The sequence below is a fragment of the Pseudomonas sp. HPB0071 genome, from assembly GCF_000478505.2.
In the GTDB taxonomy this organism is placed as follows: domain Bacteria; phylum Pseudomonadota; class Gammaproteobacteria; order Pseudomonadales; family Pseudomonadaceae; genus Chryseomonas; species Chryseomonas luteola.
On the sequence record NZ_KI517367.1, the window covers coordinates 111,624 to 168,939 of the forward strand.

The following is a 57,316-nucleotide window of genomic DNA, read 5'->3' on the forward strand; positions in this document are numbered from 1 at the left end:
CACCGATAAGCAAGCAGCCCACATAGTTGACGATCAATGTGCCCATGTAGAAATGCTTAGGCCAGCTCGCCGTTATCCAGGATGTCGTGATAAATCGCAACAGAGTGCCTAGTACACCACCCGCTGCGATAGCCAGGATCATGGGTGTCATGGCGCTTTCCGCCGCTGGCGCAGACTGGCCCTATCCAAGTCAGCCAAATGACTGAGCTTGTCACGAATTTTGAGCTCTAAACCGCGTGGTACAGGCTCGTAGTAATGAACCGGCGCCTTATCCTCGGGAAAATAATCTTCACCTGCCGCATATGCATCAGGTTCATCATGTGCATAGCGATACTCCTCACCATACCCCAACGACTTCATTAGCTTGGTTGGCGCATTGCGAAGATGTACAGGAACTTCATGAGAGCCATTCTGCCTGACATCTGCCATTGCCATGTTGAAAGCTTTGTATACCGCATTGCTTTTAGGCGCACAGGCCAAGTAAACAAGGGCCTGCGCAATAGCAAGCTCACCCTCCGGGCTGCCCAACCGCTCTTGGACATCCCAGGCAGAAAGACAGATTGATAATGCACGCGGATCGGCATTACCGATATCTTCACTGGCCATCCGCACAACACGACGAGCAATGTAGAGCGGATCGCAGCCTCCATCGATCATACGGGCGTACCAATACAAGGTTGCGTCGGGATTAGAACCCCGAACAGACTTATGCAACGCAGAAATTTGATCGTAAAACGCTTCACCGCCTTTATCGAAACGGCGGCGCCCATCACCAAGCAAGCTTTGTAAAAGATCCGGGCTTATGTCTGAGCCGTCTTCAGCCAAATCGGCCGCATTTTCAAGTAGATTGAGTAATCTGCGGCCATCTCCATCGGCAGCGGCCAATAAAATCTTCCGACTTTCCTCTGGAAAGCTTAACCGGCGCTTACCAAGGCCCTTGTCTTCAAACAACGCTCGATTGGTAAGCTGAGTTAAGGCCTCTTCATCCAGGCTTTTGAGAACATAAACACGTGCTCTCGAAAGAAGCGCATTATTAAGTTCAAAAGAAGGGTTTTCAGTCGTCGCTCCAATAAACAAAAGGGTGCCGTCTTCCACATAGGGAAGAAACGCATCTTGCTGGGATTTATTGAAGCGGTGAACTTCATCAACGAACAATATGGTTCGACGCCCATACTGAGCAGCCTGCTGCCGGGCTATCTCAACAGCCTGACGGATCTCCTTTACACCGGAAAGAACCGCCGAGATCGTCTCGAAATGAGCATCGCTGACTTCAGCCAGCAAACGCGCCAATGTCGTCTTGCCGACGCCTGGTGGGCCCCAGAAAACCATTGAATGCAGCGCGCCCTGCTCCAGTGCTTCTCGCAGAGGTTTTCCTCGGGCAAGCAAATGCTGCTGGCCAACGTATTCGTCCAGGGTGGTGGCACGCATACGAGCAGCCAGCGGCTGAGCCACTGGCGTTGCGCGGAATAGATCCATGGGGCAGGATCACTCCTGAATGACGTCGGCACCTTTAGGAATTTCAAACACGAATTCCGAGGCGTTTACCGGCTCATTCATTTTTACGTTGAAGAACAGGATATTGGTGCGTTGACCGACGCTATCGATCAGCTGCATATCGTTGATTACGTTACCGCGAAATGAGAGGCGCAAGCTGTCAAACAGCGTATCGCTGGTTTTAGGCTTGAGCACAAAATCAGTCACGTTACCGCTTTGCTTGTAGGTAATTGTAAAACTGTCCTCAATCTTCGACACATCACCGGACAATAGCAACGCAGGCGTCTGGGTTAGGCGCTGATCCAGCTTCTGAATAGTCACCTGCTCAAGGTCTGGATCGTATAGCCATACCTTTTGCCCATCAGACACCAGCAACTGCTCCATGGGAGAATCTGTATGCCAACGAAAAAGACCTGGCCGCTTGAGACTCAAATTACCCGCAGTCTCCTGAAGACGGGTCCCGGAGCCATCTAGAGTCAGCTGGGAAAAGCGAGCCGTCATGGTCTGCGCTTTCTCCAGATACTGGGACAGACGGTCCGCTGCATCCGATGCAGCCTGAGCCGAGACGCTTAGAAAAGTTGTAATTGCCAGGGCAAACAAGCGAGTCAATCGCATGGAATTCCTCTTAAACATTGGTTAATCACGCACAGGAGAAGGTGCAATCACCTCTCTTGAACCGTTCGTATTCATAGGCGTGACAACTCCAGCCATCTCCATGGCCTCGATCATTCGCGCAGCACGGTTATAACCGATCTTGAGCTTGCGCTGAACCGCAGAAATCGAGGCCCTGCGGCTTTCGGTTACAAAGCGGACAGCCTCATCGTAAAGGGGATCGTCTTCATTTCCTTCACTGCCATCACCACCGCTACCACCCTCAAAGGAGCTACCGCCCTCATCTGCCCCCGCAAGGATGTCTTCAATGTAGTCAGGCGCGCCGCGTTGTTTCCAGGCTTCAACCAGGCGATGCACCTCGTCATCTGAGACGAAAGCGCCATGGACACGAATAGGAAGACCCGTGCCTGGTGGGAGATAGAGCATGTCACCATGCCCCAGCAGCTGTTCTGCACCACCTTGATCAAGAATGGTTCGAGAGTCGATCTTGCTCGATACTTGGAAAGCCATACGCGTCGGGATGTTGGCCTTGATCAGGCCGGTAATCACATCTACCGAAGGGCGCTGCGTGGCCAGGATCAGGTGAATACCTGCAGCACGCGCCTTTTGAGCAATACGCGCAATCAGTTCTTCCACTTTTTTGCCAACAATCATCATCATGTCGGCGAATTCATCGACAACTACAACGATCGTAGGCAGCGCTTTTAGAAGCGGCGCTTCGTCATCCATGCTTTCGCGTCGATAAAGAGGATCTGTCAGAGGTGTCCCTGCCTCCTCCGCGTCCTTGATCTTGCGGTTGAAGCCAGCAAGGTTTCTGACCCCCATAGCAGCCATGAGCTTATAGCGCCGCTCCATTTCGGCTACGCTCCAGCGCAGCGCATTGGCAGCCTCTTTCATGTCCGTCACGACAGGGCAAAGAAGGTGTGGAATGCCCTCGTAGATAGACAATTCCAACATCTTGGGGTCGATCATGATCAACCGCGCCTCTTCGGGCGTCGACTTGAACAGAATCGACAGAAGCATAGCGTTTACGCCAACGGACTTACCCGAACCTGTGGTACCTGCTACAAGCAAGTGCGGCATTTTGGCCAAATCCGCGATAACAGGCCTACCGCCAATGTCATGGCCTAGGGCGAGCGTCACGGGCGACTTAGAGGCCTCATATTCAGGAGACTCCAGTACTTCAGAAAAACGCACCATCTGTCGGTCTTCATTTGGAATCTCGATACCGACAGTAGTTTTGCCCGGAATGACCTCAACAACCCGAACACTGAAAACAGCCAGTGAGCGCGCCAGATCTTTCGCCAAGTTAGAAATACGGCTGACTTTCACTCCAGCAGCAGGTTGTATCTCGAAACGAGTAATGACTGGTCCCGGGTGAACCGACTCGACTGTGACCTCGACACCAAACTCCTTGAGTTTTATCTCAAGCAGACGTGACATCGTCTCAAGCGACTCTGGAGAAAAACTCTGCTGTTTTTTCTCTGCCGGATCCAGCAAGGATATCGGTGGTATCGTACCTTCAACGGCTGAATCAACAACGTGCGCGGCAGGCGGAGCGGATCGTTTTGCCTCGATCGGCTTAGGGATCGGAGCAGGCGCTGGCATATTGATCTGAGGTGCTGGCTTGGCAACTTGAGGCTTTTCCACTACAGGCCGCTCATTAACTGGCATAGCGGGAACGGACTTGCGCTCAGGCACCAGAGATTCATCATCAAGCTCAACGGTTTCAACGACACGCTCACGAGTCTTTTTAGCTTCTCGCTTGATAGGCGCCTGAGGTTCTTCCTCCTCAACCTCAAGCTCTTCATCGTCGTAATACTCTTCATCCTGCAGTTGTGAAGCAAGACGCTTCCGCTCACTGCGGCTACCCATCCAGCGGCTGGCGCCTCCCTGAACAAGCTCGAATAAATCAAGCGTAATCTTTCCTGTCAGGTCCATGACCTTAAACCAGGAGAGATCGGTAAAAACGGTGAGGCCCAACAGGAATACTGCTAAAAATAGCAATGTACTGCCCTGCACATTTAGAGCATTAAGGGCAAGTTGCCCCAGGCTTTCTCCAAGCGCACCGCCTGCCGAAGCCGGCAAATGGGCGTCAGCGTGAAAGTGAATGTAAGCCAGTGCAGAGCCTGCCAGAATAAGGAAAACCAGTCCGGTCAGACGCCATGAAAACAGCCACCCGCTCCATTCCCATGGCATATAGCGATGCCTGAACACCTGCCAGGTCTTGATGCCTAACAGCAACGGAAAAATGAAAGCGAAGTATCCCAACGCCATAAAGAGGACATCAGCCAGCCATGCGCCAGCACGCCCTGCAGCGTTGTGGATCTGATCTATACGACTGGTGTGCGTCCAGCCTGGATCAGAGGGGTCATAGGTCAATAAAGCCATCAGTGTATACAGACACAAGGCGGCTAATGCGATAAGCAACACCTCCTTCAAACGATAATGAAGGTGTTCGCGCCACTGTGTCACATGGCTGGCAGAAGTAGATTGTTTCAAACGCGACTTTTCCTGCACCGACAACGTGAAGATGAAAAGAAACAAGGCAGCATTCTACGACCCTACGCAGCTCGTTCCATACGAAAAACCGAGTCGCAACAACAATGACCTATTTTTACCACGACTTTAGCCGTGAACCATGCATTGGAACATTCTTTTGCTGTTGTGACAAAGAGTTATGCAGCATTCCTCAACAAAGTTTAAATCAAAAGGGAAAACTGGCGCTTGCCAGTAATCGGAGTTAGCCTGGAGACTACTTTGTTAACCCCCTCCCCTTCCATGCTGACTTGGTTGAAACGCGACTTTATACAATTTCCGCCGCTCAGTAGTGCGCTGAGCGAACCTAATGGGCTGCTTGCGATAGGCGGTGACCTTTCACCCGAACGCTTGATTGCCGCCTATCGTCACGGTTGCTTTCCATGGTTCCAGGCTGACCAACCCATTCTTTGGTGGTCGCCCGACCCCAGAACGGTATTGATACCTGAAGAGATCCATATCTCTCGCAGCCTTGCAAAGCTGATTCGTCAGCAACGCTTTACGGTGACCTTTGACAAAGATTTTGCGCAGGTCATCAAGGGGTGCTCTGAACCACGAGATTATACCCACGAAACATGGATCACCTCGGAAATGCAGCAGGCCTATGTAGAGCTTTACAAACGAGGCATTGCTCATTCAGTCGAAGTTTGGGAAGAGGACTCGCTCGTCGGCGGCCTGTATGGCTTGGCAATCGGTAAACTATTCTTTGGAGAGTCCATGTTTAGCCGCACCGCCAATGCGTCCAAGGTTGGTTTCGCTACATTGGCTCAGCAACTGGCGGAATGGGACTTCGCGCTGATTGATTGCCAGATGCCCACGCGACATCTTGAAAGCTTTGGCGCGACGAGCATTTCTCGTACGCAATTTTCGAACTATTTGGCACGATACCTGGACGAAACATCTAAAGCAGACTGGTCTTCGCAACCGGCATGACAGGATTGATTACCTTCCTCATGTTTTCCTAGAGGTAGATTATGAGCGAGCTGGCCCGATTGAAGTTTTACGCCACTCAGCCGCACACTTGCAGTTACCTGCCTGACCAGCAGGCAACCACGCTCTTTCTCGACCCCGCCCAACCCATGAGCGGCCAGCTGTATGCCGAACTCTCTGAATTAGGTTTCAGGCGCAGCGGAGATCATCTATATCGACCTCACTGCCAGCAATGCAAGGCGTGCGTTCCGGCACGTATTCGCGCTGCCGATTTTGTTCCCGATAGACGTCAGAAGCGTATTCTCAAGCGAAATGCAGATATCACCATTGAAAAGCGTAGGCCTCGCTTTACAGAAGAGCATTATCGACTGTATGCACGCTACATTACGGAACGGCATGCAGACGGAGACATGTACCCTCCAAGCCGAGAACAGTTTACGACCTTTCTTATCCGGGAGCTGCCTTACGCCTTTTTTTACGAAATGCGCTTGGGCGAACGCTTGGTTGGCGTTGCAGTAACCGATGTGTTACCCAACGGCCTGTCTGCCGTGTATACCTTCTATGATCCAGACGAGGAACGTAGAAGTCTTGGTACGTTTGGCATTCTCTGGCAGATCGCGGAAACGGCACGCCTGAATCTTGAAGCGGTTTATCTCGGTTATTGGATCAAAGGCTGTCGAAAGATGTCCTATAAGACTCAATATCGGCCAATCGAACTCTTTGTCAATCAACGCTGGGTTCGAGTGTCCTGACATCAGACATGGCATCGATTGAGTTTTTCGGGCACAATGCATGCCGATTTTCCGCCTGGATGGTCCAGGCATTTTTATGTTACCGAGGGGCTTCATAACCTATGTCGAAAGAAGACAGCTTCGAAATGGAAGGTACTGTCGTCGACACCCTGCCTAACACCATGTTCCGCGTGGAGTTGGAAAATGGGCACGTCGTTACGGCGCATATTTCTGGAAAGATGCGCAAGAACTACATTCGTATCCTAACCGGAGACAAGGTGCGCGTGGAACTGACGCCCTACGATCTGAGTAAAGGTCGAATCACGTATCGCGCTCGTTGATACCTCCACAAAAAAGCCCGGCATATGCCGGGCTTTTTTGTGGGCGCAACCTCTTTATGCAGGCTCCGCCGTAGTTTCGTACTCAAAGGCTAACTCATCACCCTTGAGATCGATGTGAACCACCCCCCCATGTTCAGCCAACTCACCAAACAAGATCTCTTCAGCCAGCGGCCGCTTGATCTTATCCTGAATGAGACGCCCCATGGGCCGAGCTCCCATCTGAGGATCATAACCATTGGTAGCCAGCCAGCCGCGGGCAGCATCCGAGACCTCAAGCTGAACGCGTTTATCTTCCAGCTGAGCTTGCAACTCAGTGAGGAATTTATCCACGATGCTCTTGATGGTTTCGTGGCTAAGGCGACCAAACTGGATAATGGTATCCAGGCGATTACGGAACTCAGGTGTAAAGCTCTTCTTGATAACTTCCATTGCGTCGGTTGAGTGATCCTGCAACGTGAAGCCGATCGAGGCACGAGAAGCGGTTTCAGCACCTGCGTTGGTCGTGAGAATCACAATAACGTTACGGAAATCAGCCTTACGGCCGTTGTTATCCGTCAACGTACCATGATCCATGACCTGCAGAAGCAGATTAAAGACCTCAGGATGCGCCTTTTCGATCTCATCAAGCAGAAGTACACAATGCGGCGTCTTGGTAATAGCTTCAGTCAGCAGACCACCTTGGTCAAAGCCAACGTAGCCAGGAGGCGCACCGATCAAACGCGAAACGGTATGACGCTCCATATACTCCGACATATCGAAGCGGATCAATTCGATCCCTAACGCTTTAGCTAGCTGTCTTGCCACCTCTGTCTTACCAACACCGGTAGGACCGGCAAACAGGAAGGAGCCGACCGGCTTGTCGGGCGATTTAAGACCAGCTCGCGAGAGCTTGATAGCAGTCGACAGCGAGTCGATTGCCATGTCCTGACCAAATACCGTCAATTTCAGATCGCGCTCCAGATTACGCAGAAGCTCCTTGTCCGACGTATTGACCGTCTTTGGAGGAATTCGAGCAATCTTGGCAACGATGTCCTCAACCTGTGCGACTTCGATACGCTGCACACGCTTCGATTCAGGCTGTAATCGCTGGAAAGCACCCGCCTCATCAATGACGTCGATAGCCTTGTCCGGCATATGTCGATCATTAATATAACGCGCAGCCAAATCGGCGGCGGCACGCAGTGCCTCATCACTGTACTCAATACCATGATGTTGCTCAAAGCGAGCTTTCAGGCCTCGCAAGATACCAAAGGTATCTTCAACGGAAGGCTCAACCACATCAACTTTCTGGAACCGGCGCGCCAAGGCACGATCTTTCTCGAAAATACCGCGGAATTCCTGGAAGGTTGTTGAGCCGATGCAGCGGATTTCACCCGATGACAACAATGGCTTGAGCAGGTTGGAAGCATCCATTACACCACCAGATGCGGCACCCGCACCGATGATTGTGTGGATCTCGTCAATAAACAACACAGCATGGGGGCGCTTACGCAACTCGTGTAGCAACCCCTTGAAGCGCTTCTCAAAATCGCCGCGGTACTTGGTACCAGCCAGCAGCGCACCCAAGTCAAGTGAATAAACGACACTATCAGCCAGCAGATCCGGCACCTGCCCATCAACGATGCGCTTAGCCAAACCTTCAGCAATCGCCGTTTTGCCTACCCCGGCCTCACCCACCAACAAAGGGTTGTTCTTGCGGCGGCGAGCCAGAATCTGGGCGACACGCTCTACTTCGTTCTCACGACCGACAAGAGGATCGATACGACCCTGACGAGCCAACTCGTTCAGATTACTTGCATAAGCCTCCAGAGGATGGTTGCTGGCGGTTGTTTCTCCGCCCTCCTCGTCAGGCTGATCCTGCTCTTGGTCTCTCTCATTGGTGCCAGGCACCTTGGAGATCCCATGAGCGATAAAATTGACAACATCAATACGCGCTACGCTCTGTTGCTTGAGCAAAAAGACCGCCTGGCTTTCCTGCTCTGAAAAAATCGCAACAAGGACGTTCGCTCCGGTTACCTCTCGCTTGCCGGAACTTTGCACATGGAAAACAGCACGCTGCAGGACACGCTGGAAACCAAGCGTAGGCTGGGTTTCACGATCTTCATCTTGCTGCGGGATGAGCGGAGTCGTCGAGTCGATAAACTCGTGCAGATCCCGCCGCAACTTATCCATGTTCGCACCACATGCACGAAGCACTGTTGCAGCCGCTTCGTTATCCAGCAACGCGAGGAGGAGGTGTTCGACAGTCATGAATTCATGACGCTTCGTTCTTGCCTCCTTGAAGGCAAGATTGAGGGTGACTTCGAGCTCACGATTCAACATAGCTTCACCTCATAGCCAGGCACAGATCAACTTTCTATTTCAATCTCACAAAGGAGCGGATGCTGGCTCTCCCTAGCATATTGATTCACTTGCATGGCCTTGGTTTCAGCAATGTCGCGAGTAAAGACTCCACACACGGCCTTACCTTGGGTGTGAACGACCAACATTATCTGTGTGGCCTTTTCACGATTCATGCTAAAGAACTTCTCAAGCACCTCAACAACAAACTCCATCGGGGTGTAGTCGTCGTTGAACATAAGTACCTTATACAACGACGGAGCCTTCAATGCAGGTTTTGCTTCCTGGACAGCCAGGCCTGCACCGTCATCCTCGTGATGTGAAGGGCCTTGTTCTGATGTTAGTCGAATATGGCTGATTGGATGCATGCTCAAGAAATTTTTTCTAGTGAATGGATTAGAAGGTCCGCAAAGACCTTGATCTACTTCTCAGGCGAATATCGCATCGCCTTGACTAACCCTAAAAGGGTGTTAAAACCTTTGGATACCCATAAGGGTACCAGGGGTTCCGTGTTTTAGTGCGTTCAAGACTATCTGAACGGGACTGTAGTGGGATAATACTCCACCTGTGGAGTCCTTTGCAGAGGGATGCCAGCATGCTCAGCGGCAAAGTCAAGTGGTTCAACAATGCCAAGGGATACGGCTTCATAGTAGCGGAAGGAAGCGACGAAGACCTATTCGCTCATTATTCAGCAATCCAGATGGACGGCTATCGAACACTGAAAGCTGGCCAGGCCGTGAATTTTGAAATCATTCAAGGCCCCAAGGGTTTGCATGCCGTTAACATCCGCGCTGCGGAAGTAGCTGCACCAGCAAGAACTGAACGAATCAGCGAGCCTGCCAATGCAAGGATGACCTCCGAGGTGTGACGCCAGGATTCGCAGTTATGCCTGAGCGGCTTTATTGCTCAGGCATAGAATCTTGCTTACCTTGCCGATCACTATGACCTAAATCCTTATTCGGATTAATAAGGTCGCGAACACGTTGTTTCAAGACCTTGGCCTCAGGAAAACCTCCATCTCGTTTTCTTTCCCATATGAGAGCCCCATCACAAGTAATCTGAAAAGTACCACCTGTCGACGGCTCAAGGCTGACCCGGCCCAGTTCAGTGGTAAAGGTACTTAACAGCTCCTGCGCCATCCAGGCCGCCCTCAGTAGCCACTGGCATTGTGTGCAATAGGTAATAACCACCTCTGGCTTTTGCTCAGTCATCCCATTCTCCTCTTTTGAGCTGCTTATAATAAGCTTCCCGTCTCTCGCCTGCCTGTGGCTTGCTCATGCGATACCTATTTCTTTGCTTACTACTGTTACTGCCAAGCCTTTCATGGAGTGACCAAGCTCACCCTAAAATAGGGCTGGTATTGTCTGGAGGCGCAGCGCGTGGTCTGGCTCATATTGGTGTATTGAAAGCTTTGGAAGAACAAGGCATTCATGTCGATGCTATCGCTGGAACCAGCATGGGCGCAGTCATTGGCGGTTTGTATGCAGCTGGCTATAAAGTTGATGAAATCGAGCGCACTGCCAAAGAAATGGACTGGCAGCAGGTACTTTCGGATCAACCTCCCCGTAAGGACGTTCCGTTTCGACGAAAGCAGGATGACAGAGACTTTCTCATCAAGCAGCAACTCAGCTTTCGAGACGATGGAACGCTGGGCCTTCCGATTGGTGTCATTCAAGGCCAGAACCTTTCCATGCTACTGGAAAGCCTGCTGGTCCACACGAGCGAAACGCGAAACTTCGATAAATTGGCTATTCCCTTTCGTGCCGTTGCCACTGATATCGTGACAGGCGAAAAAGTTGTGTTCAGCAAGGGACATTTGCCCCGGGCTATTCGAGCCAGCATGTCAATTCCAGCCGTATTTGCACCGGTTGATGTAGACGGACGCTTGCTAGTCGATGGTGGCATGGTTGATAACATCCCTATCGATGTCGCTCGCAGCATGGGCGTTGATAGGGTTATTGCTGTTGATATCGGCACTCCACTGCTGAAACGCAAGGAGCTCACTACCGTTGTAGACGTGCTCAACCAGTCCACTACCCTGATGACACGCAACAACTCCGAAGCTCAGCTGGCAACACTCACATCCAAAGATATTTTGGTTGAACCACCGCTGGCTGCGTACACCAGCGCTGACTTTGGTAGCGTCAATGAATTAATTGACGCTGGCTATCGCGCCACTCAGGCATTGTCTTCTCGCCTGGCCAGTCTGAGGCGCCCGCCGGTGGACGATACGGACATTGCATTGTCCATTGCACGCCAGCCGGGGCAGCGAAACCCGATCATTACAGAGGTACGGATCGAAAACGACTCCAAGGTAAGCGACAGTGTTATCCGGCATTACATACGTCAGTCATTAGGCGAACCGCTTGATCTAGAAAAGCTAAAAGACGATATGGGCACCATTTATGGGCTCGACTACTTTGATCAGGTGGAATACCGCATCGTCCGACAAAAGAAAAAAGGCGAAGACGATAATGCCCTTGTAATTCATGCACTCGGAAAACGCAGCGGCACTGATTTTCTGCGGCTAGGCTTGAGTCTTTCAGACGACATGGAGGGCGACAGCGCTTTCAATATAGGCGCCAGCTATCGGATAAACGGCATCAATAAATTAGGCGCCGAATGGCTGACCCGCCTTCAGGTTGGCGACAAACAAGAACTTTACACAGAGTTCTATCAGCCGCTGGATGTAGGCTCACGATATTTCTTTGCGCCCTATCTGAGTGCGGACGCACAAAACATCGAAGCCGTCCAGGATAATGATCCTATAGCTGAATATCGTCGTGAGCGGTATGGGTACGGGTTTAATGTGGGGAGACAGATCAACAACAATGGCGAGATCCGCTTTGGCATCGGTCAGCGCTGGAGTAAAACGAAGGTCCATATCGGCAATTCGAATCTCCCGACCGATACCTTTAGCGAAGGCTTCTATGAGCTGAAATACTCATTCGATACCATGGATAATGTGGACTTTCCCAATGAGGGAGAAGATATTTCTGTAACCCTTCGCCAATTTGATACCAGCCTTGGCTCGGATGAGCGTTACCAGCAGATGGAGTTCAAATTAGACAAGGCGTTGACGTTTGGCCAGTACACTGTAGTTCTAGGTGGTTATTACGGCCGAACGTTCAACGATATTGACACGGTAACCAGCAGCTATCTCTTGGGCGGCGCAAGGCAACTTTCCGGTTATCGACAGGATGCCCTGTCTGGCCAGAATTACACGTTGGGGCGGCTGATCTATTATCGTCGGATGACAGAGCGCTCACTCCTACCGCTCGACTTCCCTGTTTATCTCGGAGGAAGTCTTGAGCAAGGGCGTATCTGGAACAATGGAAATAACTATGACAGCGGCTCAATCACCGCAGGTAGTATTTTCCTGGGATTCGATACTCCACTGGGGCCGCTTAACTTTAGCTATGGATTAAATGATGACGGCCAACGAGCGGTTTACCTGAATCTCGGAAATAACTTCTAAGGCTCAAATTAGACGTTTACAGCGCGCATCAAGCAATGCGCGCCAGTAGTACCTCTGCCTCATGGCGCTGTGCATCGTTTCCTTCATTGAGGATCCGCTGAAGAATAGCGCTGGCTGCCCGCATATCGCCTTGGGCCATGCAGGATTTCGCCTGTTGCAACAGAGGGCTAGCTGGATAATCGCTCAGCTCATTGTCTGCCACCGAGGCGCTCGGCACATGGCTGGCGAAATGCTCGTCCAGCGTCATGTCCAGCTCATCCACTGATGGCAACTCTCCTAACGTATAAGGAAAATCATCGTCCAGCGCCTCAGCAGGCTTAGCTTTTTCATGTCCTTGCTCAGCGTCTAGCAGCTCTGTAAGGGCAATAGCGTCATCAAAACTGAGGTCCTGTAAATCCAGATCGAAATTTTCGATATCGGCTTGAGTGGGCTTCATTTCGTCAGCTTTCAAGTCAAGCTGAGGTTTCCACTGCTCTTCCAGATCGTCGGGCAGATCAAGAGAAACCTCCAGAGGTTCCTCTTCAGCTTTGACGCTCTGCTCCTCAGCCGATTCCTCGATCATGCCTGGAAGGAGTGCCTTTAGCTGATCGATTGCCTGCGTATCGCCACCCAATTCACGAACGGCCGCCTCTTGAACGGCAAACAGCTTTCTCTCACCTAAAGCAGCCAGCACCTGGAGCAGCATCATGCGCAGATCCAGGCGGCCAGGCTGCTCGGCGATGCCTTCCTCAAGCACCTCACGAGCCTGGTTATAACGTCCATAAGCCAGGTAAATTTCGGCACGTCCCAGAAATTCATCGTCAGCCTTGGGCGTGGCATGCTGGGGTGAAACAGGTATCTGAGGCTCAGCATCATGCGGTTCCACACGGCTAGCTATAACCGCTGGCTCGACAAGCGGCACAAGAGCATGACCGTCATGATCGGGCTCGTCCCCTTCAGGTACACCAGTCACTACAGCAACTGCCGATTCCTCCCGTGTACGTCGACGACGTAACGCAATGACGGCCGCTGCCAGCAAGGCGGCTACAGGAACCAGCCATAAATAATAGGATGACCAATCCCTTTCCTGCTCTGCGCCGGCTTGCACCGGTGACGGTGCGACAAGAGGGCTTAGGGTCTGCGAAGCGCTCTGTTCAGGCAGCGTAGTTGGAGCAGACGGAGCAATGGTGGGTGCCTGTGAAGGATCTTCAGACGGCGCCCGGGCTACCTCTATATTACTGTCGGAAAGAGTTGACGGGGGCGGCGCCAAAGACGGATCCGCTGGCGAGGGTATATCGCTTGTTTTTTCAGAGGTACGCAGCTGAGCAACCTCCTGCTGCAACGCTGCGATCTGGTTATCCTTATCCCTTACGGTTTCATCCAGACGAGCCTGGAGTTGCTCCAATTGAGTTTGCAGCTGAGCCATACGAAGCAGAAGCTGATCCTGCTGAGCAACCGCCGTAGGTACTGTCTGCTCCACTCCAGCCTGTACCGGGGCAATATTCGTGGGCGACTCTGACGGTAAGGACTGTTCACGAGGAGGATTTTGCACCGGAGCAGCAATCGATGCGCCGTTTTGTTCAGCCCCTGCTACAGGAGTAGAAAAGTCGGCAGGAAGACGTAACGTTTGCCCTACCCTGAGCCGGTGCATGTCGCCCGCGGCAAATGCATTGGTATTCAGCGAATACAAGTCCTCCATCACTTGCTGAACAGAACCTTTACCCGCCTGGCGAACCAGCTTCTGTGCAATCTGCCAGAGCGTATCGTTTGCGCGTGTCGTGTAGGTAGCAGCACCTGCCTGAAGGCCTGGTCTGGGTGTAGGCGCAGGAGGCGTAGACGGCCGCGAAGCACGGGGTGCAGCAGGACGTGATGCCTCTACCTGCGTATAGCTGTTGCTCCGGCTCACCGCAGGGCTTGCAGGCACCTGATAGCCGGGCGGATCTATCAGCACAGTGAACTCACGCAACTGACGCCCGCCGGGCAGCTCAAGACCAACCAGAAAACTCAAATAAGGCTCGCTAACCGGACGGGTCGATGTGACGCGAATATAACTCCTGCCGCCCGGCTCAATCACTGGCGTGAAGTGCATGTCGCTCATGAACTGAGTACGATCGAGGCCAGAACGTGCAAACTCGTCATTAGACGCAAGGCCGATGTGAAAATCGCTGGCCTCAAGCTCACCGACATCCACCAGCTCGATGCGCGCGCTAAGAGGCTGATAGAGGGAAGACTGAAGCGTGATGTTGCCCAGCCCGACCGCAAAGACAGAGTTGCTGCCAACGCCCAGCACCAGGCCGGATACTATTACGAGAGTTCGAAAACGATTAACGTTTTTCGTGGCCATTCAGCGCCCTAACTGCAAATAAAAAAATTACCGCCCTGACAACGGCAACGGCTGCGCTCGTAGAAAGTTTAGAAAATCGACTAGCGAGCGCTATTAAAAAAGTAGCACTGAAAGTATAGAGGAACAAACCGATACGACGCGGCCCTCAGCGGAGCCGCGAAGATTCCGATTACTGGCCTCGTTTTTCGAGGTTGGCCAGTACTTTCTGATGGACTTGCTGGCAAATATCAATCGCGGAGTCATCAATACCCGCCAGCAACTCTTCACGCAGCTCATCCGCAATGGCTTGAATCTTTTCAATAAGCGGGCCAGCGGCAGCTGTCAGCATGATGCGCTTGGCTCGACGATCTTCACTCACCGCCACCCGGCGCACCAGTTTCTGAGCTTCAAGTCCGTCCAAAAGACGAGCCAATGTTGGCCCCTCTACACTGACACTTTGGGCCAGCTCTCGTTGAGTAGGATGCTGATCCTTCATGCGTGCAAGGGTCAGCAAGACCTGCCAGCGCGCCTGGGATAAACCCAAATGGCTCAGACGGCGATCAAGCTCTGCTCGCCAGGCACGCGAAACATGGAAAAGCTGGCGACCAAAGAGATGGGGATCGTTTTGCGGCATGGACCAATGACCTTATCGTTTTGACGGTTATTATTGTTTAGCTATTAAACAGCCTACAATCTAGTTTTGGTAGTGAGTTTATCCCCGCAATCAGTACATTTGGCAGCTTATCTCTCTTCACTCTGCAAGCTCTGCAGCCAGTGCAGCCCTTATGCAATACAAAACGCCGACAGGCACTTGGTCAGCGAATCGATCCGCCAGCGCTGCTGCTGGAGGCAAGTCGCCCTCTTCCTCCAGAAACGCATCCTGGATTTCGCCTACAAGATCATCGGGCAGCTCAAGCGCCTGCTCCAGTGAAAGCTGCTGTCGTGCAATGGCCTCCGCCAGAATGCTGTAAACATTTTTCTCAGAGCAGGAAAGCTGCCGTGAGATTTGCGGAGGCGTCATACCCGCACGGACTAGGGTAATGACCTCATGACGAACATCGGCAACAGGCTCCAGTGCTGCTGGGGCGTCTGCCAGCACATCAAGAAAAGCCTGGCCATACCGTTCAAGCTTACGCGCGCCCACACCACTGATACGCCCCATATCGTGCAAGGTCCGTGGCTGTCCCCGCAACATTTCCAACAAGGTTGCATCCGGGAAAATGACATAAGGAGGCACTCCGTGCTCTTCTGCCAGTTTCCGACGCAGCGTACGCAGGGCCTCCCACTGCTGACGCTCTTCAGAGCGTACCAATTGGCTGGCTGCGCTGGGGCCGGAATTGTTACCGCGTGTACGCTGCGGCTTGGGATCGCGGCGTAACTCGAGCGTCGTTTCCCCACGCAGAAGCGGACGGCATGCCTCCGTCAGACGGAGACCACCAAAGCCGTCTACATCCACGTCAGCGAAACCACGCGCTACCAGCTGACGAAAGAGGGTTCGCCATTCATCTTCAGCCAGCGATTTACCAAGGCCGAAAACAGCCAGACGCTCATGCCCCAGACTTTTGATCTTGTCATTTTCCCGCCCCAGCAGGATATCGACCAGATGGCCTACGCCATACCGTTGACCGCTTCTATAGATGGCTGACAATGCCTGCCGAGCCGGCTGGGTGGCATCCCAGGTTTCGACACCGTCTACGCAGTTATCACAATGTCCACAGGGCTCAGGCAATGTTTCATCGAAATAGGCCAGCAGTACCTGCCGGCGGCAGCGTGTCTCTTCGCACAATGCCAGCATGGCTTCGAGTTTGTTGCGCTCTACGCGCTTATGACGCTCATCCCCTTCGGAGCTTTGCATCATCTGGCGAAGCAGCAGGATATCCTGCAATCCATAAGCCATCCAGGCATCAGAGGGCAAACCATCCCGCCCTGCTCGTCCAGTCTCTTGGTAATACGCCTCCAGACTCTTGGGCAGGTCCAGGTGCGCGACAAAGCGAACGTTCGGCTTGTCGATGCCCATGCCAAAGGCAATAGTCGCGACCATGATGAGCCCTTCCTCGTTGAGGAAACGTTTCTGGTTAAACGCACGCAGTTCGTTGGAAAGCCCTGCATGGTAAGGCAAGGCGGGAAAACCCTGCGCGGAAAGGTACTCGGCTACCTCCTCGACCTTTTTACGCGACATGCAGTAAACAATGCCCGCATCACCCCGATGCTGCGTCAGAAACGATAACAGCTGCTTGCGAGGCTGCTCCTTGGGAACAATACGGTAGAAAATGTTGGGTCGGTCGAAACTGGATAGAAACTGCTCGGCATTCTGCAGATGCAGTCGCTGAATCATTTCATCCCGGGTCCGCATGTCTGCCGTAGCGGTCAAGGCAATGCGTGGCACATCGGGAAACTGCTCTGCCAATTGGCCAAGCTGCAGATACTCTGGCCTAAAATCGTGCCCCCACTGAGAAACGCAGTGCGCCTCGTCGATGGCGAACAGTGCAATGTTGCCGAGTCGCTGCAGGAAATTCAGCATGCGCGGCTGCACCAGACGCTCCGGCGCCAGGTACAAGAGCTTGATCTCGCCGCGCTCAAGCCGTGCAGCAATATCGCGCTGTGCCTCGGGCGAAAGCGTCGAATTGAGCGCAACCGCCGGCACGCCTAGTTCATCCAGCGTCGCAACCTGATCATCCATCAAGGCGATCAGTGGCGAGACAACAACGGTCAGCCCCTCACGCAACAAGGCGGGTACCTGATAACACAGGGATTTGCCGCCACCTGTAGGCATGAGCACTAGCGCATCTCCGCCGTTGGCAACGCGCTCGATGATCCGGGCCTGATCGCCACGGAACGCGTCATAACCAAAGACGTCTTTAAGAATACGCAAAGCTTGATCGAACATGCTGCCTCCATTTGATGGCGCGCATTATACGGGCACTGACAAGAAACGCCCGGTTATCCGTCACTCAATGCCCAAGGCTGTAACAAAGCCCTGATAGAAGGGCCAGATTGGCTAGATTAATGACGTGCCTTTTGCCGCGGCGCACCGGCTCGTCTACAATCGGCTTCGTTGAGGCAGTTGCAGAACGTGACAACATGCACGTCGTCCGTGTGGCTTTCCCGAGTTCAGCCTATGAACAATATGGAACCCAATAGGCGATTTGCGGGAACATCATCGTAACGCGACTGCCTTTATCGTATATCCAGCCCGTTTTCCGAGGTAAGTAACCGATGTCCTTCGCTGAACAACTGTCCCGTCTCCGTGAGTTTCTTGATGCGGACGACCTGCATGAGGAAGCGCTCGACTACATCGCAGCGCACGGTTATCTAACCGCTCTGGCCATTTGCCCGGAAGACGTACCCGAGCGTGAATGGATCGATGCCCTTTTCGCCGAGCCGCCGCATTACACCAGCGATGCACAGCGCGAAGAAATCGAATCCACGCTTGTCCAGCTCAAGGCGCATATCCTGCGCATACTGGGCAGCGATGAAGAGCTTGAGCTTCCATGCGACCTGGAGCTAGGCGACGATCCAGATGACTCCGACCTGCGCGGCTGGTGTATCGGATTCATGGAAGGCGTCTTCCTGCGTGAAGCCGTCTGGTTCGAGCAGGCTGAGGAAGAAGTCAGCGAGCTGCTGTTGCCCATCATGGTTGGTTCAGGCCTTTTCGAAGAACAGGCTGAATTCAGCGATATCGCTGAAGACCCTGAACTGGTCGATAACATGGTTTCGCAGATTCCGGAAATCCTGACGCAGCTGTTCCTGCTGTGCCATGCCCCTGAAGAAAAGCCAGCGTTGCTAAAGCCTCGTCACTGAGGCTCTCAACATCGAATGCCTGAACGAGATGTACGCGTCAGCCGGCGGCCCTGGGTCCGTTATAGCCTGCTGACGCTGGGCTGGGTCAGTGTTACCTTGGGCGTGATTGGCATTTTTCTGCCTCTTCTACCAACCACCCCTTTTCTCCTCCTCGCAGCGGGCTGCTTTATGCGCAGCTCGGAGCGCTTCTATGGCTGGCTGGTCAACCATCCTCGGCTAGGCCCCTGGATCAAGGATTATCTGGAAGGTGAAGGGATTCCGCTCAAGGGAAAAATCTACGCCATTCTCACCATGTGGATCAGCATTGGAGTCTCCAGCTGGCTAGTACCCTATTTCTGGGCACGCGTGTTCATGGTGGTCAGCTCGGCCTGCGTGACAATCTACATCCTTCGTCAGAAGACTCGTCCCGTCCCTTAGCGGGACTCATTTATCATCCTTAAAGAAGCGTTTTCTACTTGACTTCTCTTGCTTACCTCTATCGCATCCGGTCATAAAAGCACCACTACATATAGTGTTAACGTTTGAACGAAATTTCATTTGGCTGCTCTGACGAAAAGATGCGGAAAACGCGACTGACGGCGAACCTCAGAAGCCATGCGACCTGCGTCGACATATCCCAAAATTACCCACTTTTTATCCACAGGCTGTGGCGTTTTATCAACTTGCAAAGCAGCCGCTAGCGCATTATCTTGTACCTCGCTTTAACGAATATCCCTATATATTGGGGTTCGCCGAGCAACCGGACACTAGACAATGTAAAACTTGTCAACCCGTCAAGCGTTCAGCCTCCGGTTGGTCGAAGCTCTTTTTCAATGACGATTGACGCAGCTTCGGAGACCAGCCAACCCGCTATTCCTCCCCGAAGCCCATACAGCCCCTACCACTACATGATGTGGTTAGCCGCCGGCTGGTATTGAATCGTTTTTTGAGCCTTTAACGCTTTATGGCTCATGTTTGAGTGATTAACGGGCCTGGCCATAAGCCGTGTCTGGTGTGAGCGTTTTGCAAAGCCAACCCGGCGCCGTTTTGCAAAACGCTTAAAGATAGGAGCCGTAGAGGCTCCATCGTACTTATAACGTTAGGAGACGAACCCGCATGCAGACTGATCTGTCCCGCGAGAAAGCAACGACCGACGGCTTCCCGGCCGACGACAACAACCTGGACGTCAAGGCCACTGCTCCCGGCCAACTGCGTGTCATCAAGCGTAACGGCACAGTCGTTCCCTACACTGACGACAAGATCACCGTTGCCATCACCAAGGCATTCCTGGCTGTTGAAGGTGGTACTGCTGCGGCTTCCTCACGTATCCATAACACGGTAAAGCGTCTGACCGAGCAGGTCACAGCGACCTTCAAGCGTCGCATGCCTTCCGGTGGTACGATTCACATCGAAGAAATTCAGGATCAGGTCGAATTGGCCCTGATGCGTGCCGGCGAACAAAAAGTAGCTCGTGATTACGTGATCTATCGCGAAGCACGCGCCCAAGAGCGCAAGCGCGCCGTTGCTGAAGTGGCAGAGCCGCATCCAAGCATCCGCGTAACCAAGGCTGACGGTACTCTGCTTCCGCTGGACATGGGTCGCCTGAACACCATCATCTCCGAAGCATGTGAAGGCCTGGCCGAAGTCAACGGCGAGCTGATCCAGCGCGAAACACTGAAGAACCTGTACGACGGCGTAGCCGAAAAAGACGTTAATACCGCACTGGTCATGACGGCACGTACGCTGGTTGAGCGTGAGCCGAACTACTCCTTCGTTACAGCCCGCCTGCTACTCGACAGCCTGCGTGCTGAAGGCCTGTCCTTCCTAAGCGTTGCAGAAAGCGCCACTCACCATGAGATGGCCGACCTGTACGCCAAAGCCCTGCCCGCCTACGTTGCCAAAGGCGTAGAGCTGGAGCTGCTGGACCCGAAACTGGCAAGCTTCGACCTGGAAAAGCTGGGCAAGGCGATCAACCACGAGCGTGACGGTCAATTCACCTACCTCGGCCTGCAGACGCTGTACGACCGCTACTTCCTGCACAGCAACGGTACCCGCTTCGAGCTGCCGCAGCTGTTTTTCATGCGCGTCGCCATGGGCTTGTCCCATATGGAAGCCGATAAGGAAGGGCGGGCAATCGAGTTCTACAACCTGCTGTCCAGCTTTGACTACATGGCGTCCACACCGACCCTGTTCAACGCCGGCACCCTGCGCCCACAGCTGTCCAGCTGCTACCTGACTACCGTCCCGGATGATCTGTCGGGCATCTACGGCGCGATTCACGATAACGCCATGTTGTCCAAATTCGCGGGCGGCCTGGGTAATGACTGGACTCCGGTACGTGCATTGGGCTCCTACATCAAGGGCACCAACGGCAAGTCCCAAGGCGTTGTTCCGTTCCTGAAAGTAGTGAACGACACCGCTGTAGCCGTCAACCAGGGTGGCAAGCGTAAGGGCGCCGTCTGTGCGTACCTGGAAACCTGGCACCTGGATATCGAAGAATTCCTCGAGCTGCGCAAGAACACCGGTGACGACCGCCGCCGTACTCACGACATGAACACCGCGAACTGGATTCCGGACCTGTTCATGAAGCGTGTATTCGATGACGGCAACTGGACTCTGTTCTCCCCTTCCGATGTACCGGATCTGCACGACCTGTACGGCAAGGCATTCGAAGAGCGTTATGAGTATTACGAAGCCCTGATCGAATACGGCAAGATCAAGCTGTACAAGACCATCAAGGCCAAGGATCTGTGGCGCAAGATGTTGTCCATGCTGTTCGAAACCGGCCATCCCTGGTTGACCTTCAAGGACCCATGCAACCTGCGCAGCCCGCAGCAGCACGTGGGCGTGGTTCACAGCTCCAACCTGTGCACCGAGATCACCTTGAATACCAACAAGGACGAGATCGCTGTATGTAACCTGGGCTCGATCAACCTGGTGAACCACATCGTCGAAGGCAAGCTGGACATCGAAAAGATTGGCCGTACCGTAAAGACGGCCGTGCGCATGCTCGATAACGTTATCGACATCAACTACTACTCGGTTCCTCAGGCTCGCAACTCCAACCTGAAGCACCGCCCGGTGGGCATGGGCATCATGGGCTTCCAGGACGCGCTGTACCTCCAGCACATCGCCTATGGTTCAGATGCCGCCGTCGAGTTCGCCGACAAGTCCATGGAAGCGATTAGCTACTTTGCGATCCAGGCGTCCTGTGACCTGGCCGACGAGCGTGGTAGCTACGAGACGTTCGAAGGCTCGCTGTGGTCCAAGGGCATTCTGCCGATCGACTCTGAAAAGATGCTGATCGAAGAGCGTGGCTCCAAGTACATTGAAGTCGACCTGTCCGAGACATTGGATTGGGCGCCGATTCGCGAACGCGTTAAGAAAGGTATCCGTAACTCGAACATCATGGCCATCGCGCCGACTGCAACCATCGCCAACATCACCGGCGTATCGCAGTCCATCGAGCCGACTTACCAGAACCTGTACGTGAAATCGAACCTGTCGGGCGAGTTCACCGTGATCAACCCCTACCTGGTGCGTGACTTGAAAGCACGCGGCCTGTGGGATCCAGTCATGGTCAACGACCTCAAGTACTACGACGGCTCCGTCCAGCAGATCGAGCGCATCCCGCAAGACCTGAAGGACCTGTACGCTACCGCGTTTGAAGTCGAAACCCGTTGGATCGTGGAAGCAGCGAGCCGCCGTCAGAAGTGGATCGATCAGGCACAGTCCCTGAACCTCTACATCGCTGGCGCCTCGGGCAAGAAGCTGGACGTAACCTATCGCATGGCGTGGTTCCGTGGTCTGAAGACCACCTATTACCTCCGCGCCCTGGCTGCTACCAGCACCGAGAAGTCCACCATCAACACCGGCAAGCTGAATGCCGTTAGTGCGGATCCGATCACCGGCGTACAAGCCAGTGCCTCACCGGCGCCAGCACAAAAAGCCGAGGCAGCACCCGCTCCGGCTCCGGCACCAGTGCCCAAGGCCTGCAGCATCGACGACCCCGACTGCGAAGCCTGTCAGTAAGCCATAAGCCCTCTCTTCGGAGAGGATTCGGGGAGGGGTTTACCACCCTCCCCGAACGTAAATCCAAACACAACAAGTACTGAAAGTCGGCCTCACGAGACCGATTGGCCTGTCCCTGCCTTGAGCATGATTACAGGAGCTCACCTTGGCAGAGCAGGCATGATTGGGGCGTAACCACATAGTGCGGTCATCCGCTGCTTAAACGTGTGACGTCCGATCAAACACCGTGCCCCATGTGCACTCTAAAAGACATCTAGATTTTACCGACTGGCCGAGTGCCGGTCCTCAAGCAGGAGAACACACCATGCTGAGCTGGGACGAATTCGACAAAGACGAAGAAGCAACCGCCACCCCTGCCACTGCACAGCAGGACGGCGACATGCCGCTGGAAAAACTGGATAGCGTAGGCGGTGCTGCTGCCAACGAAGCACGCGCCGTAGATGCCGCCGACTCTGACGCCGTAGCCCGCGCCAAGGCCGCACTGAACGATCTCGATATTCAAGAAGGCCTGGATGATCTGGAAGGCTCCGCTGCCCGTGTACAGGTAGGCGACAAGCAAATGATCAATGCCCGCGCCGACTTGAACCAGCTCGTACCCTTCAAGTACGACTGGGCCTGGCAGAAGTACCTGGACGGCTGCGCCAACCACTGGATGCCGCAGGAAGTCAACATGACTGGGGACATCGCTCTGTGGAAGAGCGCTGACGGTCTCTCCGAGGACGAGCGCCGTATCGTGAAGCGTAACCTGGGTTTCTTCTCCACTGCCGACTCCCTGGTTGCTAACAACCTGGTGCTGGCCGTGTACCGCCTCATCACCAACCCCGAGTGCCGCCAGTACATCCTGCGCCAGGCATTTGAAGAAGCGATCCACACTCATGCGTACCAGTACTGCATTGAATCCCTGGGCATGAACGAAGGCGAAATCTTCAACATGTACCACGAGATTCCGTCAGTCGCGAAAAAAGCGTCCTGGGGACTCAAGTACACCCGCTCCATCTCCGATCCGGAATTCAAGACCGGCACACCCGAGACGGATCGCCAGTTCTTGAAAAACCTGATCGCGTACTACTGCGTACTGGAAGGTATCTTCTTCTACTGCGGTTTCACCCAGATCCTTTCCATGGGCCGTCGCAACAAGATGACCGGTACTGCCGAGCAGTTCCAATACATCCTGCGTGACGAGTCCATGCACCTGAACTTTGGCATCGACATGATCAACCAGATCAAGATCGAGAACCCGCACCTGTGGGATGCCCAAATGAAGGACGAAGCCACCCAGATGATCCTCCAGGGCACTCAGCTCGAAATCGAATACGCGCGCGACACCATGCCCCGCGGCGTACTGGGCATGAACGCGGCCATGATGGAAGACTACCTGAAGTTCATCGCCAACCGCCGCCTGACTCAGATCGGCCTGAAGGAAGAGTACCCAGGTACCACTAACCCCTTCCCGTGGATGAGCGAAATCATGGACTTGAAGAAAGAGAAGAACTTCTTCGAGACGCGTGTGATTGAGTATCAGACTGGCGGGGCGTTGAGCTGGGATTGATAGCCTCTTGCCCCAGCAAAAATTGGTCTTACGCCGGTATAGGTGTTAGAAGCAAGCTAATAAAAGCCCCGCCTATTGCGGGGCTTTTTATAAAAACTAATCATTAAGCCTTCTTCTGTTGCTTTTAGTTTCCCTATACGGGACTAGCTTATTAGATCCGAGCGGCATGTCCCTCGGCAATCATCCTGCACCGCATCTAAAACTTACTTATTCAATTGCGTGAGGATGGTCCTGCTTAACGAGGATGGATATCGCTCCGCTCAACCCATCCTACGGTATTTGGCACACCTTCTCAGGAACCGTCCCGCTTGTGGTCAGTTCTTAGCAAGCAGCTACAACCGCTATGCTTTACACGGGCCTAATCCATGCTGACTGCGAGACTAGTCATGACAATTATTCCAAAGACTGCCGCCCTCTCCCTTCTTGCCTTGTTTATAGCAGGCTGCTCTACGCCACAGGCCGATACCCAAACGTCTAAACCCGAGCTAATCGGGCGCGCTCAGGATCTTTATGATTTACCGCCGGCTTACCAGCCCGGAACGTATCGGCATATGGATCAGCTCTTCTTCACGCGTGAGGTACACCGCGGTCCGGCAGTTTATTCGCTGCCACGCCAGCACGAGATCAACGTGCGCTACCAAACGGATGATGGCACGCTGGGTGTTGATGAGTTCATGCAACGCAATCACGTGGGTGGGTTGTTGATCATCAAGAATGGCAAAATCGCTCTTGAGCGGTACGGCCTGGGAAATACAAAAGAGACGCGCTGGACGTCATTCAGCGTAGTGAAATCCATCTCCTCTTCCCTTGTTGGAGCGGCGGTACAACAGGGGCGAATCAAGAGTGTGAAGGAGCCTATTGCACGTTATCTGCCACAACTATCGGGTGGCGCCTATGACAACGTGACGATAGAGCAGGTATTGCAGATGAGTTCAGGGGCTGCCTGGAACGAAACCTATCGTGATCCCACGTCGGATCGGCGTCGAATGTTTGAGCTTCAGCTCGCTAATAAGCCCGGCGAATTGTTAAAGCAATTGTCAGGACTCAAGCGTGCCTCGGCGCCCGGTACAGCCTTCAAGTACAGCACCGGTGAGTCGCACCTTCAGAGTGAGTTGGTTCATGCCGTAACGGGCATGACTACGAGTGACTATCTCTCCGAGCGTATCTGGGCGCGTATGGGTATGGAGCGCGACGCCTTTTGGCAGCTCGACGCAAGAGCAGGCCAGGAAATCGGCAGCAGCGGCTTCTCGGCTACCTTGAGGGATTATGGTCGTTTTGGGCAGTTCATTCTCAATGATGGTGTGATCAACGGTGAGCGTATCCTGCCGGCGGGCTGGATTGATCAGGCGACTCGTGTAGACCCAGCATCCTATCTGGCTCCCGGAAAGCTATACGAGGGCGAGTATCCCTTGGGTTATGGTTATCAATGGTGGACATTCCCTGTAGGCACCCACGCCCTGCCCGGCCATGAGGGCGGAGCGTTCGAGGCACAAGGGATCTTTGGGCAGTTCTTGTATATCAACCGTAAGGAAGGTGTCGTTGCCGTGGTGTGGAGCGCTTGGCCTAAACCCGAAATGGATAAGCAGGAAATGGAGACCTATGCATTCTTGGGCGCTGCAATTAAAGCGCTGCGCTGACATTTGAATACAGTTTTGAGGGCGTTTGCTTAAGGCTTTCTTTGAGCAAATGCCCTAGGTCCTACATCTCTGGGTTTTAATCAATTCGCTCGATCTTGACTGGCCCTGTGCCGTCTTCTACAAGATCGACCCGCTTAGCCGCCGCGCGAGACAAGTCGATAATGCGGCCACGGATAAAGGGCCCCCGGTCGGTAATCCGCACCACCACCTGTTTGTTGTTTTCCAGGTTGGTGACACGCACCTTGGAACCTAGAGGAAGCGTTTTATGGGCAGCAACCAGCGTATTGTTATTGAATGTCTCACCGCTAGCCGTCTCTCTGCCATGAAACTTCTGGGCGTAGTATGAAGCTTTGCCCTTCTGCTCGAATGGCTTGGGCGCTTGCTTCGCCTCCTTGATTGGAACGGCCTCCGCTTTTTTATCCTGGCAGGCCACGCAACCCACCAGCAGAGAGAAGAACAGCAGCAAACGTTTTGAATCGATAAGCATGCTTGAACCCTTCTTTATTATTGGTCTGCCTGTAAATGCTGCGCCTGGTTATCCAATCGCGGCGTGCATCTATTCAGGCAACCCTTAGTTTTTGGAAAGCAAAAGCACTGGCTGGATCAGGTCTTACTGCATACAAAGGTTTGAGCGCAGCGATAGCTGAACCGTTCTTGAAGATGGCACCCTAACATCACATTTGTGATGGGCTGCTCAGTTGCTTGCTCTCTTTCTCAGCCCTCCATCAGTCGCATGAAACGACCAAAGACCGCACAATCTTGTCCTAACGTCATAACTCACTGATTTTCGGGAAGTCCCTGCAATGCCTAAAGGTGACTATAGACAGCGTAAAGCGCTCCGCCTTGAACGTCTCAAGCGGTTTATTGAGTGGGCAACCGGGCGGTATCCCGATTTCATCCCCAAGAAGCATCATCAGGAAGAGTGGTACAAGCCCTATATTGGGTATGCCATTCCCAACCTGGGTCGTGCCGCTAAGGGTTTCTGGTTAGGGCTAGATGCCGGCACCATCGAGGCGACTATGGATGAGCCTGATCCAGAGCGGTTGCTAGGGCGTATCTTGTTACGCGACAGCAGCGACTATAGGTGCCTTATTGATATTTTTGGCGCTGAAAAGATCGTCTCGTTGGGTTCAGTACAGCTCTTGATCGAGCCAGAGTGGACGTTACGCCTGGAAGACAGTGATTCTCATGAGGCATTCGAGGATCAGGCTCGGCAAGCTATGGAGCATTATGTGCAGGAGCGGCTACGCATCCTGGAGCGCCCGTTCAGGGAGATGAGCGAAGACGATCGACTGGAAGTGCTTGAGCGGCTACGGCCGGAGCTTTCACGTATTGATGACTTTCTGGAACATGCGGTCGAGATCATCAATGAGGTTCGCCATGAGCTGCGCTTTGTAGTTGAGTTGCGCCACGGCGATCTGGCATTGGATATACAGCGCCGGATACCGGCAAACCAAGGCCATATTCTCAGCGAGGAAGAAGTCCTGACCCTGAAGGATGAAGACCGGCAGGAAGTTCTGGCCAAGTTCAATATGGTCCTTGAAGAAGCTGGCGACTTTGACCTGCTGCAACTGGGTCAGCATCGATTGACAGAGCTGTTCATGCAGGACACCGGTCGGCTGCGCAAGACGATTCGTAGTACGTTGCGCAACTACAAGGAGAAAATGGCCTTCGCTACGCTCCTGCAGAATGATCCGCGCTTTTTGCATTATCACAAGCTGTATCCGGCTCGCCAATTAACGCGTAAGTGGATTGCCCTGCTCGGCCCTACCAACAGTGGCAAGACGCACCAATCCATCGAAGCGATGACTTCGGTTACCCACGGTATTTACCTTTCGCCGCTGCGCCTGATGGCCTTGGAAAATCAGGAGCGCATCGAGTCCATGGGCATACCCTGCTCGCTTGTAACTGGTGAGGAAGAAATTATCCGGGAAGGCGCGACGCATTTTTGCTGCACGGTCGAGGAGTTTGCACGCTTTCGCCAGAAGCGCTGGGATGTGGTCGTGGTGGATGAAGTGCAGATGATGGCCGATTCGCAACGAGGCTGGGCCTGGGTAGACGCGCTCGTCAGCGCCTATACGCCTGAGTTGATCATGACTGGACCGCCGCTGATCGAGCCGTCACTGAAAACGCTATGCGACTTGTGCGAAGACCGCCTGATCATCAAGCGCACCAAGCGGCTCTCCCCTGTTGAGGTTTCGAGACACTCTACCAGCCTGAAGAATCTGGAGCCCGGATCGATGCTGGTGGCTTTCAGCCGTCGTACGGTGCTGGATCTCAAGGCAATGCTGGAGATGACAGGCAAAACGGTTTCGGTGGTTTACGGTGCCTTGTCTCCAGAAGTACGGCGCGAACAGGCACGCCGGTTTCGCGAAGGTGAAGCAGACATTATGGTAGCAACCGATGCGGTGGGCATGGGCCTTAACCTACCGGCCCATACCCTGTGCTTTTACACGGATGAAAAGTTTGACGGCATTCAGGTGCGGCAGCTCAACGTGCAAGAGGTCAAGCAGATTGGCGGGCGCGCCGGACGCTTTGGCCATCATGACGAAGGCGTCATCACTGCCTTGGAGCTACACGTACTCAAGTCCATCAAACGGTTGTTTAACAGTCCCGACAAGCCAGTAGACTTGTCTCAGTTTCAGGTGCGGCCTTCTATCGATCACCTGAAAGCCATTTCCGAGCTGATGAATGAACCCAGCCTGCTCAGAGCGTGGCTGACGTTCAACCGAAACATCAATTATGGCGATGCGTTTGTATCTGTATTGCCCGATGAGCTGGCCGATTGGATCAAGGCGATCGATGATCCACGTATTCCCCTCTGGCTACGCTGGATTTTCGCCTGTACCCCTATCCGGGGAGGCCTGGAAAGCCCTGCCAGCAGCTTTGCACAACACTGGCTGAAAAAGGTTGCCCAGGAAAAGGTCATTGAGCTGCCACGCCTGATTCTCGAATCAGATCTTGCAACGCTGGAAAGCTCGCTGCATATCGTGGAGACCTACCTGCACCTTGCACGGACACTGCCAGAGTATTTCCCAGACATTGAACGTGGCGAAGAGCACCGCACCTTGCTGAACGAAGCCATTACACGAGAGCTTTCCAGGCGCAAACGCCCTCGTCGTTCAAGCCTGGGACGAGGGAATCAGAGTGGACGTGAAAAGCAGGGAGAAGCAGAAGGAAGACGCACGTCTCGCTCGGCGCGTAGCCGTTAGTAATGTGTGCCGAGAGCCAGCAGGCACCTCGGCACATCACTTGATTTATAGCGGATTGGCGTTGAGCTGCTTGGAAAACCTGAGTGTCATGATGTAGCAGAACGCCAAACCGGCAAATGCCAGCAGACCGCCTACGACACCAATATGGATGAGCCCAAGCTGAGTCCCTACAACGCTACCCATAAGGGCCCCACCGCCAATTCCAATGTTATAAATACCCGAGAACAGGGCCATCGCCACGTCAGTGGCATCCTTGGCCAGCGCTAGCACCTTGGCTTGCAAGGCAAGACCGAAACACATGATCGCAACGCCCCAGACGACACTCAGCCCGCCTAATAGATAGGCGTGCTGGGCAAACGGCCGCAGCACCAACAGAGAGATGGTGATACCCGCAATGGCCGAGATCAAAAAGCCATTGGGATACATGATGCTGTACCGGCTGAACAGGACGGAGCCTATGACACCAGCGCCACCAAACAGGAGCAGCAGAACCGTTGTCATGTTTCCACTCAGATGGGCGATCTCCTGAGCGAAGGGCTCAATGTAGCTATAACCTGTGAAATGGGCCGTTACCACGAGCACTGTCAGGATATAGATACAGACCAAGGCAGGACGCTTGAAGAGCACGGGCAAGCTGCTCAGGGAACCGGAGTTATGGCTTGGCAGCAACGGTAATGCCCTGGCCAGCCAGATCACTATACCGGTGGCAAAGACCGCAATCGCCACAAAGGTCGCCCGCCATCCCAGGGTTTCTCCCAACACACGGCCTAGCGGAATACCCAAGACCATGGCAAGACACGTACCGGTCGCCAATAGGCTCAAGGCCTGCGTCTGCTTGCCTTCAGGAGCGATACGTACGGCCAGTGACGCCGTGATAGACCAGAAGATCGCATGTGCAATGGCGATGCCGATACGGCTCACAATCAATACAGTGAAGTTCCAGGCGAAGCCCGACAGGATATGACTTGCGACGAATACCGCAAAGACCAGAATCAGCAGCCGCCGCCGCTCGATATTACGCGTGAACAGCATCATGGGGAGCGAAATGAGCGCCACGACCCAGGCATAGATGGTCAGCATGATGCCCACCTGAGCTGGTGACATCTCGAAGGTTTTGCCGATGTCACTAAGCAGCGCCACCGGTACGAATTCAGTGGTATTGAAGATAAAGGCTGCCAGCGCCAGCGCAATTACGCCAAGCCAGGCACCGCCGCGTGAATCTACAGAGGTATTCATCAGCACTATCTAGTCTTCTGGTTTACAGGATGAGTCTTGGTCCGGCAGTTTAGGAACTGCCTGCCTGAAGCTTAGCCATCCAATGCCACTAGACCCGAAACGACAACACACCAACCCGCAGCATCACTGGCCGCGTATGGCATATATGTTATTCAGGAAGAACTGCAGAGCTTAGATGGGAAACTAAGTAACACAAATGATACGCTTAGTAACATCGACCGACAATATCATCAGGCGTTCCAAAAGACCTGATTCATCGGCTCAATGTAGTTCTCACGATAGCTTATTAGCGGACACGCTCTAATGCGGGGCTGTCTTGCTAAAGGAGCAGTGGCCTTCACGCAGAGTTTCGATAGAGTCCGCCATATACTGCGTTTCGCCAATGAACTGGCCTAGCTTTATTTGTGGTCTCTTCGAATCCATAAAGTCGACCGTAACGGTATAGTTGGATGTCTTATACCGATTTAAATCGGTCCTTATGCCTGGACAGTTGGAATAAAAGCCTGTTTCGTAACGGGTCTTTTTATCGCAACGCTCATCATCTTCATGCCTGTGATAGCCCTTGCTTCCGCTTGAATAGGATTTGCCGGATTTACATTCTAGTAGAGTGACCTCATGGGAGCAGATGCCTGAAGTAGTACAGCCTACCCGGTCTTCCTGTTCGAAAAGATGGGTGTTGTGGCGCGTCCAACTCACCTTCAAATTGTAAGGTAACGTGCTCTCTTCTCCAGACACGGTGAATGACTGACCGAGATAGGCATCACGGTACACCTTCGCGCTGAGCGAAAAGTCCCAGCCGTCAATCGTTATGGAGGTGTACCACCAGGGCGTTGGCCCGAACAGGATGGTAGCAGGGCCTGTTCTTAGCCGATTTTTATGCGCATTATCAAAGTCTGTCGGAAAAACCTCTTCATAGACCTGCGTCTTACCTTTTGCTTCAAAGGTATGGGTGCAACCTATCAAGCAGAACAAAGTGACCATTAAACAGGGCGCAACGTTTCTTGTTTTCATTGACTCACCGGACTGCATGCGCGGCGATACTCAGCCAGCAGGATGTTCTGCTGGCTGGTAGGTCATTCAATAGATTCAGGGAAATTGCGTTGACTGCTTGATGGCCAGCCACGCTACAGCCAGACCAGGAATCCGATCCGGCGGATAGGTTAAGCGTTACTTCTTGTCGTCTGTCTCGGAGCTGTTCATGTCCATGACAGTCCTGGCTGGGGTCTCAGGTTCATTCATGACCGGAGTCGGCGCTACGGGCTCGCTCTTTTTCTTACCCCGAAACCGGTTGAATATCCAACCAATCAGAAGCATGGGTAGCATCCACAGCTTCTTGAACAGTAATAGCGCTCCAGCCAGAATTCCCAACTTGGCCGCCGCCTTGCCTGCAATCAGTGCGCCTATGCCATAAGCTGCCACTTTGTCGATGTCAGGATTGAAATCGGCGTAACGGTTACCTTCATTGAAGTTGGTCATTGCCAGGACGGCAGGTGCGCTTTTCTGGATTTGAGGCAGCTGATCCATACCAGCGATGAAACTCAGCACCAGTACGCCTTTACGGCCCAGTACGCGGATATCGTAGTTGAGGCCATGCTCGGTATCATTGCCCAGCTTGAGCTCTTGAGCCCAATAGAGCTTTTTGCCTTCCTTGTCGTAACGCGGCGCAGCAGCCCAGCCTACCAGCTCAAGCGGCTCATACCCTTGTTCTTGACGCGCTTTGTTGCCATCGCGAACATCCTGCTGCATGTCCTTCAGCAGGTCGGCATAGTCGATGTCAGCCGCATCCTCATCAGACACGTAGCCGCTTTTTTCGTAATAAACTGTCATGCCCCATGATTCGCGCTCGAACGGCGAAATGCCAGCAGGCATCACCATCCCCATGGGCGGGTTCTGGCTGGGAGGATTGCCCCAAGCTTCCAGTACACGCTCGGCATCCTTACTGTTCAGAAAGACGAACTCTTTAGGCAGATCAAGCGTTGCAAGATTGTCATTGAGAACGATCTTGCCCGTCTTGAAGTTCAATGACTTTAGGAACCGGTCCACTGTCATCTCTTGAGCATTCGACGCGGCAGACGTGGCGCTAACAGGTTCGGGCTGTGGGTTGGCGGAATAAGCGGCGGGAATAACGGCCACAGCCAAAAGGCTGGCCAGGATCAGTTCCTTGATCGGCATAAAAGCTCCATGAAGATATGTTGTGCTATCCAGACGCAATCATATCATCAGCCCTACAAAGACGCTGCGGCGCAACGAAATTTTTTGATACATGTGGTCAAACACAACCTTGCCGATAGCTACAGGTTGACACAACCGCTTCAAGGCTCAGACGATTGGAAGAGCAGAGGTTGGGCCAGCACGATTAAAAGCCGGACTGGACGATGCATCATGAATTGACGAACTGGAGCCGCACCGCGCAGCCGAATTGGTCCTAAAATGTGCCTAGCTGAGAGGTGGCCGTCCCGCCTGGGGACAGGCACACCCTCGTGGTGTTGTGCTAGCGACACTCATGTTCAGCGCGAACAAAGCGACTGACAAAACGGTACAGTGCGGTTAAGCGGCGTAAGCCTCTGACTTGGCCAGGATTCGACTGATTTCATAACGATTCTCAGTAGTCAGATGATCGGTCAAACGATGCAACTGCCTGACAATCAGTTGCTGACTGTCATGATCATGTGCTGCCCGTAGCTCTTTCATCAGCGAGCGGATGATTTGTGCAGTGAGTTCAAGATCGCTCATGGGCTTTCCCTCATGAAGGCTTTAAATGGGATGGTTCGTAAGCCGGCTTACTTACTCTGTCCATTACATCCCTCAAACAGTTCTCGTTTAGCCGATGAGCGAACCCTCTGCCGATAACTGGCAGGTTACCATCCGCTGTATTTTTTTGATTGATTTACTGGATGCTCCTCCTTTTTGCGGCTGCCTGAGTAGTACGCATCCTTCAAGATCTATTCGTTTGTGTAAGACGCTCAAGCAGCCAGGCTGCAGCAGGACCAAGCGGCTGTTTACGCGACCACACCACATCCACCGATACCTGCTTGGGCCAGCCATTCATGACCAACTCATGCACCCGCCCCTGTGCATGGGACTCGACCAACCCCTTGGGTAACGCGGCCCACCCAAAGCCCAACGCCGCCATTTCCAGCAACAACAGGTAGTCTGGAGTCGACCAGCATCGCGTACTGTGTGCAGGCAAGGTCGCGTCATCCAAATCGCTGCTGACAACACTGCTCAGACGCAGCATGCGGTAGTGAGCAAGGTCCTGAGGTTCAACTACCGCTTTCTGGGTAAGGGCATGACCTCGACTGACAAAAAGACCAAAGGAGGAATAGTAAGGCAGCCGGGAATGCGCAATATCCGGCCCGTATTCCGGTTGAGCGGCCAATAGCCCCAGGTTGGCGCGGCCTTGATTGATCAGATCCAGCACATCGGCCTGTTCGGCAAAAAAGCATTCGAACTCCAGATCAGGATAGCGCTGGTCCAATTCATGAAGACGCGCTTCATATTGGCTCTGCTGGTAGGTATCTGACAGTACCAGTGTCAGCTTGGCTTCCTGCCCGCGGCCCAAGGTAGCCGCGTGACGTTTCAATCGGTCTATCGCCGATAGCGTCTCCAGCGCATATCCCAACAAGCTACGCCCAGGCTCGGTCAATGTCAGCTGGCGAGCGCCACGAACAAAGAGTTCAACATCCAGTTCTATTTCAATGCGGGCAATGGTTTCACTGATGGTCGACTGGCTTTTACCAAGCGCCCTCGCTGCCGCGCTGAACGAGCCACTGGATGCGGCATGAACAAACGACTCGAGTGCTTCTATTGAAAGATTCATATCGGTCTAAGCGATACCAGCTAATTTTTGGTTATTGGTTAAACCGATGATAATAGATCATCAAATTTATCCCTAAGCGAGCTTTTCAATGTCTTCTACCTCATCACCTGATCGCAGTTTCTGGGAGCGGGCAGGTCATGCGCTGGCCTTCGAGCTGATTGCCCTGGGCCTCTGTGCGCCTGTGATTGCCTGGGCTATGGGCAAACCCATTGCACAGATCGGCGTGTTGACGCTTATGTTTTCGACCATAGCCATGTTGTGGAACATGATTTTCAACTTCTTGTTTGACCGTGCGCAGAACCGCTTGGGATTCAAACGCAGCTTTGCCGTCCGCCTGATTCACGGCTGTCTTTTTGAGGCTGGCCTAGTGGTCTTGCTGGTTCCGTTGGCAGCCTGGTGGCTTTCAATCAGCCTGCTCCAGGCGCTAGTGCTCGATATCGGACTGATCCTGTTTTTCCTGCCTTATTCGGTATGCTTCAACTGGATTTACGATACGCTTCGAGCCCGTTATGTACGTCGTCAAGGCATTCGCGCAGCGTACGAAAAGTGATGAACCGAGTAGTAGAAAGGCGTCACACCTCATGGTGAATGAGTCAGGCTGCCTTTCGCTCTTGGCAGAGCTTAAAGAGAGCCTGCTGACGACTCTACGTTGAAAAGCCCTCAATAGAGGCAAAACGTCGCCCTACCCTATTTTTTCCTTTTAATCGCCGATTTTCGACTACGCTTTTCATTCCACTCAGCGAAAGGCGGGATGGCTATGGCTGCTCGGGTCGAGAGACAAGGACGCTGCTTGTGCAGCGCGGTGCACGTAACTGTCGGTCTGGAAAAAACATCTGTCAGCGCTTGTCATTGCTCGATATGTCGGCGATGGGGCGGCGGCCCACTGATGGTCGTCGAAAGCACGCTCCCTCCACAATTGACAGGAGAGGAGCATGTTCACGTCTATGAGTCATCAGAGTGGGCTGAGCGAGGCTTTTGTCGCCGATGTGGTACTCACCTGTTTTACCGGTTAAAACACGGCGACTTCCATGCCGTCCCGGTTGGGTTGTTTGATGACCGGGATGACTGGACATTTGCGCTGCAGGTTTTCATAGAAGAAAAACCCGCTTTCTACTGCTTTGCCAACGATACCCGCACCCTGACTGGAGAAGAACTGATTGCGCAGTTCAGCTCCGAGTAAGGCATAGGCCATGCTCGTGCTTGAAAATCTTAATCGTACCCATGGATTACGTTGTTTGGTGACGGCCGGACAGGTCGGGTTATTTTCGTCCTATTGATTTGCCAGCAAGGGAGGAATGATATGAAGACGGTAGCGGATATCCTTAGAGCCAAGCAAAGCCAGGGTGTGTTTACGATCACCCCAAACGTTACGGTGCTTGATGCGCTTAAAGTCATGGCCGAGAAAAATGTGGGTGCCCTGCCCGTTACCGAGGACGGTAAGCTGGTCGGTATCATCAGCGAGCGCGACTATGCGCGCAAAGGCGTATTACAGGGCCGCTCCTCCATAGGAACCGCTGTTCGGGAAATCATGACCCGTGCTGTGATCACGGTGACGCCTCGGGAGAGCATTCGTGAGTGCATGTCGCTCATGACGGATCGCCATCTGCGCCACTTACCGGTGATCGACAATGATCAGCTGATCGGTCTGCTTTCCATTGGCGATATCGTGAAGGAAACGATTGCTGAGCAGGACGGGCTGATTCTGCAACTGGAGCAATACATCCGTGGTGAATATCCTACATCACTGGCCGGATGATCAGAGGGAGCAGCTAGGCCATGCGTTTGAGCATGGCCTGCGTTGACTAAAAGTCTGGTTGGGCTTTTTCGTAATCACGACTTCCTTGCCCGTCAGGCTGAACTGTTGCGGCGCCTTATGGACGAATCCATTGCCATCATTGATTAAACAGTGACTGGCACTTCTCAAGGATTCAATAAGGCGCCTATCTGCTGTGCCCGATAAATATCTGGAACCCCTGCCCAATTGGGAGCCGCACGAGCGGCCCTCGATGCCGGGCTCTCCGGCTACGCCACTGCATGCCCCACCGGTACGCCTTGCCTACGCGCTGGTGTCCGTGCTGCTGGGCCTGACAGGCGGCCTCGGTAATGCGCTGATCAGCGTGAACCTTCCCTACATCCAGGGTGATCTGGGTCTGACACCCACCCAGGGCGCCTGGCTGCCTGCAGCCTTTCTGATGGTAAACGTGTCAGCCAACCTGATTCTCGTGAAGTTTCGTCAGCAATACGGGCTTCGCCGTTTTGCCGAAATCGGGCTGGCGCTGTATGCCGTATTTACGATCGCCCATGTGTTTGCCAACAACTTTCCCATGGCGGTGCTGGTCCGGGCCGCCAGCGGCTTTGCTGGCGCGACGATCACAACCCTGGGTACGCTGTATATGCTCCAGGCGTTTCGGAAGGCTCAGGTAGGCAAAGGTTTGGTCATTGGCGTTGGCATCTCCCAGCTGGCAACGCCTCTGGCTTGGCTGCTCTCGCCCGCGCTCAGGGATCTGGGCGAGTGGCATCGCCTGTATATCTTCGAGGCTGGCATGGCGCTGTGCTCACTCGCCGCCATCACCCTGCTCAAGCTACCTCCAGGCATACGCATCAAGGCGTTCGAGCGACTGGACTTTCTGACATTTGCCCTGCTTGGCCCTGCCCTTGCCATGATTGCCGCCGTCCTGGCACAGGGGCGCATTCAATGGTGGCTGACGCAGCCCTGGATGGGGTTTTCATTGGCAGCCGCCCTCGTATTGATCATCATTGCGGTCGCCATTGAGCACCATCGACGCAATCCCCTGCTCCAGACTCGCTGGCTTGGCACCTCCGAGATGCTGCGCTTTGCCTTCGGGGCGATCATGCTGCGCTTTATCCTGTCCGAACAGAATTATGGCGCAGTGGGTCTGCTGCAAACCCTGGGGCTTACAGCCGATCAGTTACAACCGCTTTTTGCAGTGATTCTTGCCGGCATCGTGGCGGGCATTGCCGTCAGTGCTCTGGTGTTCAGCCCGAAAACGATGATTCCTCAGATTCTGGTTTCGATTGTATTGATCGGTATCGCCAGCTTCATGGATACCGACTCGACAAACCAGACACGCCCGCAGGACCTGTTTGTCAGCCAGGGTATTCTGGCCTTTGCCAGCGGCATGTTCCTGGGTCCGCTGATGATGATCGGCTTCTTGCGTGCCTTGCAGAACGGTCCGACCTATATCGTCAGCTTTACCGTGCTGTTTTCCTTTACGCAAAGCCTGGGTGGATTGGCTGGCCCGGCTCTGTTTGGAACATTCGAGACGGTGCGAGAGAAATACCATTCCAGTCACCTGATCGAGAACGTCAACCGTACCGACCCACTGGTGGTGCAGCGCCTGCAGCTTCAAAGTCAGGTTTATGCCCCGGTGCAGACCGACCCTACCCTGCAACAGGCGCTAGGCACCTCCCAACTCAGCCAGGCCGCCACACAAGAGGCACATGTGCTGGCCTTCAACGATGTCTTTCGGCTGATCGGCTTTGTATCGATCACTTTTCTGAGCTGGTCGCTGTTCCATACCCTGCGCCTGTCCTATCGGCGAAGAAAAGCGGAACGGGCACAAGCCAACTCCTCTAATAACGCTGCTACGTGAGACGCCATGAGCGACGAAAAACCATTACCTGATGACGAGCGCAAGGGCTCAAGCGAAGCTGAAAAAACGCCGCCTCAAACCGAACAGGCAGCCTCCGTACCGGATGCCGGAGCGACAAACCCTGGGCCGCCCAAGGTGATCAAGCCGTCACGGATGACGGTCATCATCATGGTGGTGGTAGCGCTGGCAGGCGTCCTGACGATTCTCTATGCGTGGCAGCTGTGGCCATTCACCAGTGGCATCGTGACAACCAACAATGCCTACGTCCGGGGACAGATTACCGTCATGGCCCCTCAGGTGAATGGTTATGTAGCCGAGGTACTCGTACAGGACTTCGAGCATGTAAAGCAGGGGCAACTGCTGGCTCGGATCGACGACCGAATCTATCGCCAGCGTGTTGAGCAAAACCAGGCACAGCTGGCAGCCCGGCAGGCGGATCTTGCGAACTCCATACAAACCCTGGCCTCCAACCAAGCCACGCTGGCGTCGCGCCGGGCGGAACTGCTGTCGGTGCAGGCCGAACTGGATCGCGCACGAGCCGATGAGCGTCGTGTCAACGAACTCGCCTCCCGAGGCTCGGTTTCCCTGCGCGAGCGTGATCAGACACGCGCCTCGGCCAGGGCCGCCGCCGCTCAGGTCAAGCAGGCACAAGCGGCCATCAATATTGCCGAGGAAAACGTAAAGGCGACTCGCGTGTCACGCGGAAGCCTGGAAGCTCAGGTACAGATGGCAGAAGCGGCGCTGCATCTGGCACAGATCGACCTCGACAATACTTTGATCAAGGCGCCACGGGAAGGACAGCTCAGCGAGGTATCCGTACGCCTCGGGCAGTACGTGACGGCAGGCTCACAACTCCTGTATCTAGTACCGGATCTGGTCTGGGTGGTAGCCAACTATAAGGAAACGCAGACACATAACATGGCGATCGGTCAGCCGGTCCGCTTCAACGTCGATGCCTTGGACGGCGCAGAGCTTACCGGCCGTGTCGAACGGCTGGCGCCTGCAACCGGCTCGGAATTCAGCATTCTTCGCCCAGACAACGCCACGGGTAATTTCACCAAGGTGGTACAGCGCATCCCTGTGCGGATCACCATTGATCCTAACCAACCCTTGGCGCAGCGGCTAAGGCCAGGCATGTCTGTTGTTACCCATATTGATACGGATGCGACCCCAGCGACCAGCCAGACAGAACGACCTGTAGCGCAACGGAGCGCTGCACCATGAGGGATGTTCGATTCCATCCTTTGCTATTGGCCCTGGCGGTAAGCCTGGCCGCTTGTGTGCCACCCAAGAAACCGCTACCGCCCGAAGCTGCCATACAGCCTCCTGGGCAGTGGCGTGTAGCGAGTGAGCCGGCAAGTGCCGTTCGAAGCGATTGGTGGCGCAACTTCAACGATCCCCGGCTGACTCGCCTGGTAGAAGCCGCGCTTGAGCACAACACTGACGTGTTAGCTGCTATTTCCCGCGTCGATGCGGCTCGCGAGCAGATTGCACTGGCACGCTCGGCCCTGTTTCCTTCGGTAAATGCCTCGGTTGCCACACAAACCAACCGCAATCTCGGCACACTGGGTATCACCCATACCCGTTCGGCCCAGCCACAGGTACAGATTGCGTATGAGCTGGATGTATGGGGGCGCCTGCGTACTCTCGAACAGGCCGCACGGCTCCAATATCAGGCCAGCCAGACCGATCGGGATGCTGTTCTTCTCACCGTGGCCAGCACGACCGCCCGGGCATACATCACCCTTCTCTCACTGGATGCTCAGCTGCAGGTTACCCGTGAGACAGCCGAGTCTCGCCTTGGGGCGCTCAAGGTCGCAGAGGATCGCGCCGGTGAGGGCTACACGTCAGAACTGGAGTTGACGCAGGCCCAGTCCGAATATGAGGCCGCCATGCAAATGATTCCGCAGCTTCAACAGGCTATTCGCCGACAGGAAAATGCCATTCAGGTGCTGACGGGCGCTCTGCCGGCCCCAGTGGACCGTGGGCTGCACTTTCAGGACGTACACCCGCCCCACGTTCCCGGTGTATTGCCATCGGAGTTGCTGCGCAGACGGCCGGATGTCGCACGTGCCGAACAGCAGCTGGCTGCCAGTGATCTCACCCTGGAGGCCCGACGTGATGAGTTTCTTCCGCAGGTACAGCTGTCCGGCAGCGTCGGCCGGCTTTACATCAATTCGCTGAACTACGATCCGGTCAAGGTCTGGAGCCTGGGCGCCAGCATCCTTGCTCCGATTTTTACGGCGGGCAGACTGGAAGCCCAGGTCAATATCGCTACCGCTCAGCGTAATCAGGCCGCTTATGCGTATCGGGCCGCAGCGCTGAATGCGTTTGCCGACGTTGAAAACGCCTTGTCAGGCGTCACGCTGTATGCCGAACAAATTGATCGTATCCAGGCACGCCGGCGCACGCTGGCACGTTCGCTTGAAATCGCCCGGGATCGCTACCGCAGCGGTTACTCCTCCTACCTTGATGAGCTCGACGCCCAACGTAACCTCTTCAATCTGGATCTGGCGGCTGTACAGGTGCGCGAGAGCCAGCTGAACAATGTCATTTCGCTCTACCAGGCGCTGGGAGGGGGTTGGACACCTGCGCGGGATTAGCTGTGCATGGCACACAGCTGATCATTTAGCTCCGCTCAAACTCTCGGTATGGACTAGAATTTGCGCCTTTATTCCCTCTTGAAGAGACAACTATGGGCGCACAGTGGAAAGCCAAACATAAAGAAGCCGCAGCCAATGCCAAGGGCAAGATCTTTGGCAAACTGTCGAAAGAGATCATGATCGCTGCGCGCTCCGGCCCGGACCCAGACATGAATCCTCGCCTGCGTCTGGTCGTCGAGCAGGCCAAAAAGGCCTCCATGCCTCGCGAAACACTGGAGCGCGCCATCAAGAAAGGCGCAGGTCTTTTGGGCGAAGCGGTCAACTATGAGCGCACCACCTATGAAGGTTTTACGCCCCACCGTGTGCCGGTCATTGTGGAATGCCTGACCGATAACGTGAACCGTACTGTCGCCGAGATTCGCGTACTGTTTCGCAAGGGCCAGCTTGGCGCGTCCGGCTCGGTAGCGTGGGATTTCGATTATGCAGGCATGATCGAGGCAACGCCCGATACGCCAGAAACTGATCCGGAGCTGGCCGCGATCGAAGCAGGCGCTCAGGATTTCGAGGCGGGTGAGGATGACGCCACCCTCTTTATAAGCGACGCTACCGACATGGACGCCGTCTGCAAGGCGCTGCCAACTCTTGGTTTTACAGTACAGTCGGCCAATCTGGGTTATCGCCCCAAAAACCCGGTCACCGGCTTGAGCGATGCTGAAATGGAAGAAGTAGAAGCCTTTCTGGAAGCCCTGGATGCCCACGATGACGTGCAGAACGTTTATGTAGGTCTGGCAGGTTAAGCCATGCAGCCAGGGCGAAAAGCAATTCTTGCCTTTCGCCCTGTGAGATAAGCATCAGGCGGCCTTGGGCTGATCAAACAGCATTCGCCCATGGTCCAGGCATTGGTCAACTAGCCATTTGCCGTGAGCAATGGACGCTCTCTGGGCCTGATCCAGTTCGGCCAGGAAGGCATGACTGACCGGAAGCGGCATGCGCCGGGTTACATGCCCGTGCAGGTCGCTTATCCGGCAACCGCCTGCCCAGGGTAAAGGGCTGCCTGAATGTTCCATGATTTCAGCCGTAATGACATGATCGCGGTAGGTACATTGCATGGTACTCATGGTCTGATCCTCGCTTTCGAATGGCATCGTCAGGTTCGCACAGGTATGCCCGCTTCGTACAAGTCCTGTCTCAAAGGATAGATGAACGGCGACACAACCCTGTACCGTCATGCCCCACGCGCAGAAAAACGCAAAAGGCTTAGTTACTGTCCAACGAGGGCCCTATCAGGCCTGCTAGCTGCTCATATACTCCGGGCGCAGCGACCAGAAGCGGATTCCCTTCCAGCAGCCCTTCGCCACGGAAGAAGTCACTCGACCGACCACCGGCTTCCTTGACCATGACAAGGCCTGCCAGGCAATCCCAGCTGTTGATAAGCGTCTCGTAATAGCCAATCAACCGACCCGCGGCCACATAAGCCGTCATCAGCGCCCCGGAGCCGTTGCGGATAAACATCCCACCCTCGTCCAACAGACCGGTCAGGAAAGGAATGAAGTTTTCCTTACCACGGCGGTGCGTTGTACCTACCCCTACGACTCCTTCACGAACGTGTTGGGCAGCATGGGCCTTGAGCGGGATATCATTGACGAACGCGCCCTGGCCCAGGCAGGCATGAAAGAGTTCCTGATGGTTCGGATCGGCGATAGCGCCCAGATAGGGCTCACCGTCAATCATGAGTCCGATGGATACACACCAGCTGTGCAAGCCGTTTACGAAACAGCTGGTTCCGTCGATGGGGTCGATGACCCAGATGCAGCGCGCATCCAATGCTGCAGTACCGTTTTCCTCGCCGATAAAGCCATCCTCCGGAAAACGCTCCGAAAGCTGCGCCCGGATGAAGTCCTCCAGTGTCTTGTCGGCAACACTGACGACATCCTGCAGGTTACCGCCTTTGTGCATTACCGTCAGGCTCGAACGGCGCGCATAGAAGTCCATGCCCAGGCGTGCCGCTTCCTGTGCGATAGCCTTGGCGGCCTCATAGCGTGAATCGATATCGAGGCTATCCGGTGCGCTGGCGCCGGTAACAGTCGTGGTCATGACGGGTCCTTTTCAAAAACATGGTGCAATAATTGGGAGCGCCTAATCTAAGCGCTCCACTGTGACAAGTACTGCGCGGCTCGGCATAGGATAAAAAGATGCACTTTAAGCCTAGGCCATGAATGCTGGCAGCAAGACGGACCTTCCAGGCCTATCTACTTATAAGGCAAGCTCAACCCTGGCTATCACCTTTCAGGCCGCGGTTAATCAGCATGGGCTCGATATCCGGTTCATGGCCCCGCCAGTCCCGGTAGACCTGCTCCAGATCGGTGCTGTTGCCACGAGAAAGAACCATGTCGCGGAAGCGTTGGCCGTTTTCAGGAGTAAGGCCGCCGTGTTCTCTAAACCACTCGAAGCCATCATCGGCCAGCATCTGTGTCCACAGATAAGCGTAATACCCTGCCGCATAGCCATTGCCCCAGATATGCATGAAATAGCTGGATCGGTAGCGAGGCGGCACATAACTGAGGTTTATGCGGTCCTTCTCCAGCGCAGCCTTTTCAAATGCGTCAACGTCTTGCTGAGGCGCTTCAGCTGCAATCATGTGCCAGTGCATGTCGAGTAGCGCAGCGGCCAGGAGCTCGGTCATGTCATAGCCCTTGTTGAAGCGAGACGCGGTCTTGATCTTCTCGACCAGCTCGGCGGGCATGGGCTTGCCGGTTGCGTAGTGCTTGGCATAGTTGGCGAACACCTTGGGGTCTTCCGCCCAGTGCTCGTTGATTTGCGAAGGAAATTCGACGAAATCGCTCGGCGTATTGGCGCCCGAAATACTGCCGTACATCTGGTCGGCGAACATGCCGTGCAGGGCATGACCGAACTCATGAAACAAGGTTATGACATCGTCCCATGAAAGCAGCGCCGGCTGGCCTGGAGCAGGCTTGGTGAAATTGCAGACGTTATAAACAACCGGCTTGGTGCCCAGCAGCCGGGACTGATCGACGAAGTTACCCATCCAGGCACCGCCACTCTTGTTATCCCGAGCGAAGAAATCGGTGTAGAACAAGGCCATTGAAGAGCCATCCTTGTCGAACACCTCATAAACCTTCACATCCGACTGATACACCGGAATGTCCGTCCGCTCCTTGAACGTAATGCCGTAGAGCGCCTGCGCTGCGTAAAACACCCCATTCTGGAGCACATTATTAAGCTCGAAATACGGGCGAATCTGTGACTCGTCCAGATCGTAACGGGCCTTGCGAACCTGCTCCGCATAATAAGGCCAATCCCAGGCCTGCAACTTGAAGCCGCCCCCTTGCTTGTCGATAACGGCCTGAATATCCGCCGCCTCGCGCTTGGCTCGGGCTGTGGCCGCCGGCGCGATGTCCCGCATGAAACCTAGCGCAGCCTCTGGCTTCTTGGCCATCTGATCCTGTAGCTTCCAGGTCGCATAATCCGGGAACCCCAGCAGCCTGGCCTGCTCGGCTCTCACCTTGGCCAGACGCGCGATAAGCGAGCGGGTATCGTTGGCATCGCCCCTCTCGGCCCGATTCCACGAGGCATCGAACAAGGCCTTACGCGTATCGCGGTTGGCAAGAGACGCTAGCCAAGGCTGTTGCGTGGTGTTCTGAAGAGTGAGCAGCCATTGCTGGTCCAGATGACGGTCCTGGGCTGCCTGTTCGGCTGCCTTGAGCTCAGGCTCAGAAAGTCCCTCAAGCTGATCCTTGTTGCTGACAGCCAGGGCCCCGTTCTTGGCTGCAGCCAGCAGCCGATTCACAAACTGGGTAGTGAGCGTTGCCGCCTCCTGGTTGAGCGATTTGAGCTGGGCCTTATCAGTCTCAGACAGCCGGGCACCTGCCAATACGAAATGCTGATGGGTAATCTCGATAAGCCGCTTGTCCTCGGGTGTCAGATCAAGCGTTTCGCGCTGGTCGTAAACGGTCTGTAGACGGTCGAACAATGTGCTGTTGAGCGTGATCGCATCACCCAGTGCAGCCAGCTTGGGCGACTGCTCTTCATTGATCCGCTGAAGCGTGTCGGACGTATTGGCACCAGTGAGCGCGCTAAAAACTGTCATGACCCTGTCCAGCAGGGCTCCGGCTTTTTCCAGCGCAACGTAGGTATTCTCGAAAGTAGGCGGCTCGGGGTTGTTGGCAATTTGCTCGATTTCAGCCAACTTTTGCCGGATGCCTTCTGTAATGGCGGGCTCGAAGTCCGACTCCTTGATCAGGTCGAACCGAGGTGCCTGAAAGGGCAATGCACTCTCCTGAAAAAAGGGATTCGCCTGAAGGGCCGAGCCGTTCTTATCTGCCATGTTGACCTCCTGTACCGTCGTTCCGGCTTCAGTAACAGACTGGGTTTCGTTAGCAAGGGCATAGCTGCCAAGGGACGTACTGATAGCCAGAAACAGCAAAGATAGACGCATTAATGCTTACTCTCCCTATTTTTCTTATTCCATGCAGCCACGACGCGGTCATACAAAATAGCGCGTCACATTGGGCACAGCGTAGTTTCAAATTGGCAGGCGAGTCTTGGCGATTGAACTCGAACAAAACGGTGTGAACCGCAGACCGCAATTTGTTATAAGCAAAGAAACCCGTCTGGGCCGGGCCTTGAGATAGTATCGCCTGCCCAAGGGATGCACTAGTCTTAAGAACTGCCCCTATCGTTTCAGCCTAATGGAAAGCCGCCATGCCTGTACGAGCAGCCACGTCTGAAGATGCCTCCGCAATCGCCATGATCCATATCGAATCCTGGCGCGCCGCCTATCAAGGCATCATGCCTCAGGCAGTGCTGGATAACCTCCAATACGGGTCCAGATATGCCCATTGGAAATCAAGACTGGAAGCGGAAAATGCTCCGATATGGGTTGCTGAGCGCAGCGGGTCAGTAGCCGGCTGGATGGCGTGCGGCCCTGACCGTGATTGGCCGGAAGAGGCCTCCAGGCGAGAAATTCATGCGATCTACATAGCCCCACGGCACTACCGTACCGGCCTCGGAACAGCGCTGTTACGGCATTATTTCTCTTCGCTGGAGTTGCCCGCTGTTAGTTGTGTATCCCTCTGGGTATTACAGGACAACCTTGCAGCAATGGCTTTTTATCGACAGCACGGCTTCGACCATACAGAAGCCCGTAAAACCCTATCAAGAGGTGGGGTCGACCTGACCGAAGTGAAGCTGACCAAGCGGCTTATCTGACGTGACCCTTGAAATATCTGCTTTCATTTAAATCCTGCCGGTATTCCTGAGCCGCGGTAGCGTACGCGTTTCGCTGAACCTCACGCTTCAAGGAAACGGCTCATGTTCAAGACGCTTTTTACGGCGTTGGTCACGGCTGGCTGCGTGTTCAACGTTTTATCTGCCCAGGCTGCAAGCAACCTGGTCTACTGTTCGGAAGGCAGTCCAGCAGGATTTGACCCCGGCCTGTACACAGCGGGAACCGATCATGATGCTGCGGCCAGTACGTTGTTCAACCGACTGGCCGATTTCGAGCGAGGCGGCACCAAGGCCATTCCTTCCCTTGCAGAGCGTTGGGACATCAGCGAGGACGGCAAGACCTATACCTTCTTTCTACGGCAGGGCGTGAACTTCCATACGACGGACTATTTCAAACCGACCCGCCCCTTCAATGCTGATGACGTCCTGTTCACCTTTCAACGCATGCTGGATAAAGAGCATCCGTTCCGCAAGGCCTATCCCAGCGAGTTCCCCTACTTTACTGGCATGAGTCTGGACAAGAATATCGCCCGGGTTGAAAAGGTGGACGAGCATACAGTTCGCTTCATGCTGAATGAGCGCGACGCTGCTTTTGTGCAGAATTTGGCGATGCGGTTTGCCGGTATCCATTCAGCCGAATATGCCGACCAGCTGCTCAAACAGGGCAAGGCTGAACAGATCAACCAGAAGCCTATCGGTACCGGCCCCTTCGTCTTCAGTCGCTACCAGAAAGACGCCATGATCCGTTTCAAGGGCAACAAGGATTACTGGCAACCGGGACAGGTCAAGCTCGACAACCTTATCTTCTCGATTAATACCGATTCTGCCGTGCGGGCTCAAAAGCTGCGCACAGGCGAATGCCACGTCAGCGTTTACCCTAATCCGGCGGATATTGCCTCGCTGGAGAAAGACCCCAACCTGAAGGTCATGAGTAGCCCTGGCTATAACATTGGCTACCTAGGCTATAACGTTCAGCATCCGCCACTGGACAAGCTGGAAGTCCGCCAGGCGCTCGACATGGCGATCAACAAGCAGAACATCATTGAAGCCGTTTTCCAGGGCGCAGGGCAGCTTGCCGTTAACGGGATGCCGCCCAGCCAGTGGTCCTACAACGAAACGATAAAGGATCTGCCGCGCGACCCGGTCAAGGCCAAGGAGCTTCTCAAGCAAGCTGGCGTCAAAGAAGGCACAAAGATCACCTTATGGGCTATGCCGGTCCAGCGGCCGTATAACCCGAACGCGCGCCTGATGGCCCAGATGATCCAGAACGACTGGGCCAAGATTGGCATTAACGCCGAGATTGTGACGTACGAATGGGGCGAATACCTCAAGCGCGCCAAGAGCGGCCAGCAGGACACCATCCTGGTGGGCTGGACAGGCGACAATGGTGATCCGGACAACTGGCTGGGTACGCTGTATGGCTGCGATGCGATTGGCAGCAACAACTACTCCATGTGGTGCGACAAAACCTACGATGACCTCGTGAAGAACGGCAAGCGTGTCTCCGATCAGGCCGAGCGGACCGAGTTTTACCGTCAGGCTCAGGTGCGCATGAAGGAACAGATCCCCAATACCCCTATCGCCCACTCCACGGCGTTCATGCCCATGCGCAAGAATGTGCAAGGCTATGTAATGAGCCCGCTGGGCCATAACGCTTTCGTTGGGGTCAGCGTTGACTGATGTCGATACGGCGAGCCGTTAATCGCTCGCCGTGTCGCTCGCGGTAGGTAAATACGTCGGTTCGGTTTTATCATGACGGGTTGCTGCAAGAGATCATCATGAGCCGAGCCGATTTTCATCAAGCACATGCCACACAAGCCGTTGCCGAGGCACAGCGCCTGCTCTCCAGACGAGACGAAATGGGCGCACGCTGGCTACCCTGGGTCGCTACTGAGCTCTATAGCCTCAGCCCTACTGAGTACGCCTCGATGGTGAGGCGTGTCTTGGAGCAGCTGGCCGGTAATACGCCCAATACCTGAATGCTATTTGTCCTCAAAGAGCTATGAGCGAACTGCAGTACGGCCCCCTCTTACCTGAACTCCGCCCGCTTATCGACAAGTTTTATCGCGCCCATGGCAGCACCATGCGAACCGCCAGAGGCGATGGCGTGCGCTATTGGGTAGCCCGGCGACAAGGCATTCTCGGTGTCCTGAACCTTAGTCCCATCGAACAGGGCTTTTGGCTGACGGGCCTCTTCGTTTCACATGAGGAGCGCGGTCAGGGTATTGGTGGCAGATTGCTGGAGCATGCCGTAAACCATGCGGCATCGCCTGTCTGGCTGTTCTGCCACCCCGAACTCGTCCCTTTTTACCAATCCAATGGATTTCAGACACTAGCATCCTTGCCTGAGTCGCTTAGCGATAAACTCCGGCGCTATCAGCAAAGCAAACCCTTGATAGCCTTGGAATACAGCCCGTCGTGATTGCCTTCTGATTCATGTTTCGGTCACATGATGAAGCTATGTTGAAGAAGTATATTACGGCTGCGGCAGCCTCTTGCCCGCACAGTCGCCCTGCTATCCGTTTCGCGCAGATGGAAATTTCTTTGCCAGCCTTGAAGCAAAACGGTTGGCTTCGGGTCTTAAGACCATATAGTCCAGACGCGCGCCAGGAGGCCCCATGACTTCGCACCCCCAGCTCCACGGTACCGGTTTTCTCCTTTTGCTAAAGCGTCTGGTCTCCAAGCGCACCTTCGAGGATATTGATCACCAGCTTGAGCAACTAGGTACCGAATTCCCCCTGTTCGACCATCCGCCACTGAACATCGACCAGGAAGGCGCAGAAAGCCTTGAAGGGCTTGGTATCCGGGCGTATCAGTTCCAGGTCATGAGTTGTCACCAAGGTAAAATGGGTTTGGGTGCCGCCTTGATGAAGCTGGGCTTTACTCCCGTTTCGAGCACTCCTGAACAGACGCTGTATCGCAACGAGGCGGGTGAAAAACTGATGCTGCGCATGCAGTCCGAATTTGGCGGTGTGCTGCTCAATCTGGTCACGGACTCACCCGCTCTACTGACCTCTATTCATGCACAAAAAATTGCACCGCCAGCTCCCTGGCAGGCATTTCCTACAGTCGATGTGGGTTGCATGGATACGCTACAAGGCGAGCTGGCGTTCTGGTGGAGTCAGCACTGGACGCCTTATTGGAGCCGCCTGGATGAAAACGAGCGTCTTCAGTACCTGCAACTCAACAACGTGCCCGCTGCCTGGAAAGATTTCCTTTCGCTACACGCCTAAGCCACCCTGCTTTGCTGCTTGACGAGAACCTTTTCGCTCAAGCAGCGCTTGCTCTGTTGGCAAAAACAACACGCCAATTGACGCCCTCTCGTGAAACGTCTACAACACATCATGTTGTACGACGACTTATGACCGCTGTGCCTCTTCCATACTCGAACGAGATCTACAGCCATCACGTACAACGATCCATTCCGCATCGCTTACAACAACAAGGAAATGCTCATGCGAAATATCAAGCTGATCGTTGGCTTTCTGTGCCTTTTCAGCGGCTATGCTATGGCCGCCACGTCTTCGGATGAAACGGCGGTAGCTGAGGCCGTGGACAAGCTTACCCAGGCCATGTGGCACAAGGATATTGCCAGTCTGAATGCCCTGACGGCCGAAAATCTTACCTATGGCCATTCCAGCGGCAACATCCAAGATAAGAAAGCATTCATTGCGGATATCGAAACAGGCAAAAGCGCATTCAAAGAGCTGAAAATGCTCAACCAGAAAATCACAATGTCGGGTGATGTGGCCCTGGTTCGCAATCATTTCTCTGCACAAGCCATCAATAGCGGCAAGTTGACGCCTACTGAAATTGAAAACTTTCAGATCTGGCAAAAACAAAATGGAAAATGGCTGTTGATCGGCCGTCAGGCTTTCCGCTTCTAACCAGGCACCTGCCGCTTCCCCACTACGAAGCGGCAGGATCAATCACCTGATCCGTTAGTCAAACACAGATCAGACACGACTGGCTTAAAACTGATCTTGAATACACTTCCCTACATTGGATGTGCTGGCTGGAGCCTGCCGCGTTCACAGTGGCCCGACTTTCCGGCAGAGGGCACCCACTTGCAGCGCTACGCTGCCCGCTTCAATACCGTTGAAATCAACTCTTCGTTTTACCGCCCTCACCAACCGGCGACCTACGCCAAATGGGCTGACTCGACGCCAGAGGGTTTTCGCTTCGCAGTAAAGGTCCCCAAGCAGATCACTCACATTCAGCGCCTCGCTCACGGCGGAGCACTGTTGAACGGCTTTCTGTCGGAGTGCAGTCACTTGGGAGAGAAACTGGGCTGCCTGCTGATCCAGCTTCCTCCTTCACTGGCATTCAAGGCAGAACTTACCCGTGACTTTCTGGAGGATCTTAGGGCTCGCTACAACGGACACGCCGTTCTTGAGCCCCGCCATGCCAGCTGGCAACGTGATGATGCCCAGTCCATGCTGATGGCTTATCGAATCGGCCAAGTAGCTGCCGATCCCTCTCCATTGGCGAACGGCAACATGCCCGGTGCATCGCCGGAGGTGGTCTACTACCGCCTTCACGGCTCGCCCCGGATCTATCACTCCTCCTATACCCATGATGCCCTTGCGTCTCTGGCCCAGACCTTGGCACATCATCATGGACGGAGCGTTCCCACATGGTGCATTTTTGATAACACCGCCAGCGGCGCAGCCGTACCCAACGCACTGGACATGCAACGTCTGCTTGCAGGCTGATGGCGTATGCCGACCGCCGGACCTTTTGAAGGCGAACCCTTGGTTATCCACTTCCCTCTAAATCAGAGAGGTAGCGAGCCGCCCTGAGAATCGTAATGCCTTTGCAGGCCAGCCATGAAAATTCGATTTATTTCCAGCAACACGCGAAAGATTGAAGAAGTCTCTCACCTGCTCGCCAGAACGCGAATCGAGATTGTCCCCTACCAGATCAAAATCGATGAACTGCAAACCGAGGATGTGTGCCAATTGATCAGCGACAAGCTGCTCAAAGCCTTCCGCCTCGTTGGGAAGCCTGTATTCGTTGAACACACCGGGCTTTACATCAAGAGCCTGAATGATTTCCCTGCCGGCCTTACACAGCTCTTCTGGGACAAGCTACTGGCAGAACGCTTCTCCTCCGTCATAGGCGGCCTTGAAGATCCCTCAGCCGTGGCCAAGACGCTGATCGGCTACTGTGACGGTCGCAAGAAATACTTCTTTGAGGGTGCCGTTCCTGGGCGAATCACAGAGCAGCCGGCCGGTGATAGCAGCTTTGAATGGGATTGTGTGTTCATGCCTGATGGCCTTGATCAAACCTTTGCCCAATTGGGGCCACGCAAGCATGAGTACTCCATGCGACGGCAGGCGCTGGAAAAATTCGTCAGCTTTATCGAGGAGTCCTGAAAATGGAAAGCCTCAAGGACGCTTACCGTAGCAATCGGCTGATCCTGTTCGTAGGGGCTGGAGTATCGGCCAACCTTGGCTTGCCGCCCTGGAAACAACTGATCGAAGAAGTTGCCGTCCAGCTGGATTATGACCCGGACGTCTTCAATACCTACGGCAACTTTCTTGCGCTAGCCGAGTATTACCGTATCAAGAAGGGCAACATCGGTGCGCTCAGAAGCTGGATGGACCGGGAGTGGCATAAAGATATCGATATCACGGCATCAGAAATACATCGGCTGATCGTACAAGGCCGGTTCTCAGCGATCTACACCACCAACTACGACCGCTGGCTGGAATATGCCCACGATGCCTATCAGCGAGAGTACATCAAGATCGCCAATGCCAGCGATCTGGCCAAGGCGCAGGACAACATCAGGCAGATCATCAAATTTCATGGGGATTTCGACGATGACTCGTCGATTGTGCTGGCCGAAACAAGCTATTACGAACGGCTTCAATTCGAGACGCCGCTCGATATCAAGCTGAGAGCCGACACACTGAGCAAAGCCGTTCTGTTCATTGGTTACAGCCTTTCGGATACCAATATCCGGCTGCTCTTCCATAAGCTTTCAAAGATGTGGAGCAAGTATGAGCCCTCCGGCGTCAGGCCCATCTCCTATGTCTTTTCCCATATGCCCAATCCGGTACAGGAAGAGATCCTGAGCCAGTGGGGCATCCGCATGATTTCGTCAGACCATGACGATCCCGGCCATGCCCTGACGTGCTTTCTCAAGGAGCTGGTCGATTCCTGATGAAGCAGGCATCCATGCCCCTGCCCTTACAACGAGCGAGCGTACTGACCGCGGCCGAACATGCGGTCATAGTCATCCGGTGTGGCTTCTGAACGCGAGGCCACGCCTTCCGCCTGAATCTCCTTGGTCATCTCGACCAGTCGAATGGCAGCAGGTCGCTTTGAAATCTCGCCCAACCAGCGTGTCAGATGGGTATAACGCTCATGGGGTAAGCCAAGGAACTCGAGAATGGCCATCCAGGGATACGTCGCGATATCGGCAATCGAATAGGTATCGCCGCCCAGATAAGAGTGGGTAGCCAGACGCTGGTCGATAAGCTCAACCAGGCGCAGCGCCTCAGTGGTATAGCGCGAGCGCGCGTAGTTGGAGACTTCAGGCTCGAAGCGCGTAAAGTGGACATACTGACCGAACATGGGGCCGACTCCAGTCAACTGGATCATCAACCACTGCATGACGTCATAACGTGCCGTACCGCTTGCAGGCAGAAACTTCCCCGTCTTCTCAGCAAGGTACTGCAGGATTGCACCCGACTCGAACACACGATATGGCTCCCCGCTCGGTCCGTCAGGATCGATCAACACAGGAACCTTGCTGTTCGGATTGAGTGCCTTGAAGGTATCGGTGAACTGTTCCCCCTTCCAGACATGTACATGCTTGAACCGGTAAGCCAGTTGCAGCTCCTCCAGCATCAGCACCACTTTCAGGACATTGGGACTACCCATGCCATAGAGTTCAATCATTACGTTTGCTCCTTATCAGGTCCGTTCGCTACAGCCTTGGACAATGCTGTACATCAGTCAGAAAAAGGGGGTATCGGACAGTTCTGCTCGCTCATCAGGAGAGTTGAAAAATGCCTCCTGTCGCTCACTCAGAACGTTAGCCATTCGGCAAACCTCTGAATAGATAGCGGATGACTACCTACAGAACCCTTTGTCCTATTTGCCGGAGAAACCTACATGGTTGATGTCGATAAAATCCCTGTTCAAGCGGACGTACTAGGCTCCGATGGTCAACACGTCGGCAAGGTCTATGACATTGTGGATCGCAATAAACTCAAGCTTGAGCGAAATGATCCAGATGCTCAGGGGCAATATCACCTGATTCCTCTAGAATGGGTGGCCCGCGTAGACGGCGCTATCGTCCACCTGGTACGAACATGCGAAGAGGCACAGCGGGATTGGCAGACGGGATAAGCAGGAATCTGAAAAGCAAAACGGTGGGCCGAAGCCCATCGTTTTATCACCTCCCAGAATACCATTCAGGTAGCTTGAGACGGCTTATTCTCGTGCAGCAATACGTTGAGTTCATCAACGATCGGCTCCCACTCAGCATCGTTCATGATTTCCTCTTTCAGAAACGCCGCCTGGCCTGGTGTCCAGAAAGGTGCTTCGGAAATCTTGACGTCATCGGGAAGCGGATAGTGCTTGGCGACAAACGCGTCAATACTGGCCTTATCTGAGTCCAGACCCAATTGATCGAATAAGGTCGTGAGATCTTTTACAGGAAGTTCCATAGTCATCTCTCCAGGCTTTCAAATCAGTTCGTAGCAAACTGGGACGTAATGCAGTGTCGTCACTTAATCGCTTACGAAGCATTTACCAATAGAGAGGCAGCTGAGCGCATCGGTTCAATCAGGGGCCATCAGCAGATGCATTTGATCTGGAAGCAGCCGAGCGAGTGAGAAAGATCACAAAAACGTAGTCATACCGTCATAAGAGCTTAAAAAGGCGGCCTGCATATGCGCTATCAAAAACAAGCGGTTGCGCTCGTAGTGGCTTGGTTCATGGTAGGTGGTTTCGCCCACCTGTTCATGGCCGGCTTTTTCGTCAAACTTGTCCCCATCGACGTACCCTACCGGTTTGCCATCGTTTGCTTTGGCGGCATTCTGGAAATGGTGGTAGCGGTTGCGGTGCTCTTCAAAGAGCTTCGTCGTTACGCGGGCAGCGTTCTCTTTGTCTGTACGCTCCTTATGCTGCCTGTACACTTCTACACCTGGCAACATGCGGGCCTGTTTCCAGCGCTTCCTGAGTGGGTCCTGGCAGTACGTCTTGTACTGCATGCGCTTTTTCCAATCGTCATCTGGTATGGCTGTATTCATTACACCCCACCTGCCGAATTGGTAGACAGCAAAAAAGGGGCTGATGAAGGTGTCCACGGCCAGCTCCAGACTGGCGTTGGCCAGCCTGTTATGCGCACCGTAGGCGTAACGCCGGCTTCCAATGCTACTCAGTGGAGCGAACAGAAGCGTTCTCCGACTCCCTGAACATAGACGAAAGATTCTTCTCGATGTTCGCGCAGAGATCGGTCATCTGTATCTGGTGCTGGCTTTCGGAAAACGGGCTTTGTAAATCAGTTCCGATTTTTTCAAGCGCGAGCAACATAAAGCCCACTACCGTAGAGGCCAGAGGTGTAAACCAGCCTAACGACTCTACCAACCCTACCGGGACGATCAAACAGAACAGCGAGATGAACAGGCGTGGAAAGTACACATAAGGATACGGCAACGGAGTATTAGCGATGCGCTCCATACCTCCCTGCCAGTTGGAAATATCCACCATCGTCGATTCAAGACGTGCCAAGCGTATGCTGTCCAGACGCCCTGCCTTGTACTCCTGGGCAATCAAAGCTGCCGAGCCGCTTAGGATGTCGTTGGGAAAATTATTGGTATCACCGCTTCGAGCCACTTCCTCAGCAGGCAACAACTCTGCAAGTCGCTCTGGAATCGGCGCCTTCTTGAGATGCGCGGCTAAAGCATTGACATAGGCCACATGGCGGCGAAACAGCACCTCCTTGATAGGGTTTAAAGCATCGCCCGGATCATCAACCAGAATCAGAACCTGACGGGCAAAATTGCGCGAGCTGTTAACCATCCCTCCCCATAACGTACGAGCTTCCCACCAGCGGTTGTAAGCGCTGGTGTTCCGAATACTCACCAGCATGGCCAGGGCCGAGCCCAGCAGCGTCAATGGCATCGAAGGAAGGCTCATTCGATCATCGACGAACAGCATGAAGTCAACGGTGACAACAATGTCCCAGATAAGCAGCCAAAACAGCGACCAACCTGTATAGGAAAGGGTTTTATGCAGGAATCGGTACTTACGGCGAATAAGGGTTGGCAATGCAGCGCTACTCCAAAATAAAAACTTACTAGCGCTATGACCACTGTGTTTGAAACCTGGCTCACGAAAACCATCTCAGGAAGTTGATTCAAGATCCTTCCGGGTCAACCTAATCCGAGAGATGTCCTCTGATCGCAGCGGCAATGGAGACAGACCAACATGACTTATTGCGATCATTTTTTGACGATTCACGGCCGAATTTCAAATATACGTAATAATTCAAACCATCTCTCACTTTCGCCTTTGCACAAATCCACAAAACACCTTTGCCTAACTTGAATATGCGCAGAGGGTGACAGACGGTATAAGATTGCTGTTATAAGAATTCCAACATCCTTCACCGTGCAACTCCCGGATGGCCCTTGTGGTCCAGTCCGGTGAATCCTATTTTAAGAATTTGGTATTGCCTTCATGAACGAAACGACTGGACCGTTTGCAAAAACGCGTCTTTTTTCTACGTTAGTCGGCATCGTCCTTGTGTTGATTGGTCTCGCCATGCTTGTAGGTGGCGTCAAACTGATCACTGTAGGAGGATCCTTCTATTACGCCCTCGCGGGTGCCGGTATTTTCATCACTGGTATCCTTCTCGTGCTTGCCCATCGTGCAGCACTCCCATTGTTTGCGCTCGTTCTGTTTGCCTCAACGCTGTGGGCGCTGTACGAAGTCGGTCTGGACTGGTGGCAACTGGTTCCACGTCTGGCACTGTGGTTTGTAGTAGGCATCGTTCTGCTTTTGCCATGGATACGTCGCCCCATGGCACGTAAGGCGGGTGTCAGCTCAGTAGGCGCCATGCCACTGACCGGCGCGGTCGTTCTGGCCGGTGCTGCTGCAGTCGCCAGTCAATTCACCAATCCACATAACATTGAGGGCAGTCTGGATCGTGCCAGTGCAGGTACAGTGAACGCTGCCCCCACCATGCCCGATGGCGATTGGCAGTCGTATGGGCGTACGTCATTTGGCGACAAATATTCCCCGCTGAATCAGATCACCCCGGAAAACGTGAATCAGCTGGAAGTCGCCTGGACCTATCGTACCGGCGACATTCCCGGGCCGAACGATCCGCAGGAAACCACGGCTGAAAATACGCCCCTCAAGGTCAATGGAAAGCTGTACGTCTGTACGCCGCACAGCCAGGTCATTGCCCTGGACCCCGACTCCGGCAAGGAGCTATGGCGCTTTGATCCCAAGCTGAGCACTCAGAGTGCCGACAGCTTCAAGGGCTGGGCACACATGACCTGCCGTGGCGTGGCCTACCATGATGATGCCGCCTATGCACAGGCGGATGCTCAGGACAATGCGCAGGCAGCGTCTGCCCCAGCAGAGGCTACACCGGTCAGCAACTCCTGTCCTCGCCGTCTGTTCCTGCCCACCGCCGATACTCGCCTGATCGCCATAAATGCCGACACGGGCAAAATGTGCGAAGACTTTGGCGACAAAGGTTCCATCAACCTGGGCGCCAACATCGGCGGCTTCACTGCTGGTGGCTACTACTCCACCTCGCCGCCGTCAGTTACCCGTGACCTGGTCATCATTGGTGGCCATGTAACGGATAACGCCTCTACTGACGAGCCTTCCGGCGTTATTCGTGCCTATGACGTGCACGACGGCCACCTCGTCTGGAATTGGGACAGTGGCAACCCTGAAGCTACCGAGCCGATTCAGCCAGGCCAGACCTACACCCGCAACTCTGCGAACGTATGGTCCGTCATGTCAGTGGACGAAAAGCTGGGCCTGATCTACCTGCCAATGGGTAACCAAACGCCGGATCAGTACGGTGGCATGCGTACGCCAGAAGCCGAGAAATACAGCGCCGGCGTTGTCGCTCTGGATGTCAATACGGGTAAGGTACGCTGGAATTACCAATTCACTCACCACGACCTGTGGGACATGGACGTAGGTGGGCAGCCCACGCTGATGGATATCAAGACGGCTGATGGCATCAAGCCGGGCCTGATTGCATCCACCAAGCAAGGCAGCCTCTATGTGCTGGATCGCACCAATGGTCAGCCCATCGTTCCCATACACGAGACACCCGTTCCGCAGGGCGCAGTGGAAGGCGATCATACGTCCCCCACGCAGCCAATGTCCGAACTCAACATGATGCCGCAGACACTCAAGGAAGCGGACATGTGGGGTGTGACACCTCTGGATCAGATGCTGTGCCGTATCACGTTCAAATCGCATCGCTATGAAGGCATCTACACTCCGCCTTCCCTGCAGGGTTCGATCGTTTATCCGGGCAACTTCGGTGTATTCGACTGGGGTGGCGTCGCTGTGGATCCTATCCGTCAGGTGATGTTCCTTTCGCCTAGCTACATGGCCTTTACATCCAAGCTCGTCGCACGCGAGGACGTCGAGGGCGGTCCGGCTCGCAAGAGTGAGACAGAGGGCGTTCAGCCAAACAAAGGCGCACCGTACGGTGTGATCATGGGTGCACTGCTGTCCCCGATGGGCCTGCCTTGCCAGTCACCACCATGGGGTTATGTGGCTGCTGTCGACATGACCACCAATCAGGTCATCTGGAAGCAC

The 57,316-nt window shown here is 54.2% G+C and carries 52 protein-coding genes (2 of these 52 only partly in view); 30 read left to right on the plus strand and 22 right to left on the minus strand.

What is annotated here, in order from left to right; all coding sequences use genetic code 11:
- The 4 genes in view from crcB to HMPREF1487_RS00640 are tightly spaced (at most 21 nt apart) and all read right to left on the minus strand, a layout consistent with a single transcriptional unit that may run on beyond the window.
- Positions 1-151: the start of a fluoride efflux transporter CrcB gene (gene crcB, locus HMPREF1487_RS00625; RefSeq protein WP_010794653.1), read on the minus strand. Its footprint begins 224 nt before the window's first position; only the first 151 of its 375 coding nucleotides appear in the window; the start codon lies at positions 149-151; its stop codon lies off the left edge, out of view.
- The gene (locus HMPREF1487_RS00630; protein ID WP_010794654.1) at positions 148-1,476 is read right to left on the minus strand and encodes a replication-associated recombination protein A; all 1,329 of its coding nucleotides are present in this window, start codon (positions 1,474-1,476) and stop codon (positions 148-150) included. Before HMPREF1487_RS00630 ends, crcB begins: the two co-directional genes overlap by 4 nt.
- Before the next feature lie 9 nt (positions 1,477-1,485).
- Positions 1,486-2,109: an outer membrane lipoprotein periplasmic chaperone LolA gene (gene lolA, locus HMPREF1487_RS00635; protein WP_010794655.1), complete on the minus strand. Its 624-nt coding sequence runs from the start codon at positions 2,107-2,109 to the stop codon at positions 1,486-1,488.
- 21 nt (positions 2,110-2,130) lie between these two features.
- Positions 2,131-4,626, minus strand: coding sequence for a DNA translocase FtsK (locus tag HMPREF1487_RS00640; RefSeq protein ID WP_177325224.1), 2,496 nt, complete (start codon positions 4,624-4,626; stop codon positions 2,131-2,133).
- A gap of 261 nt (positions 4,627-4,887) precedes the next feature.
- Between HMPREF1487_RS00640 and aat the strand changes: the two genes are divergently transcribed.
- The 3 genes from aat to infA all read left to right on the plus strand — a co-directional run bounded on the left by aat (position 4,888) and on the right by infA (position 6,646).
- On the plus strand, positions 4,888-5,577 hold the full coding sequence (gene aat, locus HMPREF1487_RS00645; protein ID WP_010794657.1) for a leucyl/phenylalanyl-tRNA--protein transferase: 690 nt from the start codon (positions 4,888-4,890) through the stop codon (positions 5,575-5,577).
- Between the two features lie 41 nt (positions 5,578-5,618).
- The gene (locus HMPREF1487_RS00650) at positions 5,619-6,326 is read left to right on the plus strand and encodes an arginyltransferase (protein WP_010794658.1); all 708 of its coding nucleotides are present in this window, start codon (positions 5,619-5,621) and stop codon (positions 6,324-6,326) included.
- A gap of 101 nt (positions 6,327-6,427) precedes the next feature.
- Entirely contained in the window at positions 6,428-6,646 is a 219-nt protein-coding gene (gene infA, locus HMPREF1487_RS00655) for a translation initiation factor IF-1 (protein ID WP_002553999.1), read from the plus strand.
- A 54-nt stretch (positions 6,647-6,700) separates the two neighbouring features.
- Here the strand turns inward: infA and clpA are convergent, their stop codons facing one another.
- Together clpA and clpS are read right to left on the minus strand one after the other, a co-directional pair.
- Positions 6,701-8,968: an ATP-dependent Clp protease ATP-binding subunit ClpA gene (clpA, locus tag HMPREF1487_RS00660; RefSeq protein WP_010794659.1), complete on the minus strand. Its 2,268-nt coding sequence runs from the start codon at positions 8,966-8,968 to the stop codon at positions 6,701-6,703.
- Between the two features lie 26 nt (positions 8,969-8,994).
- Positions 8,995-9,354: an ATP-dependent Clp protease adapter ClpS gene (gene clpS / locus HMPREF1487_RS00665; protein ID WP_026004116.1), complete on the minus strand. Its 360-nt coding sequence runs from the start codon at positions 9,352-9,354 to the stop codon at positions 8,995-8,997.
- Positions 9,355-9,581: 227 nt separating this feature from the next.
- On the opposite strand from clpS, the gene cspD reads away from it, so the two are divergent.
- On the plus strand, positions 9,582-9,854 hold the full coding sequence (gene cspD, locus HMPREF1487_RS00670; protein WP_010794662.1) for a cold shock domain-containing protein CspD: 273 nt from the start codon (positions 9,582-9,584) through the stop codon (positions 9,852-9,854).
- Positions 9,855-9,885: 31 nt separating this feature from the next.
- On the opposite strand, the gene HMPREF1487_RS00675 is transcribed toward cspD, so the two are convergent.
- Complete coding sequence (locus tag HMPREF1487_RS00675) at positions 9,886-10,197, minus strand: Rdx family protein (protein ID WP_010794663.1); 312 nt, start codon at positions 10,195-10,197, stop codon at positions 9,886-9,888.
- A 65-nt stretch (positions 10,198-10,262) separates the two neighbouring features.
- Between HMPREF1487_RS00675 and HMPREF1487_RS00680 the strand changes: the two genes are divergently transcribed.
- Positions 10,263-12,464, plus strand: a complete 2,202-nt coding sequence (locus HMPREF1487_RS00680; RefSeq protein ID WP_010794664.1) for a patatin-like phospholipase family protein — start codon at positions 10,263-10,265, stop codon at positions 12,462-12,464.
- A gap of 28 nt (positions 12,465-12,492) precedes the next feature.
- On the opposite strand, the gene HMPREF1487_RS00685 is transcribed toward HMPREF1487_RS00680, so the two are convergent.
- From HMPREF1487_RS00685 to recQ, 3 genes are all read right to left on the minus strand, one after another.
- Positions 12,493-14,787, minus strand: coding sequence for a type IV pilus assembly protein FimV (locus tag HMPREF1487_RS00685; RefSeq protein WP_010794665.1), 2,295 nt, complete (start codon positions 14,785-14,787; stop codon positions 12,493-12,495).
- Positions 14,788-14,956: 169 nt separating this feature from the next.
- Positions 14,957-15,400: a MarR family transcriptional regulator gene (locus HMPREF1487_RS00690; RefSeq protein WP_010794666.1), complete on the minus strand. Its 444-nt coding sequence runs from the start codon at positions 15,398-15,400 to the stop codon at positions 14,957-14,959.
- 117 nt (positions 15,401-15,517) lie between these two features.
- On the minus strand, positions 15,518-17,653 hold the full coding sequence (gene recQ, locus HMPREF1487_RS00695; RefSeq protein WP_010794667.1) for a DNA helicase RecQ: 2,136 nt from the start codon (positions 17,651-17,653) through the stop codon (positions 15,518-15,520).
- Between the two features lie 329 nt (positions 17,654-17,982).
- Here recQ and HMPREF1487_RS00700 point away from each other — a divergent pair, with 329 nt between their 5' ends.
- The 5 genes from HMPREF1487_RS00700 to HMPREF1487_RS00720 all read left to right on the plus strand — a co-directional run bounded on the left by HMPREF1487_RS00700 (position 17,983) and on the right by HMPREF1487_RS00720 (position 25,764).
- Positions 17,983-18,567, plus strand: coding sequence for a UPF0149 family protein (locus tag HMPREF1487_RS00700; RefSeq protein ID WP_010794668.1), 585 nt, complete (start codon positions 17,983-17,985; stop codon positions 18,565-18,567).
- 15 nt (positions 18,568-18,582) lie between these two features.
- Complete coding sequence (locus tag HMPREF1487_RS00705) at positions 18,583-18,984, plus strand: YbaN family protein (protein WP_010794669.1); 402 nt, start codon at positions 18,583-18,585, stop codon at positions 18,982-18,984.
- A gap of 678 nt (positions 18,985-19,662) precedes the next feature.
- Positions 19,663-22,578 carry a ribonucleoside-diphosphate reductase subunit alpha gene (locus tag HMPREF1487_RS00710; RefSeq protein WP_010794670.1) on the plus strand — a complete coding sequence of 972 codons (2,916 nt, stop codon included), beginning with the start codon at positions 19,663-19,665 and terminating at the stop codon, positions 22,576-22,578.
- A gap of 304 nt (positions 22,579-22,882) precedes the next feature.
- Positions 22,883-24,127: a ribonucleotide-diphosphate reductase subunit beta gene (locus HMPREF1487_RS00715; protein ID WP_010794671.1), complete on the plus strand. Its 1,245-nt coding sequence runs from the start codon at positions 22,883-22,885 to the stop codon at positions 24,125-24,127.
- Positions 24,128-24,513: 386 nt separating this feature from the next.
- Positions 24,514-25,764, plus strand: a complete 1,251-nt coding sequence (locus HMPREF1487_RS00720; protein WP_010794672.1) for a serine hydrolase domain-containing protein — start codon at positions 24,514-24,516, stop codon at positions 25,762-25,764.
- Positions 25,765-25,840: 76 nt separating this feature from the next.
- Here the strand turns inward: HMPREF1487_RS00720 and HMPREF1487_RS00725 are convergent, their stop codons facing one another.
- Positions 25,841-26,251, minus strand: a complete 411-nt coding sequence (locus HMPREF1487_RS00725; protein ID WP_010794673.1) for a septal ring lytic transglycosylase RlpA family protein — start codon at positions 26,249-26,251, stop codon at positions 25,841-25,843.
- Positions 26,252-26,567: 316 nt separating this feature from the next.
- Here HMPREF1487_RS00725 and HMPREF1487_RS00730 point away from each other — a divergent pair, with 316 nt between their 5' ends.
- On the plus strand, positions 26,568-28,976 hold the full coding sequence (locus tag HMPREF1487_RS00730) for a helicase-related protein (RefSeq protein ID WP_010794674.1): 2,409 nt from the start codon (positions 26,568-26,570) through the stop codon (positions 28,974-28,976).
- A 45-nt stretch (positions 28,977-29,021) separates the two neighbouring features.
- Here HMPREF1487_RS00730 and HMPREF1487_RS00735 read toward each other — a convergent pair whose 3' ends face one another.
- From HMPREF1487_RS00735 to HMPREF1487_RS00755, 5 genes are all read right to left on the minus strand, one after another.
- Positions 29,022-30,212 (minus strand): sugar transporter, encoded by a 1,191-nt coding sequence (locus tag HMPREF1487_RS00735; protein WP_010794675.1) that lies wholly within the window; start codon positions 30,210-30,212, stop codon positions 29,022-29,024.
- Positions 30,213-30,512: 300 nt separating this feature from the next.
- Complete coding sequence (locus tag HMPREF1487_RS00740) at positions 30,513-31,223, minus strand: hypothetical protein (RefSeq protein ID WP_125912904.1); 711 nt, start codon at positions 31,221-31,223, stop codon at positions 30,513-30,515.
- Between the two features lie 156 nt (positions 31,224-31,379).
- Positions 31,380-32,384: a DUF2167 domain-containing protein gene (locus HMPREF1487_RS00745; RefSeq protein WP_010794677.1), complete on the minus strand. Its 1,005-nt coding sequence runs from the start codon at positions 32,382-32,384 to the stop codon at positions 31,380-31,382.
- A 375-nt stretch (positions 32,385-32,759) separates the two neighbouring features.
- Entirely contained in the window at positions 32,760-32,945 is a 186-nt protein-coding gene (locus tag HMPREF1487_RS00750) for a hypothetical protein (RefSeq protein WP_010794678.1), read from the minus strand.
- 202 nt (positions 32,946-33,147) lie between these two features.
- Positions 33,148-34,032, minus strand: coding sequence for a LysR family transcriptional regulator (locus HMPREF1487_RS00755; protein WP_010794679.1), 885 nt, complete (start codon positions 34,030-34,032; stop codon positions 33,148-33,150).
- An 88-nt stretch (positions 34,033-34,120) separates the two neighbouring features.
- Here HMPREF1487_RS00755 and HMPREF1487_RS00760 point away from each other — a divergent pair, with 88 nt between their 5' ends.
- The 7 genes from HMPREF1487_RS00760 (at position 34,121) to HMPREF1487_RS00790 (ending at position 41,046) form a co-directional block, all read left to right on the plus strand.
- Positions 34,121-34,582, plus strand: a complete 462-nt coding sequence (locus tag HMPREF1487_RS00760; RefSeq protein WP_010794680.1) for a multidrug/biocide efflux PACE transporter — start codon at positions 34,121-34,123, stop codon at positions 34,580-34,582.
- A 207-nt stretch (positions 34,583-34,789) separates the two neighbouring features.
- Positions 34,790-35,212: a GFA family protein gene (locus HMPREF1487_RS26635; protein WP_010794682.1), complete on the plus strand. Its 423-nt coding sequence runs from the start codon at positions 34,790-34,792 to the stop codon at positions 35,210-35,212.
- 120 nt (positions 35,213-35,332) lie between these two features.
- Positions 35,333-35,788, plus strand: coding sequence for a CBS domain-containing protein (locus HMPREF1487_RS00770; RefSeq protein WP_010794683.1), 456 nt, complete (start codon positions 35,333-35,335; stop codon positions 35,786-35,788).
- A gap of 250 nt (positions 35,789-36,038) precedes the next feature.
- Positions 36,039-37,646, plus strand: coding sequence for an MFS transporter (locus tag HMPREF1487_RS00775; protein WP_037029560.1), 1,608 nt, complete (start codon positions 36,039-36,041; stop codon positions 37,644-37,646).
- Positions 37,647-37,652: 6 nt separating this feature from the next.
- Complete coding sequence (locus HMPREF1487_RS00780) at positions 37,653-38,870, plus strand: HlyD family secretion protein (protein WP_010794685.1); 1,218 nt, start codon at positions 37,653-37,655, stop codon at positions 38,868-38,870.
- The gene (locus HMPREF1487_RS00785) at positions 38,867-40,249 is read left to right on the plus strand and encodes an efflux transporter outer membrane subunit (RefSeq protein ID WP_010794686.1); all 1,383 of its coding nucleotides are present in this window, start codon (positions 38,867-38,869) and stop codon (positions 40,247-40,249) included. Before HMPREF1487_RS00780 ends, HMPREF1487_RS00785 begins: the two co-directional genes overlap by 4 nt.
- 92 nt (positions 40,250-40,341) lie before the next feature.
- Entirely contained in the window at positions 40,342-41,046 is a 705-nt protein-coding gene (locus HMPREF1487_RS00790; RefSeq protein ID WP_010794687.1) for a YebC/PmpR family DNA-binding transcriptional regulator, read from the plus strand.
- Positions 41,047-41,100: 54 nt separating this feature from the next.
- Here HMPREF1487_RS00790 and HMPREF1487_RS00795 read toward each other — a convergent pair whose 3' ends face one another.
- From HMPREF1487_RS00795 to dcp, 3 genes are all read right to left on the minus strand, one after another.
- Positions 41,101-41,367 (minus strand): hypothetical protein, encoded by a 267-nt coding sequence (locus tag HMPREF1487_RS00795; RefSeq protein ID WP_010794688.1) that lies wholly within the window; start codon positions 41,365-41,367, stop codon positions 41,101-41,103.
- Between the two features lie 139 nt (positions 41,368-41,506).
- Positions 41,507-42,343, minus strand: a complete 837-nt coding sequence (locus tag HMPREF1487_RS00800; protein WP_010794689.1) for an inositol monophosphatase family protein — start codon at positions 42,341-42,343, stop codon at positions 41,507-41,509.
- Positions 42,344-42,515: 172 nt separating this feature from the next.
- The gene (gene dcp, locus HMPREF1487_RS00805) at positions 42,516-44,705 is read right to left on the minus strand and encodes a peptidyl-dipeptidase Dcp (protein WP_010794690.1); all 2,190 of its coding nucleotides are present in this window, start codon (positions 44,703-44,705) and stop codon (positions 42,516-42,518) included.
- 266 nt (positions 44,706-44,971) lie between these two features.
- Here dcp and HMPREF1487_RS00810 point away from each other — a divergent pair, with 266 nt between their 5' ends.
- The 9 genes from HMPREF1487_RS00810 (at position 44,972) to HMPREF1487_RS00855 (ending at position 51,668) form a co-directional block, all read left to right on the plus strand.
- Positions 44,972-45,478, plus strand: a complete 507-nt coding sequence (locus HMPREF1487_RS00810; RefSeq protein WP_010794691.1) for a GNAT family N-acetyltransferase — start codon at positions 44,972-44,974, stop codon at positions 45,476-45,478.
- Positions 45,479-45,580: 102 nt separating this feature from the next.
- Complete coding sequence (locus HMPREF1487_RS00815) at positions 45,581-47,176, plus strand: ABC transporter substrate-binding protein (protein ID WP_010794692.1); 1,596 nt, start codon at positions 45,581-45,583, stop codon at positions 47,174-47,176.
- Between the two features lie 98 nt (positions 47,177-47,274).
- On the plus strand, positions 47,275-47,475 hold the full coding sequence (locus HMPREF1487_RS00820) for a hypothetical protein (RefSeq protein ID WP_010794693.1): 201 nt from the start codon (positions 47,275-47,277) through the stop codon (positions 47,473-47,475).
- Between the two features lie 23 nt (positions 47,476-47,498).
- Positions 47,499-47,918: a GNAT family N-acetyltransferase gene (locus HMPREF1487_RS00825; RefSeq protein WP_010794694.1), complete on the plus strand. Its 420-nt coding sequence runs from the start codon at positions 47,499-47,501 to the stop codon at positions 47,916-47,918.
- Positions 47,919-48,114: 196 nt separating this feature from the next.
- The gene (locus HMPREF1487_RS27660; protein ID WP_010794695.1) at positions 48,115-48,729 is read left to right on the plus strand and encodes a hypothetical protein; all 615 of its coding nucleotides are present in this window, start codon (positions 48,115-48,117) and stop codon (positions 48,727-48,729) included.
- Positions 48,730-48,951: 222 nt separating this feature from the next.
- Positions 48,952-49,383 carry a nuclear transport factor 2 family protein gene (locus HMPREF1487_RS00840; RefSeq protein WP_010794696.1) on the plus strand — a complete coding sequence of 144 codons (432 nt, stop codon included), beginning with the start codon at positions 48,952-48,954 and terminating at the stop codon, positions 49,381-49,383.
- Between the two features lie 90 nt (positions 49,384-49,473).
- On the plus strand, positions 49,474-50,211 hold the full coding sequence (locus HMPREF1487_RS00845; protein WP_037029563.1) for a DUF72 domain-containing protein: 738 nt from the start codon (positions 49,474-49,476) through the stop codon (positions 50,209-50,211).
- A 114-nt stretch (positions 50,212-50,325) separates the two neighbouring features.
- The gene (locus HMPREF1487_RS00850) at positions 50,326-50,874 is read left to right on the plus strand and encodes a non-canonical purine NTP pyrophosphatase (RefSeq protein ID WP_010794698.1); all 549 of its coding nucleotides are present in this window, start codon (positions 50,326-50,328) and stop codon (positions 50,872-50,874) included.
- A gap of 2 nt (positions 50,875-50,876) precedes the next feature.
- Positions 50,877-51,668 (plus strand): SIR2 family protein, encoded by a 792-nt coding sequence (locus HMPREF1487_RS00855; protein ID WP_010794699.1) that lies wholly within the window; start codon positions 50,877-50,879, stop codon positions 51,666-51,668.
- A gap of 26 nt (positions 51,669-51,694) precedes the next feature.
- On the opposite strand, the gene HMPREF1487_RS00860 is transcribed toward HMPREF1487_RS00855, so the two are convergent.
- On the minus strand, positions 51,695-52,408 hold the full coding sequence (locus HMPREF1487_RS00860) for a glutathione S-transferase N-terminal domain-containing protein (RefSeq protein ID WP_010794700.1): 714 nt from the start codon (positions 52,406-52,408) through the stop codon (positions 51,695-51,697).
- A 216-nt stretch (positions 52,409-52,624) separates the two neighbouring features.
- Here HMPREF1487_RS00860 and HMPREF1487_RS00865 point away from each other — a divergent pair, with 216 nt between their 5' ends.
- Positions 52,625-52,861 carry a DUF2171 domain-containing protein gene (locus HMPREF1487_RS00865; protein WP_010794701.1) on the plus strand — a complete coding sequence of 79 codons (237 nt, stop codon included), beginning with the start codon at positions 52,625-52,627 and terminating at the stop codon, positions 52,859-52,861.
- Positions 52,862-52,926: 65 nt separating this feature from the next.
- On the opposite strand, the gene HMPREF1487_RS00870 is transcribed toward HMPREF1487_RS00865, so the two are convergent.
- Positions 52,927-53,181: a DUF2789 domain-containing protein gene (locus HMPREF1487_RS00870; protein ID WP_010794702.1), complete on the minus strand. Its 255-nt coding sequence runs from the start codon at positions 53,179-53,181 to the stop codon at positions 52,927-52,929.
- 225 nt (positions 53,182-53,406) lie between these two features.
- Between HMPREF1487_RS00870 and HMPREF1487_RS00875 the strand changes: the two genes are divergently transcribed.
- Positions 53,407-53,931 carry a hypothetical protein gene (locus HMPREF1487_RS00875; RefSeq protein WP_010794703.1) on the plus strand — a complete coding sequence of 175 codons (525 nt, stop codon included), beginning with the start codon at positions 53,407-53,409 and terminating at the stop codon, positions 53,929-53,931.
- Here the strand turns inward: HMPREF1487_RS00875 and HMPREF1487_RS00880 are convergent.
- Positions 53,891-54,787, minus strand: coding sequence for a bestrophin family protein (locus HMPREF1487_RS00880; protein WP_010794704.1), 897 nt, complete (start codon positions 54,785-54,787; stop codon positions 53,891-53,893). The genes HMPREF1487_RS00875 and HMPREF1487_RS00880 overlap by 41 nt on opposite strands.
- A gap of 411 nt (positions 54,788-55,198) precedes the next feature.
- Between HMPREF1487_RS00880 and HMPREF1487_RS00885 the strand changes: the two genes are divergently transcribed.
- Positions 55,199-57,316, plus strand: the 5' portion of a protein-coding gene (locus tag HMPREF1487_RS00885) for a membrane-bound PQQ-dependent dehydrogenase, glucose/quinate/shikimate family (protein WP_010794705.1). It continues 318 nt past the right edge of the window; the window shows 2,118 of its 2,436 coding nt (coding positions 1-2,118); the start codon lies at positions 55,199-55,201; its stop codon lies beyond the right edge, outside the window.

Excerpts from the sequence above, each read along its gene's own strand:
- infA (WP_002553999.1), top strand. The coding sequence starts at position 6,428 with ATGTCGAAAGAAGACAGCTTCGAAATGGAAGGTACTGTCGTCGACACC.
- HMPREF1487_RS00790 (WP_010794687.1), top strand. The coding sequence starts at position 40,342 with ATGGGCGCACAGTGGAAAGCCAAACATAAAGAAGCCGCAGCCAATGCC.
- HMPREF1487_RS00715 (WP_010794671.1), top strand. The coding sequence starts at position 22,883 with ATGCTGAGCTGGGACGAATTCGACAAAGACGAAGAAGCAACCGCCACC.
- HMPREF1487_RS00855 (WP_010794699.1), top strand. The coding sequence starts at position 50,877 with ATGGAAAGCCTCAAGGACGCTTACCGTAGCAATCGGCTGATCCTGTTC.
- HMPREF1487_RS00820 (WP_010794693.1), top strand. The coding sequence starts at position 47,275 with ATGAGCCGAGCCGATTTTCATCAAGCACATGCCACACAAGCCGTTGCC.
- HMPREF1487_RS00840 (WP_010794696.1), top strand. The coding sequence starts at position 48,952 with ATGCGAAATATCAAGCTGATCGTTGGCTTTCTGTGCCTTTTCAGCGGC.
- HMPREF1487_RS00825 (WP_010794694.1), top strand. The coding sequence starts at position 47,499 with ATGAGCGAACTGCAGTACGGCCCCCTCTTACCTGAACTCCGCCCGCTT.
- HMPREF1487_RS00780 (WP_010794685.1), top strand. The coding sequence starts at position 37,653 with ATGAGCGACGAAAAACCATTACCTGATGACGAGCGCAAGGGCTCAAGC.
- clpS (WP_026004116.1), bottom strand. The coding sequence starts at position 9,354 with ATGCATCCAATCAGCCATATTCGACTAACATCAGAACAAGGCCCTTCA.
- HMPREF1487_RS00680 (WP_010794664.1), top strand. The coding sequence starts at position 10,263 with ATGCGATACCTATTTCTTTGCTTACTACTGTTACTGCCAAGCCTTTCA.
- HMPREF1487_RS00760 (WP_010794680.1), top strand. The coding sequence starts at position 34,121 with ATGTCTTCTACCTCATCACCTGATCGCAGTTTCTGGGAGCGGGCAGGT.
- HMPREF1487_RS00860 (WP_010794700.1), bottom strand. The coding sequence starts at position 52,408 with ATGATTGAACTCTATGGCATGGGTAGTCCCAATGTCCTGAAAGTGGTG.
- HMPREF1487_RS00770 (WP_010794683.1), top strand. The coding sequence starts at position 35,333 with ATGAAGACGGTAGCGGATATCCTTAGAGCCAAGCAAAGCCAGGGTGTG.
- HMPREF1487_RS00700 (WP_010794668.1), top strand. The coding sequence starts at position 17,983 with ATGTCCTTCGCTGAACAACTGTCCCGTCTCCGTGAGTTTCTTGATGCG.
- HMPREF1487_RS00740 (WP_125912904.1), bottom strand. The coding sequence starts at position 31,223 with ATGAAAACAAGAAACGTTGCGCCCTGTTTAATGGTCACTTTGTTCTGC.
- HMPREF1487_RS00750 (WP_010794678.1), bottom strand. The coding sequence starts at position 32,945 with ATGAGCGATCTTGAACTCACTGCACAAATCATCCGCTCGCTGATGAAA.
- HMPREF1487_RS00650 (WP_010794658.1), top strand. The coding sequence starts at position 5,619 with ATGAGCGAGCTGGCCCGATTGAAGTTTTACGCCACTCAGCCGCACACT.
- HMPREF1487_RS00795 (WP_010794688.1), bottom strand. The coding sequence starts at position 41,367 with ATGAGTACCATGCAATGTACCTACCGCGATCATGTCATTACGGCTGAA.
- HMPREF1487_RS00685 (WP_010794665.1), bottom strand. The coding sequence starts at position 14,787 with ATGGCCACGAAAAACGTTAATCGTTTTCGAACTCTCGTAATAGTATCC.
- HMPREF1487_RS00865 (WP_010794701.1), top strand. The coding sequence starts at position 52,625 with ATGGTTGATGTCGATAAAATCCCTGTTCAAGCGGACGTACTAGGCTCC.
- HMPREF1487_RS00690 (WP_010794666.1), bottom strand. The coding sequence starts at position 15,400 with ATGCCGCAAAACGATCCCCATCTCTTTGGTCGCCAGCTTTTCCATGTT.
- HMPREF1487_RS00710 (WP_010794670.1), top strand. The coding sequence starts at position 19,663 with ATGCAGACTGATCTGTCCCGCGAGAAAGCAACGACCGACGGCTTCCCG.
- HMPREF1487_RS00745 (WP_010794677.1), bottom strand. The coding sequence starts at position 32,384 with ATGCCGATCAAGGAACTGATCCTGGCCAGCCTTTTGGCTGTGGCCGTT.
- HMPREF1487_RS00720 (WP_010794672.1), top strand. The coding sequence starts at position 24,514 with ATGACAATTATTCCAAAGACTGCCGCCCTCTCCCTTCTTGCCTTGTTT.
- HMPREF1487_RS00850 (WP_010794698.1), top strand. The coding sequence starts at position 50,326 with ATGAAAATTCGATTTATTTCCAGCAACACGCGAAAGATTGAAGAAGTC.
- HMPREF1487_RS00630 (WP_010794654.1), bottom strand. The coding sequence starts at position 1,476 with ATGGATCTATTCCGCGCAACGCCAGTGGCTCAGCCGCTGGCTGCTCGT.
- HMPREF1487_RS00675 (WP_010794663.1), bottom strand. The coding sequence starts at position 10,197 with ATGACTGAGCAAAAGCCAGAGGTGGTTATTACCTATTGCACACAATGC.
- cspD (WP_010794662.1), top strand. The coding sequence starts at position 9,582 with ATGCTCAGCGGCAAAGTCAAGTGGTTCAACAATGCCAAGGGATACGGC.
- lolA (WP_010794655.1), bottom strand. The coding sequence starts at position 2,109 with ATGCGATTGACTCGCTTGTTTGCCCTGGCAATTACAACTTTTCTAAGC.
- HMPREF1487_RS00815 (WP_010794692.1), top strand. The coding sequence starts at position 45,581 with ATGTTCAAGACGCTTTTTACGGCGTTGGTCACGGCTGGCTGCGTGTTC.
- clpA (WP_010794659.1), bottom strand. The coding sequence starts at position 8,968 with ATGTTGAATCGTGAGCTCGAAGTCACCCTCAATCTTGCCTTCAAGGAG.
- HMPREF1487_RS00725 (WP_010794673.1), bottom strand. The coding sequence starts at position 26,251 with ATGCTTATCGATTCAAAACGTTTGCTGCTGTTCTTCTCTCTGCTGGTG.
- dcp (WP_010794690.1), bottom strand. The coding sequence starts at position 44,705 with ATGCGTCTATCTTTGCTGTTTCTGGCTATCAGTACGTCCCTTGGCAGC.
- HMPREF1487_RS00775 (WP_037029560.1), top strand. The coding sequence starts at position 36,039 with ATGCCGGGCTCTCCGGCTACGCCACTGCATGCCCCACCGGTACGCCTT.
- recQ (WP_010794667.1), bottom strand. The coding sequence starts at position 17,653 with ATGTTCGATCAAGCTTTGCGTATTCTTAAAGACGTCTTTGGTTATGAC.
- HMPREF1487_RS26635 (WP_010794682.1), top strand. The coding sequence starts at position 34,790 with ATGGCTGCTCGGGTCGAGAGACAAGGACGCTGCTTGTGCAGCGCGGTG.
- HMPREF1487_RS00735 (WP_010794675.1), bottom strand. The coding sequence starts at position 30,212 with ATGAATACCTCTGTAGATTCACGCGGCGGTGCCTGGCTTGGCGTAATT.
- HMPREF1487_RS00785 (WP_010794686.1), top strand. The coding sequence starts at position 38,867 with ATGAGGGATGTTCGATTCCATCCTTTGCTATTGGCCCTGGCGGTAAGC.
- HMPREF1487_RS00705 (WP_010794669.1), top strand. The coding sequence starts at position 18,583 with ATGCCTGAACGAGATGTACGCGTCAGCCGGCGGCCCTGGGTCCGTTAT.
- HMPREF1487_RS00730 (WP_010794674.1), top strand. The coding sequence starts at position 26,568 with ATGCCTAAAGGTGACTATAGACAGCGTAAAGCGCTCCGCCTTGAACGT.
- aat (WP_010794657.1), top strand. The coding sequence starts at position 4,888 with ATGCTGACTTGGTTGAAACGCGACTTTATACAATTTCCGCCGCTCAGT.
- HMPREF1487_RS00755 (WP_010794679.1), bottom strand. The coding sequence starts at position 34,032 with ATGAATCTTTCAATAGAAGCACTCGAGTCGTTTGTTCATGCCGCATCC.
- HMPREF1487_RS27660 (WP_010794695.1), top strand. The coding sequence starts at position 48,115 with ATGACTTCGCACCCCCAGCTCCACGGTACCGGTTTTCTCCTTTTGCTA.
- HMPREF1487_RS00875 (WP_010794703.1), top strand. The coding sequence starts at position 53,407 with ATGCGCTATCAAAAACAAGCGGTTGCGCTCGTAGTGGCTTGGTTCATG.
- HMPREF1487_RS00800 (WP_010794689.1), bottom strand. The coding sequence starts at position 42,343 with ATGACCACGACTGTTACCGGCGCCAGCGCACCGGATAGCCTCGATATC.
- HMPREF1487_RS00810 (WP_010794691.1), top strand. The coding sequence starts at position 44,972 with ATGCCTGTACGAGCAGCCACGTCTGAAGATGCCTCCGCAATCGCCATG.
- HMPREF1487_RS00870 (WP_010794702.1), bottom strand. The coding sequence starts at position 53,181 with ATGGAACTTCCTGTAAAAGATCTCACGACCTTATTCGATCAATTGGGT.